This is a genomic window from Saccharopolyspora oryzae (genome assembly GCF_027853915.1).
GTDB classification, from domain to species: Bacteria; Actinomycetota; Actinomycetes; order Mycobacteriales; family Pseudonocardiaceae; genus Saccharopolyspora; species Saccharopolyspora oryzae.
This window is the reverse complement of the sequence record NZ_JAQGLA010000066.1, coordinates 1-44,945: the sequence shown is the minus strand read 5'-3', so window position 1 is coordinate 44,945 and position 44,945 is coordinate 1. Positions and strand designations below refer to the sequence as shown.

The 44,945-nt window shown below is 69.8% G+C and carries 38 protein-coding genes and 1 riboswitch; of the genes, 25 read left to right on the top strand and 13 right to left on the bottom strand.

The window, feature by feature from the left end:
• Positions 1–1,109 precede the first annotated feature (1,109 nt).
• The 6 genes from OU415_RS28535 (at position 1,110) to OU415_RS28510 (ending at position 6,703) form a co-directional block, all read left to right on the top strand.
• A complete protein-coding gene (locus OU415_RS28535) occupies positions 1,110–1,283 on the top strand; it encodes a DUF1737 domain-containing protein (protein ID WP_270952424.1) in 174 nt (57 codons plus the stop codon).
• Between the two features lie 208 nt (positions 1,284–1,491).
• Entirely contained in the window at positions 1,492–1,887 is a 396-nt protein-coding gene (gene rsfS, locus OU415_RS28530; protein WP_270952423.1) for a ribosome silencing factor, read from the top strand.
• Entirely contained in the window at positions 1,884–2,498 is a 615-nt protein-coding gene (locus OU415_RS28525; protein WP_270952422.1) for a histidine phosphatase family protein, read from the top strand. The genes rsfS and OU415_RS28525 overlap by 4 nt, the downstream gene beginning before the upstream one ends.
• A 100-nt stretch (positions 2,499–2,598) precedes the next feature.
• Entirely contained in the window at positions 2,599–3,459 is an 861-nt protein-coding gene (locus tag OU415_RS28520; protein ID WP_270952421.1) for a DegV family protein, read from the top strand.
• A 113-nt stretch (positions 3,460–3,572) separates the two neighbouring features.
• Positions 3,573–4,355, top strand: a complete 783-nt coding sequence (locus OU415_RS28515; protein ID WP_270952420.1) for a ComEA family DNA-binding protein — start codon at positions 3,573–3,575, stop codon at positions 4,353–4,355.
• Positions 4,352–6,703, top strand: coding sequence for a ComEC/Rec2 family competence protein (locus OU415_RS28510; RefSeq protein ID WP_270952419.1), 2,352 nt, complete (start codon positions 4,352–4,354; stop codon positions 6,701–6,703). Before OU415_RS28515 ends, OU415_RS28510 begins: the two co-directional genes overlap by 4 nt.
• A gap of 78 nt (positions 6,704–6,781) precedes the next feature.
• Here the strand turns inward: OU415_RS28510 and thrC are convergent, their stop codons facing one another.
• Positions 6,782–8,047: a threonine synthase gene (gene thrC, locus OU415_RS28505; RefSeq protein ID WP_270952418.1), complete on the bottom strand. Its 1,266-nt coding sequence runs from the start codon at positions 8,045–8,047 to the stop codon at positions 6,782–6,784.
• Between the two features lie 12 nt (positions 8,048–8,059).
• Positions 8,060–8,193: riboswitch (SAM riboswitch) on the bottom strand.
• A gap of 96 nt (positions 8,194–8,289) precedes the next feature.
• Between thrC and holA the strand changes: the two genes are divergently transcribed.
• Positions 8,290–9,276 (top strand): DNA polymerase III subunit delta, encoded by a 987-nt coding sequence (holA, locus tag OU415_RS28500; protein ID WP_270952417.1) that lies wholly within the window; start codon positions 8,290–8,292, stop codon positions 9,274–9,276.
• Positions 9,277–9,399: 123 nt separating this feature from the next.
• Here holA and rpsT read toward each other — a convergent pair whose 3' ends face one another.
• Positions 9,400–9,660 carry a 30S ribosomal protein S20 gene (rpsT, locus tag OU415_RS28495; RefSeq protein ID WP_270952416.1) on the bottom strand — a complete coding sequence of 87 codons (261 nt, stop codon included), beginning with the start codon at positions 9,658–9,660 and terminating at the stop codon, positions 9,400–9,402.
• A gap of 198 nt (positions 9,661–9,858) precedes the next feature.
• Between rpsT and OU415_RS28490 the strand changes: the two genes are divergently transcribed.
• From OU415_RS28490 to OU415_RS28480, 3 genes are all read left to right on the top strand, one after another.
• Complete coding sequence (locus OU415_RS28490) at positions 9,859–10,665, top strand: TSUP family transporter (RefSeq protein ID WP_270952415.1); 807 nt, start codon at positions 9,859–9,861, stop codon at positions 10,663–10,665.
• A gap of 270 nt (positions 10,666–10,935) precedes the next feature.
• On the top strand, positions 10,936–11,799 hold the full coding sequence (locus tag OU415_RS28485) for an EamA family transporter (protein WP_270952414.1): 864 nt from the start codon (positions 10,936–10,938) through the stop codon (positions 11,797–11,799).
• A gap of 203 nt (positions 11,800–12,002) precedes the next feature.
• Positions 12,003–12,383, top strand: a complete 381-nt coding sequence (locus OU415_RS28480; RefSeq protein WP_270952413.1) for a VOC family protein — start codon at positions 12,003–12,005, stop codon at positions 12,381–12,383.
• A 38-nt stretch (positions 12,384–12,421) separates the two neighbouring features.
• Here the strand turns inward: OU415_RS28480 and OU415_RS28475 are convergent, their stop codons facing one another.
• Positions 12,422–13,399, bottom strand: coding sequence for an adenosine deaminase (locus tag OU415_RS28475; RefSeq protein WP_270952412.1), 978 nt, complete (start codon positions 13,397–13,399; stop codon positions 12,422–12,424).
• 266 nt (positions 13,400–13,665) lie between these two features.
• On the opposite strand from OU415_RS28475, the gene lepA reads away from it, so the two are divergent.
• Positions 13,666–15,516: a translation elongation factor 4 gene (gene lepA / locus OU415_RS28470; protein WP_270952411.1), complete on the top strand. Its 1,851-nt coding sequence runs from the start codon at positions 13,666–13,668 to the stop codon at positions 15,514–15,516.
• Positions 15,517–15,595: 79 nt separating this feature from the next.
• On the opposite strand, the gene zapE is transcribed toward lepA, so the two are convergent.
• The gene (gene zapE / locus OU415_RS28465; protein ID WP_270952410.1) at positions 15,596–16,588 is read right to left on the bottom strand and encodes a cell division protein ZapE; all 993 of its coding nucleotides are present in this window, start codon (positions 16,586–16,588) and stop codon (positions 15,596–15,598) included.
• Positions 16,589–16,656: 68 nt separating this feature from the next.
• On the opposite strand from zapE, the gene OU415_RS28460 reads away from it, so the two are divergent.
• Entirely contained in the window at positions 16,657–17,262 is a 606-nt protein-coding gene (locus OU415_RS28460) for a TetR/AcrR family transcriptional regulator (RefSeq protein ID WP_270952409.1), read from the top strand.
• A gap of 24 nt (positions 17,263–17,286) precedes the next feature.
• On the opposite strand, the gene OU415_RS28455 is transcribed toward OU415_RS28460, so the two are convergent.
• Together OU415_RS28455 and OU415_RS28450 are read right to left on the bottom strand one after the other, a co-directional pair.
• Positions 17,287–18,435: a MalY/PatB family protein gene (locus OU415_RS28455; protein ID WP_270952407.1), complete on the bottom strand. Its 1,149-nt coding sequence runs from the start codon at positions 18,433–18,435 to the stop codon at positions 17,287–17,289.
• Positions 18,435–20,009 carry an APC family permease gene (locus OU415_RS28450; RefSeq protein WP_270952406.1) on the bottom strand — a complete coding sequence of 525 codons (1,575 nt, stop codon included), beginning with the start codon at positions 20,007–20,009 and terminating at the stop codon, positions 18,435–18,437. The genes OU415_RS28455 and OU415_RS28450 overlap by 1 nt, the downstream gene beginning before the upstream one ends.
• 135 nt (positions 20,010–20,144) lie before the next feature.
• On the opposite strand from OU415_RS28450, the gene OU415_RS28445 reads away from it, so the two are divergent.
• Together OU415_RS28445 and OU415_RS28440 are read left to right on the top strand one after the other, a co-directional pair.
• Positions 20,145–21,068, top strand: a complete 924-nt coding sequence (locus tag OU415_RS28445; protein WP_270952405.1) for a LysR family transcriptional regulator — start codon at positions 20,145–20,147, stop codon at positions 21,066–21,068.
• A gap of 79 nt (positions 21,069–21,147) precedes the next feature.
• A complete protein-coding gene (locus OU415_RS28440) occupies positions 21,148–21,786 on the top strand; it encodes a maleylpyruvate isomerase family mycothiol-dependent enzyme (protein ID WP_270952404.1) in 639 nt (212 codons plus the stop codon).
• Between the two features lie 41 nt (positions 21,787–21,827).
• Here the strand turns inward: OU415_RS28440 and OU415_RS28435 are convergent, their stop codons facing one another.
• Positions 21,828–23,294, bottom strand: coding sequence for a helix-turn-helix transcriptional regulator (locus OU415_RS28435; protein WP_270952403.1), 1,467 nt, complete (start codon positions 23,292–23,294; stop codon positions 21,828–21,830).
• A gap of 118 nt (positions 23,295–23,412) precedes the next feature.
• On the opposite strand from OU415_RS28435, the gene aceA reads away from it, so the two are divergent.
• Positions 23,413–24,726: an isocitrate lyase gene (gene aceA / locus OU415_RS28430; RefSeq protein ID WP_270952402.1), complete on the top strand. Its 1,314-nt coding sequence runs from the start codon at positions 23,413–23,415 to the stop codon at positions 24,724–24,726.
• A gap of 245 nt (positions 24,727–24,971) precedes the next feature.
• Positions 24,972–25,532, top strand: coding sequence for a Uma2 family endonuclease (locus OU415_RS28425; RefSeq protein WP_270952401.1), 561 nt, complete (start codon positions 24,972–24,974; stop codon positions 25,530–25,532).
• A 5-nt stretch (positions 25,533–25,537) separates the two neighbouring features.
• Here OU415_RS28425 and OU415_RS28420 read toward each other — a convergent pair whose 3' ends face one another.
• Positions 25,538–26,170, bottom strand: coding sequence for a GNAT family N-acetyltransferase (locus tag OU415_RS28420; RefSeq protein ID WP_270952400.1), 633 nt, complete (start codon positions 26,168–26,170; stop codon positions 25,538–25,540).
• 383 nt (positions 26,171–26,553) lie between these two features.
• Here OU415_RS28420 and OU415_RS28415 point away from each other — a divergent pair, with 383 nt between their 5' ends.
• Positions 26,554–27,207, top strand: a complete 654-nt coding sequence (locus OU415_RS28415) for an MOSC domain-containing protein (protein ID WP_270952399.1) — start codon at positions 26,554–26,556, stop codon at positions 27,205–27,207.
• On the opposite strand, the gene OU415_RS28410 is transcribed toward OU415_RS28415, so the two are convergent.
• Entirely contained in the window at positions 27,182–28,186 is a 1,005-nt protein-coding gene (locus OU415_RS28410) for a methyltransferase (protein ID WP_270952398.1), read from the bottom strand. The genes OU415_RS28415 and OU415_RS28410 overlap by 26 nt on opposite strands.
• A gap of 242 nt (positions 28,187–28,428) precedes the next feature.
• Here OU415_RS28410 and OU415_RS28405 point away from each other — a divergent pair, with 242 nt between their 5' ends.
• The 8 genes from OU415_RS28405 (at position 28,429) to OU415_RS28370 (ending at position 35,220) form a co-directional block, all read left to right on the top strand.
• Positions 28,429–28,866 carry an NUDIX hydrolase gene (locus tag OU415_RS28405; RefSeq protein WP_270952397.1) on the top strand — a complete coding sequence of 146 codons (438 nt, stop codon included), beginning with the start codon at positions 28,429–28,431 and terminating at the stop codon, positions 28,864–28,866.
• A gap of 209 nt (positions 28,867–29,075) precedes the next feature.
• Positions 29,076–30,575, top strand: coding sequence for a CoA-acylating methylmalonate-semialdehyde dehydrogenase (locus OU415_RS28400; RefSeq protein WP_270952396.1), 1,500 nt, complete (start codon positions 29,076–29,078; stop codon positions 30,573–30,575).
• Positions 30,576–30,666: 91 nt separating this feature from the next.
• A complete protein-coding gene (locus OU415_RS28395) occupies positions 30,667–31,836 on the top strand; it encodes an isobutyryl-CoA dehydrogenase (RefSeq protein ID WP_270952395.1) in 1,170 nt (389 codons plus the stop codon).
• Positions 31,837–31,937: 101 nt separating this feature from the next.
• Positions 31,938–32,972: an enoyl-CoA hydratase/isomerase family protein gene (locus OU415_RS28390; protein ID WP_270952394.1), complete on the top strand. Its 1,035-nt coding sequence runs from the start codon at positions 31,938–31,940 to the stop codon at positions 32,970–32,972.
• A gap of 49 nt (positions 32,973–33,021) precedes the next feature.
• The gene (mmsB, locus tag OU415_RS28385) at positions 33,022–33,906 is read left to right on the top strand and encodes a 3-hydroxyisobutyrate dehydrogenase (RefSeq protein WP_270952393.1); all 885 of its coding nucleotides are present in this window, start codon (positions 33,022–33,024) and stop codon (positions 33,904–33,906) included.
• 230 nt (positions 33,907–34,136) lie between these two features.
• Positions 34,137–34,376 (top strand): hypothetical protein, encoded by a 240-nt coding sequence (locus tag OU415_RS28380; protein ID WP_270952392.1) that lies wholly within the window; start codon positions 34,137–34,139, stop codon positions 34,374–34,376.
• A complete protein-coding gene (locus OU415_RS28375; protein WP_270952391.1) occupies positions 34,373–34,801 on the top strand; it encodes a ribonuclease domain-containing protein in 429 nt (142 codons plus the stop codon). The genes OU415_RS28380 and OU415_RS28375 overlap by 4 nt, the downstream gene beginning before the upstream one ends.
• A 50-nt stretch (positions 34,802–34,851) precedes the next feature.
• Positions 34,852–35,220, top strand: a complete 369-nt coding sequence (locus tag OU415_RS28370) for a barstar family protein (protein WP_270952390.1) — start codon at positions 34,852–34,854, stop codon at positions 35,218–35,220.
• Positions 35,221–35,269: 49 nt separating this feature from the next.
• Here the strand turns inward: OU415_RS28370 and OU415_RS28365 are convergent, their stop codons facing one another.
• From OU415_RS28365 to OU415_RS28350, 4 genes are all read right to left on the bottom strand, one after another.
• Entirely contained in the window at positions 35,270–36,046 is a 777-nt protein-coding gene (locus OU415_RS28365; protein WP_270952389.1) for an enoyl-CoA hydratase family protein, read from the bottom strand.
• 260 nt (positions 36,047–36,306) lie between these two features.
• Positions 36,307–38,670, bottom strand: coding sequence for an ADP-ribosylglycohydrolase family protein (locus tag OU415_RS28360; RefSeq protein ID WP_270952388.1), 2,364 nt, complete (start codon positions 38,668–38,670; stop codon positions 36,307–36,309).
• Between the two features lie 5 nt (positions 38,671–38,675).
• Entirely contained in the window at positions 38,676–43,598 is a 4,923-nt protein-coding gene (locus tag OU415_RS28355) for a type VII secretion system-associated protein (protein ID WP_270952387.1), read from the bottom strand.
• 230 nt (positions 43,599–43,828) lie between these two features.
• A complete protein-coding gene (locus OU415_RS28350; protein ID WP_270952386.1) occupies positions 43,829–44,053 on the bottom strand; it encodes a hypothetical protein in 225 nt (74 codons plus the stop codon).
• Positions 44,054–44,945: the final 892 nt, after the last annotated feature.

Below are 44,945 nucleotides of genomic sequence, written 5' to 3'. Positions count from 1 at the left end.
TGATCTGCCTGGCCCGACGACGCTGCGACGTCCTGTTCGCCATGCTCAAAAACAAGACCCACTACCAGCCAACCCGACCCACGGCGCCCCCAGCAGCCGCTTGACAAAACCATAGGAACACCCCCCCCGAGGAGTGCCCCTCTCGAAAGCCCGCGTGCGTTTCGCGCAATGCTCGGCAGGAATAAGAATAGGAGGAGTAGAGGGGGGATCACGAGCGGATTCGCGGCGAACCGTTTGATCGATTCCATGTCATTCCATGTGACAATTCCCCAGGGGGCGTTGTATAGGCAGAAGGTCGACGTCGCCAAAACCGCAACATGAAGTACATTTTTCCAGAATGTGCGGTAAATTGCTCCTCGGCAAGTGTCGATCAGGGGGCGTGGTTCTACGCCCGCGTCAGAAATTTCTTGAATCGCTGCGCTTTCTAGTGGAAAGGAAGAGCTGCGCCACTTCTTCCAGATTCGTCCTGCGATGCGACCCGCAGCACGTGTACCCTCTTTGATCGATACGAACACTTGTACCCCTTCGGCCTATGCCGCCCGCCGTGGACTTCCCGAAGCTATATTCGGTTTTTGACCAGGCAGAACTCTAATGCGTACGCCCTTGACTTCGAAGCAGTCGACGTGAGATTGCCATGTCAGGACCAGGACAGGCGGGCCAGCAGCCTAAGATGACGCGGCGCGATACTAGAAGCAGCCGGATTCGCGCGTAGCCGCTGTGTTCACGCCGAGAGGTTCTGCGGGCACTTGGGCTCGGTGACTAAGCTGATCGTGCCCCGCCTTTCGGCAGGCACCCTTGCGAGGACGTCGAGAGTGGCGAACAGCAATGTGTGGGGCACCCCTGCAGGTGAGGGAAGGGGCATGCCGGGTACAAATCCGGTACAAGGCGGTACGGCGACTGCCGGAAACTGACGACAAACGATCACTACTGTTATCCCTGCTCATAGTCGCTTTTCTTGGGGGGAGTTACTGCTGGTCGGGGAACCCCTTGGTGCAGTACATCTCGTAACGCGGCCTCTACTGCGGTTTCACCCCGGAGCGGGGTTCGTAGGTCGCGGTGGTGCGTACGACGCTGTCGGTTCGTCGGTGGGGCGCCGTACTGTCTTCGGTGTGGAAAAGCTGCGCTACCGCTTCATCACCGGTCCCGATGATGCCGAGTTCTGCCGTCGGATCAGCGGGTTGCTGGAGGAGGGCTACATCCTCCACGGCGGGCCGACGTTGACCTGCAAGGGCGACACCGTGATCGCCGGGCAGGCCGTGGTCCTGCCCTCCGATCAGGACTGATCCCGGTCCCGCTGCGGCGAACTTCCGTGGCGTTCGCCTCAGCGCATCGGCGCTGGTCCCGGTGCAGTTTGAAAACGATCGCGTTCTTCGGGCATAAAGGACGATGTGACCGGTGGTCGCGTGAGGTGGTCCGTCCTGGCGTGCCGCGGGCTGGCCTATCCTCTACCCCGGCGTGGGCGCACACCGGGCCCACCTCGAGAGGAGTGACGTGGCAGCCACTGAGAACGCCCGCCGACTGGCCCAGATCGCGGCGCAGGCCGCGGCGGACAAGAAGGCCACCGACGTGGTCCTGCTGGACGTTTCGGAGCAGCTGGTCATCACCGACTGCTTCCTGATCGCTTCGGCGTCCAACGAGCGGCAGGTCGTGGCGATCGTCGACGAGATCGAGGAGAAGGTCCGCGAAGCCGGCACCAAGCCGGTGCGCCGCGAGGGCGCGCGCGAGGGGCGTTGGGTCCTGCTGGACTTCGTCGACCTCGTGGTGCACGTCCAGCACGCCGAGGAGCGCTCCTTCTACCAGCTGGAGAAGCTGTGGAAGGACTGCCCGCGCATCGAGTTCGAGGACAAGGACGCGCCCGCGGCGGACTCGTCGGACGCCGAGGCGTGAGCCTCGACCGGCTGGTGCTCTGGCGGCACGGCGAGACCGACTACAACGCTGCCGGACGCCTCCAGGGACATCTGGACAGCTCGCTCACCGAGACCGGACGGCAGCAGGCCCGCCAGGCGGCGCCGGCGATCGCCCGGTTCTCCCCGGACATCGCGGTCAGCTCCGACCTGAACCGCGCGCGGACCACCGCTGAAGCGTTCACCGAGGTCAGCGGCACGTCGGTGCGGTTGGACAAACGGTTGCGCGAGACGCACCTGGGCGAGTGGCAGGGCCTCAGCGGAGCTGAGGTCGAGCACGGCTGGCCCGGTGCGCTGGACACCTGGCGATCGTCCCCGACGTGGGCGCCACCGGGCGGGGAGACCCGCATCGAGGTCGCCGAGCGCGCCGCGGAAGTGGTCGAGGAGCTCGACCACCAGCACCGGGGCACTGCGCTGCTGTGCGCGCACGGCGGGCTGATCACCGCGGTGACCGCGAAGCTGGTCGGGCTCCCGCTGGAGTTGTGGCCGGGACTGGGCGGCATCGGCAACTGCCACTGGGTGGTGCTCAAGCGGCGCAGCGAGACCCACTGGCGGCTGCTGGCCTACAACACCGGGATGCCCGCCGGGAACTGATCCGCTGCTCGTGCCGATCGGCACCGCGGGTCCATCGCCGTTGGGCGCACTGCGGGCGAGCACTGATCGGATTCGGCGTGCGACGTCGTAGGGTTGCGGTGTGCCCATTGCAGTCGTCACCGATTCGACGGCGTACTTGCCGGCCGGATACGCCGAGCAGTACGCGGTGCGGACCGTTCCCCTGCACGTCAGCGTGGACGGCGCGGTCGCGGTCGACGAGTCGGACTTCGGCCCGGACGATCTAGCGCGGGCCTTCGCGCGAAAGCACCGGGTGACCACTGCGGGCGCGACGCCGCAGGAGTTGGCGAGCACCTTCCGGGCAGCTCTCGACGAAGGCGCCGACGGTGTGGTGGCTATTCACCTGTCCCGGCAGCTTTCCGGCACCTGGGACGCGGCCCGGCTGGCCGCCCGCGAGGTCGATCCGGAACGGGTGCGGGTCGTCGACTCGCGTTCGGCCGCGATGGGGCTGGGGTTCTCGGTGCTGGCCGCCGCCGAGGTCGCGAAATCCGGCGCTGACCTGGATGAAGTGGTGCGCGCCGCGACCACGACGGCCGAGCGGACCACCACCTTGTTCTCCGTGCAGACGCTGGAGTACCTGCGCCGCGGCGGGCGGATCGGCACCGCTGCGGCGGTGCTGGGCACGGCGTTGGCGATCAAGCCGTTGCTGCACGTCCACGACGGGCGCATCGACGCGCTGGAGAAGGTCCGCACCACCACGCGAGCCATGTCCCGGTTGCTGGAGATCTCCTCGTCCGCAGCGGGTTCCGGCGCAGCGGCCATCGCGATCCACCACCTGGCCGCGCGGGAGCGCGCGGAGCAGCTCGCGGGCCGGATCCGGGCCGAACGCGGTGAGTCCGTGGACTGCGTGGTTTCGGAGGTGGGCGCGGTGATCGGGGCGCACATCGGGCCCGGTGCGGTGGGTGTCGTGGTTCTCCCGAACGGGTGGCGTTCGCTCGATTGAAAACCTTTCGGCGGGCGGATTCCACACCATCGGGCTGAATCCGCGTCCACTGTGGTCAAATCTGCGAAAAATAAAGCTGCACAAGGCTTTTCGATTGCTCTACCTTCGTCGTCATGTTCGACGTACAAGCATTCCGCGCTGCTGGTGAACCCGACGAAGAACTCGACCCGCGAAGCAGGCTGCAGTCCCTGGGGCGACATGCCGCCCGCGACGACGCAGCGGAGCGCGCCGGGCCAGGCTACTCGGTGTCGCCACCAGAACCGGCGCCGCGCACGCGCATGCGCAAGTTCGCCGAGAGGTGGCTGCCCGAATCCCTGCTGAGGTCCAGAGTGGACCCCGGACGGGCAGGGGTGCTCGCCCTCGCCCTGGTGGCTGCTGTGCTGCTGGTCGGGGTAATCGCCTTGACGTGGACGTCGCGGTCTGTCGCCGATCCGGCGCCACCGCCGGTCCTGCCGCCCCCGCTGCCGGCGACCAGCGCAGCCGATCAAGAACTGGTCGTCAGCGTCGTCGGCAAGGTCAGCAGGCCAGGTCTGGTCACGGTCGAGCCCGGCAGCCGGGTCGCCGATGCGGTCGAGGCCGCCGGCGGCGCGCTGCCGGACACCGACCTGACCGGGCTCAACCTCGCCCGCCGCCTGACCGACGGGGAACAGCTCTACGTCGCGGTGCCGGTTCCGGCGCAGGCCCAGCCGGGGAAGGGCGGCGACGGCAAGGTCGATCTGAACACCGCGACGGAGGAGCAACTCGATGAACTACCAGGCGTCGGCGAGGTCACCGCCAAGCGGATCGTGCAGTGGCGAACCGAGCACGGTGGCTTCGACTCGGTGGACCAGCTGCGGGAGGTCGACGGGATCGGGGGTTCGCGCTTCACCCGGCTGCGGGAGCTGGTGCGGGTATGAGCACCGGATTGGACCTCCGGCTGGCGCCGACCGCAGCCGCGGTCTGGACGGTGACGTTGCTTGGCCTGCTGGTCGGGTGGGGCACGGCAGCGGCGACGGCGGTGTTCGCATTGCTGGCGGTTCCGCTGGTGTGGCCGGTCTCCAGGGATCGGGCTTGGGCCAGGGGAGTGCTGGTGGTCCTGCTGCTGGCCGGTGTTGCCGCGGCCGGAATGGCGGTCCGGAGCTATCGAGCCGAGCACCACCCGGTGCGCCAGGCGGCTCAGCACGGCGAGCGGCTGACAGCGCGGGTGACCTTGACCAGCGCGCCGATCCCCTTGCGGGGACCGGCTTTCGGGACGCAGCGAGCGCAGGACCGAGCCCTGGTTCGTGCCGCGCTGGAGACCGCTGACGTCGTCGGCCAGCGCGTGCGGGCCGGTGGATCAGTGGTGCTGCTGGTGCCGACTGAGCAGTGGCGAGAGCTCATCGCCGGGCAGCAGGTGACGGTCCGGGGCAAGGCTGCGCCACCGCGCTCAGGGGAGCTCACCGTTGCGGCGATGCAGGTGTTCGGAGCGCCGACCGAGGTCAGTTCGCCACCGGGTTGGCAGCGCGTGGCGGCGGACCTGCGGGACGGGCTGCGCCGCACGGCTTCGGCAGAGCTGAGCCCGGCTGCGGCCGGACTGCTGTCAGGCCTGGTCGTGGGCGACACCCACGCTCTGCCGCCGGAGGTGGAGCAGGACTTCGAAACCGCAGGTCTCACGCACCTCCTGGCGGTGTCTGGTGCCAACCTGGCGATCGTGTGCGGCGCGGTGCTCGTGGTCCTGCACCTGATCGGCGCGGGACCGGTGCTGTCGGCAGCGGGGGCGGGTGCGGCTCTCGTCGGGTTCGTCGTGCTGGCAGGTCCGGAACCGAGCGTGCTGCGAGCGGCGGCGATGGGAGCGATCACCCTGCTGGCGCTGGTCCTGGGCAGACGGCGTTCGGCGCTGCCGGTGCTGTCGGCGAGCGTGATCGGCTTGCTGCTGCTGTTGCCGGAACTGGCCACGAGCCCGGGGTTCGCCCTGTCGGTCGCGGCCACGGCCGGGCTGGTCCTGCTGGCGCCGAGGTGGGCCGCGGCTCTGCGGGACCGTGGTGTTCCGATCGGCGTTGCGGAGGCGATCGCGGTCCCGCTGGCGGCGCACGTCGTCACGGCTCCGCTGATCGCGGCGCTGTCCGGGACCGTCAGCCTGGTCGCGGTGCCGGCGAACCTGCTGGCAGGTCCGGTCGTCGCGCCGGCGACCGTGTTCGGGGTGCTGGCAACTGTGGTCGCGCCGTTCTCCGGATGGCTGGCGGGCCTGTTCTGCTGGTTGGCCGCGCCGGAGCTGGAATGGCTGGTGCTGGTCGCGGACCGCGCGGCAGCGGTGCCCGGCGGATCATTCGACTGGTTGCCCGGCACCGCCGGTGGTCTGCTGCTGGCGGGGCTGGTCGTCGTCGGCTTGATCTTGTTGCGCGGCAAGCGGTTCCGCGTCCTGGCATCGGTGGCGCTGCTGCTCGTGGTGCTCGTGCTGGTGCCGGTGCGCAGCGTTGTGTCCGGCTGGCCGGTTCCGGGCTGGAGCATGGTGGCTTGCGACGTCGGGCAGGGCGATGGGCTGGTGCTCGCCACCGGGCGGCCGGAGGAGGCGGTGGTGGTCGACACCGGCCCCGACCTCGAGCGGTCGGCGGCGTGCCTGGACCGGCTGGGGGTGCGTCGGATCGCGCTGGCCGTGCTGACGCACCTGCACGCCGATCACATCAGCGGACTCACCGGTCTGCTGGGCAAGTTCTCGGTCGGCGCGGTGGCGGTGGGGCCGCTGCGGGAACCGGCGTGGGCGATGAAGGAGGTGGTGCGGGATACCCGTGCACATCGGGTTCCCGTCGTGCAGATGCAGTCCGGGCAGCGGACGAGCTGGCCTGGTCTCGTGCTCGACGTGCTGGCCCCGGACCCGGCGCTGGCCCGGACGCAAACAGCGGAGGACGCCAACGACTCCTCGATCGTGCTGCGGGCCACCACACCGGCCGGAAGGCTGCTGCTCACCGGCGACGTCGAGCTCCCGTCCCAGGGGAGACTGCTCGCCTCCGGGCTGGACCTGCGGGCCGACGTGCTCAAGGTGCCGCACCACGGATCCCGTTACACCACACCGGGTTTCCTGCACGCGGTACGACCGGGGACCGCGCTGATCAGCGTCGGCGACGGCAACAGCTACGGGCACCCGAGCCCGTTCGTGGTGGACACGCTCACCCGCGCAGGCACGAGAGTTCTGCGCACCGACCAGGAAGGAGACATCGCGATCCTGCCGGGCCCACGAGGTCCACGACACGTGTCACGAGGAGATCCGCTGCGCGCGGTCGACCGCTGAACTCCAGTCCGCTGTGGACGGACGAGAACGCGGTGCCGCCGGAATCCCAGCGGCACCGCGCACTTTCCGGGACGAGGGTTAGAGCCCCAGAGCCTGGTTGACGGCCTCGGTGGTCGGCGCGACGGTGGCCTTCGGGCCGATCTCGTCCTGGACCGCGTCCAGGGTCTTCAGGCCGTCACCCGTGATCAGCAGGACCGTCTCGGCGTCCGGGTCGATCTTGCCGTTCTCGATCAGCTTCTTCGCGGTGGCCACGGTGACCCCACCGGCGGTCTCGGCGAAGATGCCCTCGGTACGGGCCAGCAGGCGGATGCCCGCGCGCACCTCGTCGTCGGTGACGTCCTCGATGGCGCCGTTGGTCTTGCGGACGATGTCCAGCACGTACGGGCCGTCGGCGGGCGCGCCGATGGCCAGCGAGCGGGCGATGGTGTCCGGGCGCACCGGCTGCACCACGTCCAGCCCGTTCTTGTACGCGGAGGACACCGGGGAGCAGCCGGAGGCCTGCGCGCCGAAGATCCGCACCGGGCTCGGCTCCACCAGGCCGGTCTCGCCGAGCTCGTTGAAGCCCTTGTAGACCTTGGTCAGCTGCGAGCCGGAGGCGATCGGCACCACGATCTGCTCGGGGATGCGCCAACCGAGCTGCTCGGCGACCTCGAAGGCCAGCGTCTTGGAGCCCTCCGAGTAGTAGGGCCGGACGTTGACGTTGACGAACGCCCAGTCCTCGTGCTCACCGGCCAGCTCGGTGGCCAGGCGGTTGACGTCGTCGTAGTTGCCGTCGACGGCGAGCAGCGAGCCGTCGTAGACCGCGCTCATCAGGATCTTGGCGCGCTCGAGGGTCTTGGGCACCAGCACGACCGAGTCCCAGCCGGCGCGGGCGGCTGCTGCGGCCACCGCGTTGGCCAGGTTGCCGGTCGACGGGCAGGCCAGCACCTTGAAGCCGAACTCGCGGGCGGCGGCCAGCGCGACCGCGACCACGCGGTCCTTGAACGAGTGGGTGGGGTTGCCGGTGTCGTCCTTGATCCAGATCCGCTTGACGCCCAACGCCTTCGCGAGGTTGTCGGCCCGGATCAGGCGGGTACAGCCGGGGTCGGTGTTCGGGTGCTCCTCGACGTTGGAGGGCACCGGCAGCAGCTGCTTGTACCGCCAGATCGACCGGGGGCCGGCTTCGATGTCCTCGCGGCGCAGTCGCGGGAAGTCGTAGGCGACTTCCAGGGGGGAGAAATCTTCGAGCGAAACGAACTCGGGGGCCAGCGGCTGCCGATGTCCTTCTTCCTTGGACACCAGTTCGACGGCGTTGCCCAGGTCGAAGTTCTTGGTCCCGTTCTGGGCGCGGACGGCAGCAGTCATCGCGAGGTCCTCTCCTCATCTATCCCGCGGACGGGTCGGAATTGGCACCGCTTTCGCCGGTGACCTCGCGGAAGAAGACACGATTCGCCGGACGAACGGTTGCCGGGGCTTCACAGGGCCGTTCCCTCTGCCCCTCTGGATGAGCTATTCGGTTGTGGCGGCCACGCTAATGGATCCCACGCGGATCTGGCCAGGCCGATCCAGATGGCGGGATCGTCGCGGGTGCGTGGGACGATGCGGGCATGAGCTCACCGGCCGTGGTCAACGATCCGCTGCACCTGATTCTCGGCGACGAAGAACTGCTGGTGGAACGCGCACTGTGGGCCGCGGTCGGGGCGGCTCGAGCGGCGGATCCGGAGGCCGAGCTACGCCGGGTGAAGGTGAGCGAGCTCACCGTCCCGGAGCTGGCCGAAATGCTCAGCCCGTCGCTGTTCGCGGAGGGACGGGTGCTGGCGGTGGAGTCCGCGCAGGACGCGGGCAAGGAGATCGCCGAAGCCCTGCTCGCCCACGCCAAACAGCCCGTAGACGGTGTGACGATGGTGATCGTGCACACCGGTGGTGGGCGGTCCAAGTACGCCAAGGAACTGCCCAACGCACTGAAGAAGCTGGGTGCGCGCGTCACCGAGTGCAACAAGATCACCAAGCCGGCGGAGCGGGAGGCGTTCGTCCGCGACGAGATCCGCCGCGCTGGTGGAAAGGCCGATGCGGCCGCTGTGTCGGCGCTGATCGAAACCGTGGGCTCGGACCTGCGAGAGCTCTCCGCGGCGGCGACCCAGCTGGTCGCCGACACCGGCGGGAAGGTCGACGAAACCGCGGTGCGCCGCTACCACCGGGGCCGTGCCGAGGTCACCGGCTTCGCGGTCGCGGAGAAGGCCGTGACGGGGGACCGGGCAGCTGCGCTGGAGGCCCTGCGCTGGGCGGTGCAGCTCGGTGTTCCGCACGTGCTGATCGCCGACGCGCTGGCGGATTCGGTCCGCACCATCGGCCGCGTCGCCGCAGCCGGCGGCCGGAACGACCCGTTCCGCCTGGCCGGCGAACTCGGCATGCCCGCCTGGAAGGTCAAGAAGGCGCAGGCCCAGTCCAGGGGCTGGAACCCCAAGAGCCTCGCCGCCGCTCTCCAAGCGGTCGCCGAGGTCAACGCCGGGGTCAAGGGCATGGCCGCAGACCCCACCTACGCCCTGGAACGGACAGTCCTGCGCCTCGTCGAACTCCGAAACCAGCGCGCGTGAGCTGACGCAGGAGTACCTGCGGTCCGACCGGGCGCTGAAGCTACCCGAACCGTGGTGAAAACCGGCTGCAGGAAAGCAAAAGGCCCCTTCCCGCGTGGAAAGGGGCCTCAGCCGAACCGAAGGTCAGAGCTCGTTGACGCGCTTCGCCAGGGCGGACTTCTTGTTCGCAGCCTGGTTGCGGTGCAGGACGCCCTTGCTGGTGGCCTTGTCCAGCTCGCGGCTGGCGGCACGCTGCAGCTCGATGGCCTTGTCCTTGTCGCCGGCGGCAGCGGCCTCGCGGAACTTGCGGATCGCGGTCTTCAGCGAGGACTTCACGGCCTTGTTGCGCTGCCGGTTCTTCTCGTTGGTCTTGATCCGCTTCATCTGGGACTTGATGTTGGCCACTGTTCGCCTCTTTCTCGTCTGTCGAATCGATCGTGCCGCGCTTCATCGGCCCTGCCCGGGGGCAGGTTTCCTCCACGGCGGAACGCCGCACGGCACGGTCGACCATGTTAACAGCCACGACCTGGGCAGATGTCGGCCGGGGCGAGAGCGATCACATAGCCTCGGAACTCGCCCCACCAGACCATAAGGTCGATCCTCGTGCTGGATGCCCTGAACTGGCCTGGTTTCGCCGATCTCTCGCTCGCCGGTCTGCTCTTCCTCTGCGCAGCCGCGTTCCTCGCCGGAGCGGTCGACGCGATCGTCGGCGGTGGCGGCCTGATCCAGCTGCCCGCGATGCTGCTGCTCATGCCCGGTGGCGAGGTGATCTACTCGCTGGCCACCAACAAGGTCGCGGCGATCGCCGGCACCACCGCGGCTGCCCGCACCTACGCCAAGCGCACCCCGATCGACTGGCGCGCCGCGCTGTCAATGGCGCTGGTGGCACTGCTGGGTTCGCTGGGCGGCGCGATGCTGGCCAACGCGCTGCCCTCGCACGTCCTCAACATCATCGTGCTCGCCGCCCTGGTCGCGGTGGGCCTCTACACCTGGCGCAAGCCCGATCTCGGTTCGGTGGACGCGCCGCGCTTCGAGCGCCGCGTGCAGCTGCTGGTGATGCTCGCGGGCGGCGCGGTGATCGGTTTCTGGGACGGCATCGCCGGTCCGGGCACCGGATCGTTCCTGGTGTTCCTGCTGGTCGGACTGGTCGGTTTCGCGTTCCTCACGGCTTCGGCCACCGCGAAGGTCGTCAACGTCGCGACCAACGTCGGCGCCCTGATCTTCTTCATCCCCGCGGGCAAGGTGCTGTGGGGGCTGGGAATCCTGATGGCGCTGAGCAACGTCGCGGGCAGCGTCCTCGGCGCGGTGCTGGCCGCCCGGCGCGGATCCGGTTTCGTGCGCCGGGTCTTCCTCACGGTGGTCGTCGGCCTGGTGATCAGCCTCGGCTGGAAGCTCGCCGCCGGGGTCTGAGACCTGCGGGTGTTCGCAAAGAACCACTCGCGCGAACAGGCGTGCCGCACGCCACAACATCGTTCAACCCCAGCTCCTGAGCGGCGTAGCATGACCGCTGGTTGTGCCTAGGGTTCCGCTCCCGCTCCGCCGCGACACCACAACCAGGGGCGTGGAGGTCAGGTCCGAGCGGCACCGACGATCGCGGAACGGGAGCGATCGCACATCTGACGGGACAAAAGCCTGGAGGAACCCGGATGCTGCGCGCCCGCGCGGCACCGAGAGGGTTCCGTGGGTCTGTTCGCCGTCCTGCTCGTCGTCGCCGCTGCGTTCGCGCACGCGGGCTGGAACTTCTTCGCCAAGCGCGCGGGATCGGCAGGCGCCGGGTTCGTGTGGCTGACCGCGGCCTGCTCGACCGTCCTGTACTTGCCGGTCGCCGCCGGTGTGCTGATCTGGAGCGGCGCGCCGCCGTGGGGCAACTTGGTGCTGGGCGTGCTGGTCAGCGCCGTGGTGCACCTGGCCTACTTCCTGCTGCTGCAGCGCGGTTACGCGGTCGGTGACATGTCGGTGGTGTACCCCCTGGCCAGGGGGACCGGACCGATGCTGGCGATGGTGATCGCGATCCTGGTGCTGGGTGAACGCCCCGGCTGGCTCGGCGCGGCTGGTGGGTTGCTGGTCATCGCCGGGGTGGTCGTGATCGGTCTGTCCGACGGCTTGCCGCGCTCCGGCGCGAGCCTGGCCGGGGTCGGATTCGGCGTCCTGACCGGTTCGCTGATCGCGGTCTACACGGTGTGGGACGCCTACGCGGTGACGGGCCTGGCGCTGTCCCCGCTGCTGTACGACTGGGCGAACAATTTCGCCCGCTCGATCCTGCTCTCCCCGTACGCCGCCCGCCGCCGCACCCAGGTCGCCGAGATCTGGCGCGAGCACCGGGCCTCGGTGCTCGCGGTGGCACTGCTCTCGCCGCTGGCCTACGTCCTGGTCCTGTTCGCGATGCAGCTCGCCCCGGTCAGCCTGGTCGCCCCCGCCAGGGAGCTGAGCATCGTCATCGCAGGCCTGCTGGCCTGGCGCCTCCTGGGCGAAGCCCAACCCGGCCGCCGCATGGCAGGCGCCGTCGTAGTCCTCACCGGGGTAGTCCTCCTCGGCATCGCCTAACCGCCCAGCCCAGCAGCACCCCCCGCGCACACCGGATCCGCACAGCCGGCGGTCCCTGGCGGTCACACCCGCGCGGAACACCGCGTTGCGGGCGGCTCTGGAGTGCAGATCCTCCAGTAGCGCGAAGACATCAGATCCGGCGCTTCGCGATCGTCGGGCGAGCTGAATCGGCAGGGCTTCGTCCCGGCCGGTAGAAACGGGGCATGGATGTCTTGGCCAGCCGGTTGATCCTCCGGCCTCGGGACTGGGATCGGGCCGTGCGGTTCTACCGGGACGTGCTCGGGTTGGCGATCGCTCGGGAGTTCCCCGGTGGCACGGTGTTCTTCCTCGGCCAGGGGCTGCTGGAGGTGTCCGGCAGCGGTGGGCCGGGACCGAGCCCGGACCAGGTGCTCTGGATCCAGGTGCGCGATGTCCGCGCCGAGTTCGAGCAGCTGCGCGAGCACGGCGTCACCGTGCTGGCCGAGCCCGCGCGGCAGCCCTGGGGCTTGGACGAGGCGTGGATCGCCGACCCGGACGGCATGCGGATCGTGCTGGTGGAAATCCCGTCGGACCACCCGCTGCGCGTGGACGTCCGCAACCTCTGAAGGCGCCCGCCTCCGGGAGCCGGAGACGGGCGCGTTCCTCACTTGATCTCGGCGATCAGCGCGGCGCGCTCCTCCTCGGGGAGGAAGGACGCGCGGAACGAGTCGGCGGCGAACTGGCGCAGCACCGAGTCGTCGAGGGCTTCCTGCAGCGCGACGAAGTTCTCGCCGACGTAGCCGCCGAAGTAGGACGGGTCGTCGGAGTTGATCGTCACCAGCACCCCGGCGTCGAGCAGTCGCGGCAGCGGGTGCTGGGACAGCTCCGGCACGCAGCGCAGGCGGACGTTCGACAGCGGGCACACCGTCAGCGGCGTGCGGTCATCGGCCAGGCGCTTGAGCAGCGCGCCGTCCTCCACCGACCGGATGCCGTGGTCCACGCGCTCCACGCCGAGCACGTCGATGGCCTGCCAGACGTAGTCCGCCGGCCCTTCCTCGCCGGCGTGGGCGACCACGTGCAGGCCGGCGTCGCGGGCGCGGGTGAACACCGGCTTGAACAGCTGCGGCGGGTGGCCGACCTCGGCGGAGTCCAGGCCGATGCCGTCGATCTGCTCGAGGTGCGGCTGCAGCGTCTCCCAGGTCTCCAGCGCTTCCTGTGGTCCTTTGTCGCGCAGGAAGCACGCGATGAGCCGGGTGGAGATGCCGAAGCGCTCCTTGCTGTTGCGCAGCGACTCGGTCAGCCCGGACACCACCTCCGACAGCGGCACGCCGCGCGAGACGTGGGCCTGCGGGTCGAAGAAGATCTCCGCGTGGCGCACGCCCTGCTCGCGGGCCTTCGCCAGGTAGGCGTCGGTGAGGTCGGTGAAGTCCTGCGCCGTGCGCAGCACCGCCATCGCCAAGTAGTAGAGGTCGAGGAAGGACTGCAGGTCGTCGAAGACGTACCGGCGGCGCAGGTCGTCCACGGTCTCGAAGGGCAGCGCCACGCCGTTGCGCCGGGCCAGGCTGAACACCAGCTCCGGCTCCATGGTGCCCTCGATGTGCAGGTGCAGCTCGGCCTTGGGCAGGGTCAAGCCCAACGACATCTGACGGTCCTCCAAAGTTGATGTCCGGCGGTGTTGCCGGGCGTCAACGGTAGCCATCGGGCGGCGCGGGCCCGGCACCGGCGAAGCAGCCGGTGACCGAAAGCACGATCTGGGGCGAACCGGGCGAAACCGCGCATCCGGGCAGCTCAACGCCGTGCCGGCGGTGGTCGTGCCGGGGATGACCCGGAGTTGGGCATCGAGCACTTGGCGTGTCATGGGACGATGGGGTGAATCCCGCACCAGTCGACATCCGCGAGGAACACTGAGTGAGCAGTTACGCCGACACCACGTTCACGCCCCCGGAGCGGATCCGGAACTTCTGCATCATCGCGCACATCGACCACGGCAAGTCGACGCTGGCCGACCGCATGCTGCAGCTGACCGGCGTGCTGGGAGAACGCGCGTACCGGGCCCAGTACCTCGACCGGATGGACATCGAGCGGGAGCGCGGCATCACGATCAAGGCGCAGAACGTGCGCCTGCCGTGGAACACCGACGGCGTCGACCACGTGCTGCACATGATCGACACCCCCGGTCACGTCGACTTCACGTACGAGGTCAGCCGGTCGCTGGCCGCGTGCGAAGGCGCGATCCTGCTGGTCGACGCCGCGCAGGGCATCGAGGCGCAGACTCTCGCCAACCTGTACCTGGCGATGGAGCACGAGCTGCAGATCATCCCGGTGCTCAACAAGATCGACCTGCCGGCCGCTGAGCCTGACAAGTACGCCGCGGAGCTGGCGCACATCATCGGCTGCGAGCCGGAGGACGTGCTGCGCGTGTCGGCCAAGACCGGCGAGGGCGTCGAGGCGGTGCTGGACGCGGTCGTGCAGCAGATCCCGCAGCCGCAGGGCGATGCCGACGCCCCGCCGCGCGCGATGATCTTCGACTCGGTCTACGACACCTACCGCGGCGTGGTCACCTACATCCGGGTGGTGGACGGCAAGATCACCCCGCGGCAGCGGATCCGGATGATGTCCACCGGCGCCACCCACGAGCTGCTGGAAGTCGGCATCATCTCGCCGGAGCCCAAGCCCTCCGCGGGCCTCGGCGTCGGTGAGGTCGGCTACCTGATCACCGGTGTGAAGGACGTCCGGCAGTCCAAGGTCGGTGACACGATCACCGCCGAGCGCAAGGGCGCCGAAAAGCCGCTGAGCGGCTACCGCGAGCCCAAGCCGATGGTGTACTCCGGTCTCTACCCGATGGACGGCACCGACTACCCGCTGCTGCGCGAGGCGCTGGACAAGCTGCAGCTCAACGACGCCGCGCTGACCTACGAGCCGGAGACCTCCGGCGCGCTGGGCTTCGGCTTCCGCTGCGGGTTCCTGGGGCTGCTGCACCTGGAGATCACCCGCGACCGGCTGGAGCGCGAGTTCAACCTGAGCCTGATCTCCACCGCGCCGAACGTCGTCTACGAGGTGGAGATGGAGGACGGCACCGAGCTGACCGTCACCAACCCCTCCGACTGGCCGGAGGGCAAGATCAAGGACGTCTTCGAGCCGGTCGCGAAGTGCACCATCATCGCCCCGTCGGAGTTCGTGGGCACGATCATGGAGCTGTGCCAGAGCCGCCGCGGTGCGCTGTCCGGCATGGACTACCTGTCGGAGACCCGCGTCGAGCTGCGCTACACGCTGCCGCTGGCGGAGATCGTGTTCGACTTCTTCGACCAGCTCAAGTCCCGCACCCGCGGCTACGCCTCGATGGACTACGAGGAATCGGGCATGCAGTCGTCGAACCTGGTCAAGGTCGACATCCTGCTGCAGGGCGAGCCGGTGGACGCCTTCAGCGCGATCGTGCACCGCGACGGCGCCTACGGCTACGGCACGAAGATGGCCACGAAGCTGCGCGAGCTGATCCCGCGCCAGCAGTTCGAGGTGCCGATCCAGGCGGCGATCGGCTCGCGGATCATCGCCCGCGAAACGATCCGCGCGATCCGCAAGGACGTCCTCGCCAAGTGCTACGGCGGTGACATCAGCCGGAAGCGCAAGCTGCTGGAGAAGCAGAAGGAGGGCAAGAAGCGGATGAAGACCATCGGTCGCGTCGAGGTCCCGCAGGAAGCCTTCGTCGCAGCGCTGTCCACCGACGAGTCCAAGGACGACAAGGCCAAGGGCAAGAAGTAAGACTCCTTCCGGTGCCCTCCTCCCCACCGACGGGGGAGGAGGGCACTTCCGGTTTTCGGAGTCACCCCGCCGAGTCGGCTTAGTCTGGTGGGATCGGTCGGATTAGGGCCAGTCTGCTCGCGGTGCGTTCGGAATCCCTGCCGTTCCACAGGGTTTCGGCGATGCTGTGGTCGGCTGCCACCTGCAAGGTGATGTCCTGGTCGCACAGGACGTCCACGACGTTGGCGAAGCGTTGCCGGGTTTCTGCGCCGCATTCGGCGAGCTTCGGGACACCGGTGATGCACCAGGTGTCGTACTGCGCGGCGATCGCGAGGTAGTCGCGGGTCGAAGTCGCGGCGTCGCAGAGATCGCGAAAGTCGAAGCACACCAACCGATCCCGTGCTTTCAGGGCACGAATGCTCCGTCCGTTGATGTCCAACGTGGTCTGTTCTGACGGGGCCTGCTGCTGGAAAGTCGTCATCGGCCATTGCCAGGTTCCCTCGGCGAAACGCCCTGACCGGTGGGCCGTCCGGTAGTCGGTAGGGCCGCTGAGCGCGACGACTTCCTGGTGCTTCTCGACGAGTTCGATGGCGGGCAGGAAGAGGTGGTGGTGCAGCGGGTTGGGCAGCAGGTCTTCCGGGTGGTAGTTCGACGTGGTCACGAGGGTGATGCGACGGGCGTGCACGGCGTGCAGCAGCTTGGTGAGCAGGGCGGCATCGCCGGGGTCGTGCACGTGGAACTCGTCGAAGTGCAGCAGCTGCCGGCCGTCGAGCAGTTCGGCCAGCGCCGTGCTCCGCTGCCGGGCGATGGCTCGGTGCAGCTGGTCGAAGAAGTCGTGGAAGTGCACGCGCAGCTTGCCCGGGACCGGCGCTTCGGCGAAGAACGTGTCCACCAGGAAGCTCTTGCCCCGCCCCACCGGTCCGTGCAGGTACAGGCCGCGCGGTCGGCGGAAGCGCTTGCCCAGCGCTACACCCAGCTCGGCCAGCTTGTCGGCCACCGCGCGCTGCGCATCGTCGAGTTCGAAGCCTCGCCGGGCGGCTGCCGCGTCGAAGCGTTCGCGCAGGTCGGCGGGGGAGTGGGATCGGCCGGACATCGCATCTCCTCTACGCTCATAGAGCCTCTGCGGATGTAGAGTATCGGCGATGCAGGGGAGGTCGAGGCATGTGTGAGCAGGACCGCCGGACGCGCATCGCCGATGCTGCGATCGAGCTCGTCGCCGAGCAGGGCGTTCGGGCGCTGACGCACTTGGCCGTCGATGCGCGGTTGGAGCTGCCGCGCGGCTCGACGTCGTACTACATGCGCACCAGGCGAGCGCTCTTGGAAGCGGCGGTGACGCGGCTGTCGGTGCGGGCGCGGGCCGACTTCGACGCGTTCGCGGGTTCCGCCCCGCCACCGGATGTCCGCGCCGCCGCTGACCGGATCGCGGTGCACCTGGATCGCATGCTGGGAGCGCGGCGCGCCGACACGATCGCGAGGTACGCGCTCGTCGCCGAGGTGGCCGCGAGTACCGACCTGCACGAGCCGCTGGCCCGTGCTGCGTTCTCGCGCCAGCTGGCCGTCGGTCTGATGACGGCATTGGAAGCGCCCGACCCGGACACCGCCGGCGCCGACCTGGTCAGCCTGTGCGAGGGGCTGGTGTTCGACCGCGTCATCGGCGGTCGATCGCTGGACGCGCCCGAGCCGGGAAGTCCCGCCAGCATCGACCAGCTGTCGTGCGCGGTGGAGACGTTCCTGCGCGGTGCGCTGCTTTCGAACTCACCGCGGTGAGCTGCGAAAGCAGCGCGCCACCCGCTATCCGAGACCGCTGGTGGTCAGAGTGTGGACGATCCGGTCGAGGGCTTCCGCGAGTACGTCCGGCGTCGTAGCGAAGTTCAACCGTGCGAAGCCGGTTCCGGCCGCGCCGTACAGCGCGCCCTCACCCAGTGCGACGCCCGCCGTCTTGCGCAGGCGCTCCGCTGGTGCGTTCTCGTCCCAGGCGCGGAGGTCCAGCCAGGCGAGGTAGGTCGCGTCGGGAAGGTGCGCGATCTCGCCGAGTCCGGCGTCGGCCAGGGTGCCGACCACCTGGTTCCGGCGGGCGTCCAGGTCGGCGAGCACCGCTTCCAGCCACGGTTGCCCGTGCTCGAAGGCCGCGACGGTCGCGACCATCCCCAGCGGCGCCACCCCGCTGGTTTCCAAGTGCCGCAGCCCGTTCCACACCTCGACGTCCTCGGGATTGGTCAGCGCCACCATCGCGGTGCGCAGCCCCGGGAAGTTCCACGCCTTGGTAGCACTCGTCACGGTCACCGCGTGAGCGCGGGCCGCGTCGTTCAACGACGCGTAGGGCGTGAACGGGACGCCGTAGCGGATCGGGGCGTGCACCTCGTCGCTGATCACACGACCGCCCCACCGCTGCACCAGTTCCGCCAGGTCCGCCAGCTGGTCCGCGCCGAACACGGCGCCGGTCGGGTTGACCGGGTGGCACAGCAGCACGCTGCCCGCACCGGCGGCCAACGCGCGCTCGATGGCCTCGAGGTCCAGCTCCCGGCCACCGATCAGCGGGATCTCGATGGTTTCGCGCCCAGTCAGCGGAACCACTTCGATGAACCGCTGGTACGTCGGGGTCGGCACGATCACCGCCGAGCCCGGCCTGGTCAGGTTCCGGATCGCCACCGCGATGCCGCGCAGCACGTCGGCCACGAGCCGCACCGCACCGGCCGGGACGGCGAGCCCGAAACCGGACAGCCAGCGGGAGGTCGCTTCGGGCACCCCGCTGCGCGCATCCGGTGCCGGATACCCGAACGCCTCCGCTGACACCGCTTTCCGGACCGCGTCGAACACCGGTGGGCAGGCCGAGAGGTCCATCTCGGCGACGCCGAGGTCCAGCACACCCGGTCCGTGCGTGGACCACCGCTTGCCCGTGCCGCTCACCCGCCACACCGGCTGCGAGTCCAGCGAGGTCATCAAACCTCCTCGTGTTGTTGGTTCTTCCGCCAAGCGAGTCCGGATCTCCGGCCGAACCAGACCCCGATACCGCAGAGGACCGCGACGAGCGCGCTGTCCAGCGGGGCGATCAGCGCGCCGGTGCCGCCGAAGCTGCCCACGGCGGAGATGCCGGTCAAGGCGAGCAGCAGGACCACCAGCCACACGCCGTTGAACCCGGACTCCCCTCCGCGCCGCACGCGCCACAGGTGGATGAGGAATCCGAGCAGCAGCAACGGCATCGCCACCCGGACCTTCTCCCACCCGGACCAGTAGAGGATCAGACCGGAGAGGACGAACGACGTCGCGCCCACCGCCGAGCTCCACCGGCCCAGCCAGCCGGAGGACGGTTCGGCCGCGTGCCACACGCACACGGCGATCGACACCGCGGCGTAGCTCAGGCCGTAGTAGAAGCTCAGCGAGCTGGCGATGGACTTCCAGTCGCCGAACAGCAGGATGATCAGCGCGCCGAGGCTCAGGTTGAGCAGCAGCGCCCGCCGGGGGATGCCGCTGCGCTCGTGCACACCGGCGAAGAACCGCGGCAGGATCCCGTTCTGCGCTGCGCCGTAGGTGTAGCGGCCCTTGACGCCCGCCGAGACCAGCATCGAACCGGCGGGGGAGAACACCGCATCGGCGAGCAGCAGCCAGGACAGCCAGACCAGGCCGATCAGGCTCGCCAGCTCGGCCAGCGGCGACTTGAGGTTGATCCCGTGCCAGCCGCCGATCAGCTGACCGGTCGGCAGGCTGAACAGCATGACGAGCTGGAGCCCGACGTAGATGGCGAAGGCCACTCCCAGGGCGATGAACGTCGCCCTGGGCACGGTCTTCCGGGCGTTGGCGGCCTCGCCGGACAGCACCGCGGCCGCGTTGATCCCGGTGAACGAGTAGACCAGGCCGCTGCCGACGACGGCGGTCAGCGCCGCGGAGATGCCGTAGGGCGCGAACCCGCCGCCCACCTCGTAGTTCGTCGTGTCGAACCCGCTGGCCAGCATGAGGCCCACGGTCAGCAGCGGTACCGCCACCTTGACCGCGGTCACCACGTTGTTGACCCGCGCGATGAACCGGACGCCGAACATGTTGACGTAGAAGAACAAACCGAGCACGGCGACCGCGAACAGCCGCCCGGTGCAGGTCAGCGCGTCGTCCTCGATCAGGCCGGGGATCCACTTCCCGGCGTACTGGGTCAGCGCGGTCGATTCGCTCGGCCCGGCGTAGACCGCTTGCAGGAAGACCGCCCAGCCGATGATCGCGCCGACCAGCGGTCCTGATGCGAGCTGCGGCCAGCGCACGTTGCCGCCGGACAGCGGTTTCCGGAAGGCCAGGTCGATGAACACCAACGAGACCAGCAGCGTGGCGACGCCGGTGATCAGCCAAGACAGCAGTGCGGCCGGTCCGGCCACCTTCGCGGCGTTGTACGCCGCGAACAGCCATCCGGATCCGATCACGCTGGACAACGTGATCGCGGACAGCGATGCCGTGCCCAGACTCCGGTGCAAGCGGTTGTCGTCGTCCGGCGATACGCCGGCCCGGTCCGCGTGCGGAAGCGTTCCAGTCACGGTGCCCCTCCTCCCCGTCCGTCCGCCGCGGTCACCTCGTTGTGATCGGGCGGTTCGAACATGAGAGCAACACTGGCTCTTGCAAACTATTCGCAGTAGTAGGTGTTTGCCTGGGGCAGGGCATAGCGTGCAGCTATGTCCGGAGGAACCAGCATCGACGTCCTGGACCTCAAGGTCTTCCTCGAGGTCGTCAGATCGGGCAGCTTCGGCCGGGCGGCCGTGGAGATGCAGCTCGCGCAGCCGTCGGTGAGCACGCGGATGGCGGCGCTGGAACGCAAGCTCGGCACCCGGCTGTTCGACCGGGGCCCGCGCGGCACCGTGCCCACCCGGGCTGGTGAGCGGCTGGGTGACTACGCGCGTCGTTGCCTGGCGCTGCTGGCCGAGGCCGAGGCCGCAGTGCGCGCGGAGGGCGTGGAACGACTGGTCGTGGCCGCCCCGGCGAGCATCGGCACTGCGGTGTTTCCCTCGGTGCTGGCTGCGGTTCCGGGCCGCGCTGTGGACGTGGTTTGCCGCATCGCACACAGCGACGAAGCCGTGGCCGCGCTGCTGGATGGCAGTGCGCACGCGGCATACGTGCTGCGGCGGGTCCTGCCGGCGGGGCTCGATTCGGTCGCGGTGGCCGACTCACCGCTGATCGCCGTGGCCGCGCCGGACAACCCCGTCGTCGAACTCGTCGCGCCGCAACCGGACGATTTCGCGAGCACGCCGGTGATCGTGCACAACTGGAGCGAGCAAGCCGAGGAGATCGTCGCGATGTTCGCCTGCCCGCAGCGCGGGCCGGACCACCCGATCCGCTTGGTCGGCACCCCGGACATCGCCGTCGAGCTGGCCGCGAACGCCGGGTACGTGGCGGTGGTTCCGCGGTACGCAGCTGCCCGGGCCTTGGCGGACGGTCGGGTGCACCGGCTTCCGCTGCCGGATCTCGGCGTGGTGATGCCGATCCGGCTGGTCTACCGCGCGGAAATGGCGCAACGCCGGGCGGTCCAACTCCTGCTGGACGTCAACGCCGAGCTGCACGACCAGCTGGCACCGGCCGGCGAGCCGCCGGACCCCCGCTGACGCTCCGCCCGCTTCGGTGTTGTGTCGGGCTGTTGTGGCAGCGTGCTCAGGGCATGCCGGGCTAGGGCTTGGGGCCGAGATGGACGTGAAGCAGTTCGCGGGGCAGGAACGCTTGGAGTTCGCGGAATTCCTGGCGACGTTGTCCGAGCAGGAGTGGTGCGCTCCGACGTTGTGCAGCGGGTGGTCCGTGCACGACGTGGTGGCTCATGCGCTCAGCTACGAGGAACTGGACGGTCGAGCTGCAGCGCGTCGGGTCGCCAAGGGTCTTCTGCTGCCGTCACGGATCAACGAGCTCGGGGTCGTCGAGTACCGGAAGCGCAGTCCGGAGGAACTCGTGGCGCTGATGCGGGCGAGCCGGCAGCCTCGTGGTCTGACCGCGCGGTTCGGCGGCAGGATCGCGCTGGTGGACGGGATGATCCACCAGCAGGACATCCGGCGCCCGCTGGGGAAGCCGCGCGAGATCCCGCCGGACCGGCTGGTGGCTGCACTGCGGTTCGCGCTGGTCGCGCCGCCGATCAGGGCGTTCTGGCGGGTTCGGGGGCTGCGCTTGGTCGCCACCGATTTCGACTGGGTCTCGGGGCGAGGTCTGGAAGTTCGCGGCCGAGGAGAAGCGCTGTTGATGGCCGCCGCCGGTCGGTCCGGTGTGGTGGGGGAGTTGTCCGGACCTGGTCAGCGCAAGCTCGCCGAACGCGTCGAAGGCCGCGGAACGGCGAGGTAGTTCCGCGGCCTTCGCGCGAGCTGTCCACATCGGACGACTGATCAACCCTGGTGCGCCTCAACGAATGCGTAGACGTCGGCTTCGTCGACGCCGGGGAAGGTGTCCGAGGGCAGCGCGGCGAGCACGTGCGAGTGCGCCCGCGCCGATGGCCACACCATGCCTTCCCAGCGGTTGGCGAGATCCGCCGGCGGGCGCTGGCAGCACTCGCCGTTCGGGCACTTCGACTTGGAGTGGTTGTTGGTGTCGCGCCCGCGGAACCAGCGCGACTCGTTGTAGGGCACCCCGAGGGTGATCGCGAAGTCCCGGCCGCGGCTGGGGTCGACGTGCGCGACGCACCAGTGGGTCGCGCCCGGCTTGTCGGTGTACTGGTAGTAGGTCGAGTAGCGGTCCGGCGAGGCGAACACCTGGCGCCCGGACCAGTACCGGCACATCCGCTGCCCCTCGATCGCGCCGGTCGGGTCGGTGGGGAAGACCAGCCCGTCGTTCTCGTAGGCCTTGTAGATGATGCCGGTCTCGTCGTTGCGCACGAAGTGGCAGACCAGGTCCAGGTACTGGGTGGCCAGGTTGGTGAAGCGGTGCGCGGCCATCTCGTAGGACACCGAGAAGACGTCCCGCAGGTCCTCCACCGCCAGGTCGCGCTCGGCCTTGGCCTCCTGGAGGAACGGGACCGCGGTCTGCTCGGGCACCAGGACCGCGGCGGCGAAGTAGTTCGCCTCGACGCGCTGGCGCAGGAAGTCGGCGAAGTCGCGGGGCTGGCGGTGGCCGAGGCTGAGGTGGCCGAGGGTCTGCAGCAGGATGGTGCGCGGGCTGTGCATGCCCAGCGATTCGCGCCGCAGGAAGATCCGGTGGTTCTTCAGGTCCGTGACGGAGCGGACCGAGCGGGGCAGGTCGGTGACGAACCGCAGGCCGTAGCCGAGGTGGGTGGCGATCGACTGGATCACGCCCTCGGACAGCGGGCCGCCGTGGTAGCCGACCTTGTCCAGGATGTCCGCGGCGGTCTTCTCGATCTCCGGGAAGTAGTTGCCGTTCTCGCGCATCTTCTGGCGCAGCTCGGCGTTGGCCTTGCGGGCCTCCTCCGGGGTGGCGACCTGCTTGGTCTCCCGGCGCTTGAGCTCCTCGTAGAGGGCGAGCACGTGTTCCAGCGCCTCGGTCGGCACGCGCTTGCCGACCTTCAGCGACGGCACGCCCAGCCGCTGGTACACCGGGTCGAGCTGCGCCTTCTCCACCGCGATCTCCAGCTCGGCGCGCCGGTTCGGCGGCTTCTTGGACAGCAGTTCGTCGACGGAGGTGCCCAGCGCGTCGGCCAGCGCGCGCAGCAACGACAGCTTCGGCTCGCGGTGGCCGTTCTCCAGCAGCGACAGCTGCGACGGGGCGCGACCGACCCGTTCGCCCAGCTCCACGAGGGTGAGCCCGGCGGCTCGGCGCAAGTGCCGCAGGCGCTGACCGAAGACCAGAAGGTCGTGTTCCGTTGAAAAATTGCGGTCTTCTTCGGTGGCGAACTCCGTCATGGCGTTGATGCTAGCAGAAAAACGCCGAAAATTACCGTGGAAATCTGGTCGTGTTTCGCTTGATCCCGGGCAAAACTAGTTCCCAACAGGCCGCAGGAGAGCCCGGAAGGGGAACAAGATGAGCATCCGCGAGCAGGCGAAGCAGGCCGCTGAGGAGCTGCAGCGCGACTGGGACACCAACCCGCGGTGGAAGGGCATCGAGCGCACCCACTCCGCCGAGACCGTCATCCGCCTCCGCGGTTCGGTGCGCGAGGAGCACACCCTCGCCCGCCAGGGTTCGGAGCGGTTGTGGAAGCTGCTGAACGAGACCGACTACGTCAACTCGCTCGGCGCCCTGACCGGCAACCAGGCGGTCCAGCAGGTCCGGGCCGGTCTGCAGGCCATCTACCTGTCCGGCTGGCAGGTCGCCGCGGACGCCAACCTGGCCGGCGAGACCTACCCCGACCAGAGCCTCTACCCGGCCAACTCGGTCCCGTCGGTCGTGCGGCGGATCAACAACGCCCTCAAGCGCGCCGACCAGATCAACTGGTCCGAGGCGCTCGACCCGGAGACGCCGGGCGGCGAGAGCGAGGACATCCACTGGCTGGCGCCGATCGTCGCCGACGCCGAGGCCGGCTTCGGCGGTGTCCTCAACGCCTACGAGCTGATGAAGGGCATGATCACCGCTGGTGCGGCGGGCGTGCACTGGGAGGACCAGCTGGCCTCCGAGAAGAAGTGCGGCCACCTGGGCGGCAAGGTGCTCATCCCCACCAGCCAGCACGTCAAGACGCTCAACGCCGCGCGGCTGGCCGCGGACGTCGCCGGGGTGCCCAGCCTCGTCATCGCCCGCACCGACGCGCAGGCCGCGACCCTGCTGACCAGCGACGTCGACGAGCGCGACCAGCAGTACACCACCGGTGAGCGCACCCCGGAGGGCTTCTACAAGGTCCGCAACGGCATCGAGCCGTGCATCACCCGCGCGCTGGCCTACGCGCCGCACGCCGACCTGATCTGGATGGAGACCTCCACCCCGGACCTGGAGATGGCGCGCAAGTTCGCCGAGGCGGTCAAGTCCAAGTACCCGGACCAGATGCTGGCCTACAACTGCTCGCCGTCGTTCAACTGGAAGAAGAACCTGGACGACGCGACCATCGCCAAGTTCCAGCGGGAGCTGGGCCACATGGGCTACAAGTTCCAGTTCATCACGCTGGCCGGCTTCCACGCGCTGAACTACGGCATGTTCGACCTGGCCAAGGGCTACGCGGCGGACGGCATGACCTCCTACGTGGACCTGCAGGAGCGCGAGTTCGCCGCCGAGGCCGACGGCTACACCGCGACCCGCCACCAGCGCGAGGCGGGCACCGGCTACTTCGACCTGATCAGCACCGCGGTGAGCCCGGACTCGTCGACCACCGCGCTGTCCGGTTCGACGGAGGCCGCGCAGTTCCACTGACCGGTTGAGACCGTGGTCGGCCGCGCGCCGACCACCCGAGACGCACCAGCGGCCCTGTGGCGGGGTGTCGGAAATATCGCGATGGTGCGAGTGGGCGGGAACCCAGGCGTCGGGTTCCCGCCCACTTCTCGTTTTCCCGGCCCGTTCGGGTGATCATCGGCGCCGACTGTATCTGTGCGGCACCTTCGCTCCTCTTTATTACGGGGCCGGAAAACCGACCGGCCGCGAACCGGAGGAGCCGAACCATGTCGATCAACCTGGAGAACCGCCGCTTCACCGTCCGGGACCTGGAATCGGTGCCCGACGACGGGCGCCGCTACGAACTCGTCGACGGCGAGCTGGTGATCAGCCCCGCGCCGGGCTGGCCGCACCAGGAAGCGCTGGGTGCGCTGCACGTCGCCCTGCGGCGAGCCAGTCCGCCCGATCTGCGGGTGCTGCCCGGGCCGTTCGCGGTCCGCCCGGACGTCTTCACCGAGCTGCTGCCGGACCTGGTGGTCGCCCGCTACACCGATCTGACGTTGAAGAACCTGCCGACTGCTCCGGTGCTGGCGGTCGAGGTGTCCTCGCCGAGCAGCCGGCTCAACGACGCGACCCTGCGCAAGGCGGTGCACGCCAGGCTGGGCACCCAGCACTTCTGGCTGGTGGACCCGGATCTGGAGGTGCCGTCGGTGACCGCGTGGGAGCTGGTCGGCGGTAGCGAGTACCAGCGGGTGGCGCACGTGGTGGGGGAGGAGGTGTTCCGGACCCCGAGACCGTTCCCGGTCGAGTTCGCGCCCGCCGACCTGGTGGCCGGGCTGCGGCCCTGAGCCGATCAGGACCGGGTCGGTCGCCACATCCCGTAGGCGGTCAGGTCGCCGGCGGTCGGGAACTCGTGGATCACCCGGAAGCCGAGCCGCTCGAAGTGCGCGACCCCGGCGTTCGCGGTGGTTTCCAGGTACACCGGCGTGCGCTGGGCGTCGGCTCGGGCGAGTCCGGATTCCAGCAGCGCGAGGCCGAGTCCGCCGCCGCGCGCCTGCGGGGCGGTCGCGAGGGCGAACAGGTGCCAGTGCGGTTCGTCCGGGCGGTGGCTGTCGGTGTCGGTGAACACCTGGATCGCCCGCGTGGCGTCGCGGAGGTGCCACCGGAACACCGAGAACAGCGCGGGCAGGTACGCGAGGCGCCGGCCGAGCGCGGGCTCCTGGCGGTCACCTGGCCGGTCCCACACCGCTGCGGCCCGCGGCTTGCCGTCCAGCATCGCGATCTCGGTGTGGTGGTTGAGGTGCTCGTGGTCGAGCAGGAGGGAGAAGAGGCTGCGCAGCCGGGATTCCCGGCGCGCCTGATCGGGGAACAGCGCGGCCATGCGCGGGTCGTCGCAGTAGGCGGTGCCGAGCAGTTCGGCGAGGGCGGTGGCGTCTTCGCCGCTGGCGGTGCGGAGCGCGAGGCTACCGCGCTTGGTGGTCTTCATGGGTCGTTGCCTTTCCGATCAGCGCCTCAATTCCGTTATGCCGAAAGGGGAGGAGGAATGCCGTTGAAAGAGTGCCGGATCACCTGATGGGAGCGGGTTTCGGGAGCTGTGGTGCGCGCGGTGCTGAGCTGCGCGTTCCGCGGGCGCGGGCACCGCGTCGGAAGATGATCTCAGAGCGGGGGTTCCGCCGATCGCATCTCCGGTGGCCGGGCGTGTTCCAGTCGGTCCATTGTGGATTGACTGCGAACGGTTCGAGCGGGACTGCGTCCGAACGCGGCCGCTGTTCGCGACGCGCTGCGACGGGCCGGCACCGCACCGTGAGCCGAGGCCCAGCACGTGAAATCGGATGGTGCCGCGGGTTGGGCGCCGCGTAGGTTCTGGGCATGGGGATCGTGGAGTCGGTGAACGTCGCGGTGGTTCGGAGCGGGGAGTGGACCGGGCGGCTCGGTCGCAGCGGTATCGACAAGCAGCCGACGTCGGGCCCGGTGCTGTTCGAGCCGTCCGGGGTGCGCGGGGACACGGTGTGCGACCGCAAGCACCACGGGAGTTGGCACCAGGCGGCTTACGCCTTCGACCGGGAAGAGCTCGAGCACTGGTCGGAGGTGCTGGGACGTGGGCTGGTGCCGGGCAACGCCGGGGAGAACCTGACGCTGGTCGACGTCGACAGCAGCTCGGCGGTGATCGGTGAGCGCTGGCGGATCGGCGGCGCGGTGCTCCGGGTGACCGGTCCGCGCACCCCGTGCCGGGTCTTCGCCGGGTTCTGGGACGTCCCGTCGCTGGTCAAGCAGTTCACCGAGCACGGCAGGACCGGGGCCTACCTCGCGGTGGAGGAGCCGGGCGAGATCGCGGCCGGTGACAACGTCGAGGTGCTCTCCCGACCGGACCACGGCGTGCAGGTCGCCGAGGTGTTCGCGCTGTCGATGAACAGGGCCCCGGAGTTGGCCGACCACGTGGAACGCGGTCTGGTGGACCTGCCGGAGAAGTGGCGCGAGTCGTTGGCCGCCAAGGTGGCTAGCGCTCGCAGCGGCATTCGATGATGGCGTAGCCGTTGTCCAGCATGGTGAAGTCCTCGACGGACAACCCGGCCGCGGCCGCGACCTGCTGGGTGCGGTCGAGGTCGCGCATCCGGCCGCCGACGTAGACCATCATCCGCAGGTCCATCTCGGTGAACGTCGGCATCCGGTCGTCGTCCGGCAGCAGCTCGACGATCAGCACGCGGCCGCCGGGCTCCAACGCCTGGCCGCAGTGGCGCAGGATCTGGGCGGCGTCCTCGTCGTCCCAGTCGCCGAGCACGTCGCAGATGATCATCGCGTCGGCGCGAACCGGCAGCGGCTCGAAGAAGCTCGCCGCGACCACCTCGGCGCGGTCCGAGACCTCGCGTTCCTGCAGGTAGGCGATGGCGTTGCGGGTCGGTCCGATCAGGTCGACCAGGACGCCGCGCAGCTCTGGACCGCTGCGCAGGATCTCGGCGAGCAGGACGCCCTTCCCGCCGCCGATGTCGGCGATCCGGCGGTAGCGGGACCAGTCGTGCGCGGCTGCGACCAGCGGGGCGATCCCGTGCGTCTTGGTCTCCATCAACGTGTCGAAGGAGTCCGACAGCTGCGGGTTGTGCGCCAGGTCCTCCCAGAAGGACCGGCCGAAAGCCGCCGGGTACGCGGGGTGGTGCCCGCGCACCTGCTCGATGAGCTCGACGAACGCGAGGTCGGCGCGACCGACCGCGCCGTCGAGGTCCAGCCAGGGGCGCGGCCCGTCGAGCACGTCGCTGAGCAGCGCGTTGGAGGCGTCGTTGGGGCCGAAGACGTCGGGTTCGGGCTCGGTGAACATGCCGCGGTGCACCAGGAATCGCAGCACCCGGCCCAGCGGGTCGGCCACGGCCTTGCAGCGCTTCGCGATCTCGGCGAGCGGCAGCGGCCCGTCCTTGACCACATCGGGCACTCGCAGGGTGGCCGCGGTCCGAACCGCGAACGGCGTGGCCAGGTCGGCCATCGCCCAGATGTCCGGTGATTCGGAGGACATGCGTTGCAGCCTAAGCCCACAACCGCTGCTCAGCGCGCTGCGCGCGGTTGTGCTTTGTGGACTCCCGGCCCGCCACCGGCTCGGAGTGGAACCAGCAGGTCTGCGCGCGGAACCAGCGTCCGTGACGTCTGCACCGATCGCGGCGGCGAGGAGGCTCTGCCGATCGGGGGAGGCGAGCACTTGGGGCGGGAAGGCGCGGATCTGCCTGCGGTACCGTGACGAAAAGCCCCGGAGGACACCGCATGCACCCCGCCGAAGTCGCCGACTTGGCCCGCCAGGACGCCGCGGATGGTGTCGAGCAGCAGATCGTCGCCGGTGTCGTCGACGTCGACGGGCGAGTTCTGCTGGTCCGCCGGTGCGCTACGGATTCCCGGGGCGGGGAGTGGGAGTTCCCCGGCGGCAAGGTCGACCCCGGTGAGGACCTGAGCACCGCGCTGCACCGCGAGGTGATCGAGGAAACCGGCCTGCGCATCGCCGAGGTCACCGGATACCTCGGCGCGTTCGACTACACCAGCGCCAGCGGCCGCCACAACCGCCAGCACACCTGGTCGGTGACCGTCGAACCGGCCGACGGCGTGCGCCTGACCGAACACGACGCCTACGCCTGGGTCACGACCTCCGACGACCGCCCCCTCAGCCCCGAACTCGCGAAGATCCTCAACGACTACCTCGAGTCGTGACGTCAGCCGGGGTGCGCCAAGGCTCGTGAGCACTTTGGGGCGCTATGACACCGCAAAACACTCACGAGGTCTGAGCTGCGGATGAAAACTCGCTGAACTGTGATGGGCGACACCCTGTTGCGGGAGACGTGTTTCTGGGAATGATTGGGGTACCAAAGGTTTGACTTCCGAGTAATTACCGGCCGGTACGGCGGAAGGTGCGTTGCGAGATGACCAACGAGCTGGAGCACTTCATCGGTGGCAAGCGCGTTGCGGGGACCTCGGGTTCCTTCGGCGACGTGTTCGACCCCAACACCGGGCAGGTGCAGGCCCGGGTTCCGCTGGCGTCCGCGGAGGAGGTCGTGGCGGCTGTCGACAACGCCGCCGAGGCGCAGCCTGCCTGGGCCGCGCTGAACCCGCAGAAGCGGGCACGGGTGCTGATGCGCTTCCTGCAGCTGGTCAACGAGGAGATGGACTCGCTGGCGCGGCTGCTGGCCTCCGAGCACGGCAAGACCGTCGCCGACGCCAAGGGCGACATCCAGCGCGGTCTGGAGGTCGTCGAGTTCGCCGTCGGCATCCCGCACCTGCTCAAGGGCGAGTACAGCGAGAGCGCCGGTACCGGCATCGACGTCTACTCGATGCGGCAGCCGCTGGGCGTGGTCGCCGGCATCACGCCGTTCAACTTCCCGGCGATGATCCCGCTGTGGAAGGCCGCACCGGCCATCGCCTGCGGCAACGCCTTCATCCTCAAGCCGTCCGAGCGGGACCCCTCGGTGCCGCTGCGGCTGGCCGAGCTGTTCATCGAGGCCGGGCTGCCGCCGGGGATCTTCAACGTCGTCAACGGTGACAAGACCGCGGTGGACGCGATCCTCACCGAGCCGCGCGTCGAGGCCGTCGGGTTCGTCGGCTCCTCGGACATCGCCGAGTACATCTACACGACCGCCGCGGCCCACGGGAAGCGCGCGCAGTGCTTCGGCGGTGCCAAGAATCACCTGATCGTGATGCCCGACGCGGACCTCGACCAGGCCGTCGACGCGCTGATCGGCGCCGGCTACGGCTCGGCGGGCGAGCGCTGCATGGCCATCTCGGTGGCCGTGCCGGTCGGCGAGGCCACCGCGAACGCGCTGGTGGAGAAGCTGGTCGAGCGGGTGGGGCAGCTCAAGATCGGCACCAGCTTCGACGAGAGCGCCGACTTCGGGCCGCTGGTCACCGGCCAGGCCCGGCAGCGGGTCCTGGACCTGATCGGCGTGGGCGTCGACGAAGGCGCGCAGCTGGTGGTGGACGGTCGGGACTTCACGCTGGCCGGCAACGAGGACGGGTTCTTCCTCGGCGCCTCGCTGTTCGACCACGTCACCCCGGACATGCGGATCTACCGGGAGGAGATCTTCGGTCCGGTGCTCTCGATCGTGCGCGCCGCCGACTACGACGAGGCGCTGCGGCTGCCCAGCGAGCACGAGTACGGCAACGGCGTCGCGATCTTCACCCGTGACGGTGACGCGGCCCGCGAGTTCGTCTCCCGCGTCAACACCGGCATGGTCGGGGTGAACGTTCCGATCCCGGTGCCGATCGCCTACCACACCTTCGGCGGCTGGAAGCGCTCCGGATTCGGCGACCTCAACCAGCACGGCCCGGACGCGATCCGCTTCTACACCAAGACCAAGACGGTCACCTCGCGCTGGCCTTCCGGCTTGAAGGAAGGCGCCAGCTTCACCATCCCGACCATGCACTGAACCCGGGCGAGCGGCGGCCCCGCGGGAGGGGCCGCTGCCTGCGCAGGAGGTGGCGGTTTCGCGCGAGACCGCCGAAGGCGAAGGAGTGGACGTGTCCGTTGCAGCCGTAGCCGGTCCGGTGTCGCCGTTCGGGCTCACCGACGACCAGCGCGCCATCCGGGAGGCCGCGCGGGAGTTCGCCGCCGAGCAGCTCGCCCCGCACGCCGTCGACTGGGACCAGGCCAAGCACTTCCCGGTCGAGACGCTGCGGCTGGCCGGGGAGCTCGGGATGGGCGGGGTCTACGTCGACGAATCCGTCGGCGGCAGCGGCCTGAGCCGGTTCGACTCGGCGCTGATCTTCGAGGCGCTGGCCAGCGGCGACCCGTCGATCGCCGCCTACATCTCCATCCACAACATGTGCGCGGGCATGATCGACCGCTTCGGCACCGACGAGCAGCGCAACCGCTGGCTGCCGCAGCTGTGCTCGATGCAGCGCCTGGCCAGCTACTGCCTCACCGAGCCCGGGGCTGGTTCGGACGCCGCCGCGCTGCAGACCCGCGCGGTCCGGGACGGCGACGACTACGTGCTGACCGGCGTCAAGCAGTTCATCTCGGGTGGTGGCAGCTCGGACGTCTACGTGGTGATGGCCCGCACCGGTGAGCAGGGCGCGAAGGGCATCTCCACCTTCGTCGTCGAGGCAGACGCGCCGGGCCTGTCGTTCGGGGCGAACGAGAAGAAGATGGGCTGGAACGCCCAACCCACCAGGCAGGTGATCTTCGACGGCGTCCGGGTGCCCGCCGACCAGCGGCTCGGCGAGGAGGGCATCGGCTTCCGGATCGCGATGACCGGGCTGGACGGCGGCCGGCTCAGCATCGGCGCGTGCTCGCTGGGCGGCGCGCAGGCGGCGCTCGACAAGAGCCTCGGTTACGTGCGGGAACGCACCGCGTTCGGGGTCAAGCTCAGCGAGTTCGAGGCGCTGCAGTTCAAGCTCGCCGACATGGCCACCGAGCTGGAAGCCGCCCGGCTGCTGCTGTGGCGGGCGGCGGTGGCGCTGGACGCCAAGGATTCGTCGGCGACCCGGTTGTGCGCGATGGCCAAGCGACTCGCCACCGATACGGGGTTCGCGGTGGCCAACGAAGCCCTTCAGATCCACGGTGGATACGGCTACCTTGCCGAGTACGGCTTGGAGAAGATCGTCCGCGACCTGCGGGTGCATCAGATCCTGGAAGGCACCAACGAAATCATGCGCCTGATCGTCTCCCGCAGCCTCCTGTCCGGGTGAGGTGGTCCGCGAATTCCATTGAAATCGAACGTCCGATTTCAATGGAATTTGCGGTGGGAGGCGGCAGGTGGTGCGCATGACGAGATACGGGGAGTGGCTGTATGACGGAGCCCGAGGTCCTGGTTCGCGAGCAGGGCTCGCTCGGACGGATCACGCTCAACCGCCCCAAGGCGCTCAACTCGCTGACGCTGGGCATGGTGCGGGAGATGGCGAAGGCCATCGAGCAGTGGCGCACCGCCGAGCACATCGAGGCAGTCCTGATCGACGGAGCGGGCGAGCGCGGGCTGTGCGCGGGCGGGGACGTCCGGGCGTTGCACGACGCGGTCAAGGCCGGTGACGAGTCGCTGCCCATCGCTTTCTGGACCGAGGAGTACCAGCTCAACTCGGCGCTGGCGGGGTATCCGAAGCCGGTCGTGGGGATCATGGACGGCATCACCATGGGCGGCGGCGTCGGCATCTCCGCGCACGGCTCGCACCGGGTGGTCACCGAGCGCTCCAAGGTCGGCATGCCGGAGGTCGGCATCGGCTTCATCCCGGACGTCGGCGGCACCTACCTGCTGTCCCGCGCACCCGGTGAGCTCGGCACCCACCTGGCGCTGACCGGCAGCCCGGTCGGCGGAGCGGACGCGGTGCACTGCGGCGTGGCCGACTACTTCGTCGACAGCGCCAACCTGCCCGAGCTCATCAACGCGTTGTCCGGCGGCTCGGTCGACGAGGTGCTGCGCAAGTTCGCCGAACCCACTCCGGACGCGCCGCTGGCCGAGCACCGGGAGTGGATCGACGCGGCCTACTCGGCGGACAGCGTCGAGGAGGTCCTGCGCCGGCTGCGGGAGCGTCCGGAAGCCGCGGCCCGCGAAGCCGCCGAGGCGATCGAGCAGAAGTCGCCGACCTCGCTGAAGGTCACGCTCAAGGCCCTGCGCAGCGATTACGCCTCGCTGGAGGAGGCGCTGGTGCAGGAGTACCGGCTGGCCATGGCCTGCGTGCGCATCGGTGACTTCGTCGAGGGGGTGCGGGCGACCCTGGTCGACAAGGACCGCAACCCGAAGTGGTCGCCGCCGCAGCTGTCCGAAGTGGACGACGCGCGGGTGGCCGAGTTCTTCGCCCCGGTCGCGGGCGAGCCGAAGCTGTTCGGCTGACCTCGCGTCGGCCCCGACTCCGAAGTTCCAGCGCAGAAAGGTTGTGACAATGGCTGTCATCGGTTTCATCGGGCTGGGCCACATGGGCGGTCCGATGTCGGCGAACCTGGTCAAGGCCGGGCACACCGTGCAGGGCTTCGACCTGATCCCGGCTGCGCTGGAGGTCGCCGCACAGCACGGCGTGACCACCGTGGCGTCGGTGGCCGACGCGGTCGCCGGTGCCGATGCGGTGATCACCATGCTGCCCAGCGGCAAGCACGTGCTCGAGTGCTACGACGAGGTGCTGGCCGCGGCCAAGCCCGGCGCGCTGCTGGTCGACTCGTCCACTGTGGATGTGGCGGACGCCAGGGCGGCGCACGAGCGGGCCGAGAAGGCCGGGTTCGACTCCGTCGACGCGCCGGTGTCCGGCGGCACGGCCGGGGCGGAAGCGGGCACGCTGACGTTCATGGTCGGCGGCTCGGAGGACGCCTTCCGCCGCGCCGAACCACTGCTGGAGCCGATGGCCCGCAAGGTGATCCACTGCGGCGGGCCGGGCAACGGCCAGGTCACCAAGATGTGCAACAACCTCATCCTCGGGGCATCGATGGTCGCGGTCAGCGAGGCGTTCGTGCTCGGCGAGCGGCTCGGGCTGTCGCACGAGGCGCTCTACGACGTGGCGTCGGTCTCCACCGGGCAGTGCTGGGCGCTGACCACGAACTGCCCGGTACCGGACCTGGTGGAGACCAGCCGCGCCAACCACGACTACGAGCCCGGCTTCGCCGCCGCGCTGATGCTCAAGGACCTCCGGTTGGCCACCTCGGCGGCCGAGCAGAGCGGCACCGACATCGCGATCGGCCGCCTGGCCACCGAGCTCTACCGCCGCTTCAACGAGGAGGGCGGCGGCGACCTGGACTTCGGCGCGATCATCAAGTCCGTCCGGGAGCACTCGTCCTGAGCTGAGCGCCCATCAGCGGCCCGGGCCCCAGCGGCCTGGGCCGCTGTCGTTCCGGGGCTCTGACCAGGTGCGATGCGGCTTCCGCGCGGGCCGGAGCCGGGTGTCGATTTCGCCGGGAACCGTCCCGGGCCGGGGCGGACGGCGATTTTTCGCGAAATCGACACATCGCCCACGCCCGGAGGGGCGGGGTGGCGCACGGCGGCGCGGAGCCGCGCGTACCCTGGCGCTCTGTGTTTGAGTGGCTTGTCGAGTGGTACGACGGCGTCGAGCTCTGGCTCGTGCAGTTGCCGTACCCGCTGCAGGTAGTGCTGGTGTTCGCCGTGCTGCTGCCGCTGTGCTGGGGCCTGGCGCGCGTGATCGATCGCGGCATCGACGGGCTCGGCGCGAAGCTCACCCGCGTGCGCGATGCCGAGCCCCCGGTCGGCCGCCGCGACGGCGCGTCCTCCCGGGGTCGGAAGGAGACGGCGTGACCTCGCGGAAGCGCATTACGTCGGCGTTGATCGGGCTCATCGTCCTGGTGGTCGGCGGCTGGTTCGCCCGCGACGTCGTCGTCGACGACAAGGCGCCGGCCAGCCAGCAGGTCCAGGAGGTGCCCGGTGCCGACTCCGGTCTGCCGGTCAAGGAGCTGTCGACGCTCCCGCCGGAGGCCGGCAAGACCTGGAAGCTGATCCAGAGCAACGGACCGTTCCCGTACCCGCAGAAGGACGGCACGGTCTTCGGCAACCGGGAAGGCGTCCTGCCCAAGGAGAAGTCGGGCTACTACCACGAGTACACGGTGCCGACGCCGGGATCTCGCGACCGGGGTGCCCGACGACTGGTCACCGGTGACCACTCTGAGCTTTACTACACAGGCGATCACTACGAGTCCTTCGTGGTTGTCGACACCACGGGTTGAGTGCGATGTTTGCGACTAAATGGGCCATCAGGGTGCGGAAGGAGCAGCCGGTGAGCGAGGTGGAGCACCCATCCGCCGACGTCTCGGCGCGCGAGGCCGTGCAGGAAGCAGAGGAGCGCGGGGCGACCGCGCACCTGCTCGACGGTTCTGACCTGATCAGCAAGCGGACGACGCTCGATGGCATCGCCGCTGTGCTGAACTTCCCGGAGTGGGCGGGCCGGAACCTGGACGCCCTCTACGACTGCCTGACCGACCTGTCCTGGCTGTCCGAGGGCGAGCACGTGCTGGTCTGGTCCGGCTTCCAGGCCCTGGCCGAGCACGACCCGAAGGCCTTCGGCCGGATCAACGCGGTCCTGCGCGACGCGGCGGAACACCCGATCTGCGGCCGCACCTTCACCTCGGTCCTGACCAAGGAGTGATCGCTCGACCGGAAAGTCCCGCCCCGCGGCGGGCGGGACTTTCGCCAGGTCACTTGAGGGCGTCGGGGACCCAGGAGGGCTTCCGCTTCTCGGCGAAGGCCTTCATGCCTTCCTGGCCCTCCTCGCCTGCGAAGTGCTCGGCCGAGAGCTCGAGCATCTGCTCGAAGGCTTCGCTCATCGCCGGCGGGCGCTGGGCGGTCAGCATCTCCTTGGTCGCCGCCAGGGCGTTCGGGGCGCCGAGGGCGAGCATGTCCGCGTAGCGCTTGACCTCCGCGTCCAGGTCGTCGGCGGGCACCGCGGAGTTGATCAGGCCGATCTCGGCCGCGCGGCGGGCGTCGAAGGTCTCGCCGGTGAGGAACAGCTCGTGCGCCTGGCGGGTGGTCAGGCGGGGCAGCACGGTCACCGAGATCACCGCGGGCACCACGCCGATGCGGACTTCGGAGAAGGCGAAGGTGGCGGTGTCCACCGCGACCGCGATGTCGCAGGCCGCGATGATGCCGACCCCGCCGGCGCGGGCCGGGCCGGCCAGCTTGGCCACGACCGGCTTCGGGCAGGTCCAGATCTGCTCCAGGATCGCCGGGAACTCCTGCACGCCCTGGTTCTCGGCGTCGGCCGAGCGCGATTCCTTGAGGTCCATCCCCGCGCAGAACACCGTGCCGGTGTGGTCCAGGACGATCACGCGCACCGCGTCGTCGGCGATCGCGGACGTCAGGTGCTGCCGCAGCTCCTTGCGCAGCTGGGCGGACAGGGCGTTGCGGTTGCGCGGCGAATCCAGGGTGATCGTGGCGACGCCGTCGGCCACGACCAGGTGCACGAGTTCATCCATGACAGGCACGTTAACCGCGCTAACCACAGACCGACCAGTGATCCACGTCGCACCGTTGCCCTACTCGCCCAGCGTGGCGATGCGGTCACCGGCGGGGATTGAAATTCAATGGAATTTCGAGGTCTGATTTCCATTGAAGTTGCGGAAGTTCTCCACGGGCCGGACGACTTGTCCGCGAGTGTCGGCGTGTCGGGGCACGACACACCGGGGTCCGACACGCAGGGAGGGCGCAGTTTCAATTGAAACTGCGGTCCACCGGGTCAGGTGGGTGGGTAGCGGTCGGACCAGTCGGGTGGGCGGGGGCCGAACTCGAGGACCGCGTCGTGGGCGAGGCGTTCGATCACCTCGTGCAGTTCCAGCTCGGACGTCCAGCGCTCCGGGATGCGGCGTGCTCCGGCCACCGCACCCACCAGGCAGCCGCAGACCGCTCCGGTCGTCGCGCTGTTGCCGGAGTGGTTGACCGCCACCGGGAGCGCGGCGTCGAAGTCGCCTTCGCCGACGAGCGCCGCGTAGAGGCCGATGGACAGGGCTTCCGCCGCCGTCGAGCCGGTGCCGAGGGTGCGCTCCACCTCGCCCGGTGGTACCCGGCCGTCGCGGGCCAGCTCGGTCGCTGCGCCGATCCGGCGGGTGACCTCCTCGTGCCCGGAGTGCGCCGCGAGCTGCCCGAACACGTCGTCCACGGCGGCGCTCAGCGGTTCGCCGGCGAGCAGTCGGGACGTGAGGAAGGCCAGTGCGCCTGCGCTCAGGCGGGCCGTCGGGTGGCCGTGGGTCAGGGCTGCGGTGGTCGTGCCGACCTCGAAGACCTCGGCCGGGTCGCTGCTCCACAGCGCCGCGGGCACCGCTCGCATGATCGCGCTGCTGCCCGACGAGTCGCTGACCGGCTGCTCCGGGGTCCCCATCTGCTGCTGGCCCTTGGCGAAGGCGATCAGCGTGCGCATCATCGTCCGGCCCGGGTTGCGGGTCTGGAACAGCGCCCGCTGCTGGACCAGCCAGCCGTCCGGTTCCGGTGTGGTGCGCAGGAACTCGCCCGCCGCGCGCGGCCAGCTCAGGTGCTGGGTGTGCAGCCAGCGCTGGTAGGCGTGCTGGATGTGCCGGGTCGGGTCGTCGGTTCCGCGGGTGCGGCGGCTGACGTTGGCGCGGATCGTGCCTTCCAGCGAGAACAGCAGCAGCTGGGTGTCGCTGCCGAGGCGACCCGAGGGGTGCCCGGCGGGGACGTAACCGGTCAGCCCGTCGGCGCCGTGCCGGGAGCGGATCTCCTCCCAGCTGTCCGCGGCCACCGGGATGCCGAGGGCTTCGCCGACCGCGCAGCCCAGCACCGCGCCCACGAACCGGTCGCGGGATGCGGCCAGCCGGGGGACCGCGGTCAGCCCGGTGCGGTAGTCCGCTGTGGACGGTGCCGGTTCGGCCGCGTCGGTGGTCGGGTAGCGGCGCTCCCAGGTCTCGGATTCGTCCGGGTACGGCCCGAACTCCGCTGCCGCGTCGACGGCGATCCGCTCGACCAGGGACGTGATCGGCAGTGCGTCGAGCAGCTCGGCGGGGATCGCCGTCGGACCGCGCAGCGCGCCGAGCAGCTGCCCGCACAGCATCGCTGAGCTGGCGGTATCGCCGTCGTGGTCGCTCGCCGCGCGGATCGCCGCAGCGAAGTCGTCCTCGCACGCCACCGCCACTCGCATCGCTATCGCCAGGGCGTCCAGGCCGCTGCGACCGGACTGCATGGCGTTGAGGTTCTGCGGTCCGGGGTGGAACCCGGCCGGGCTGACGTGGCCCAGCCGCAGCGCGTGCGCGAAGGTGCTGCGGGCCGGTTGCCAACCGGAAATGCCTTGCTGCAGCGAGGTTTCCAGCGGGTTCCCGCGCAGCAGCCACAGCATCGACACGCCGAGGACGCTGGCCGGGCTGTGCCCGTTGACGTGTCCGTGGGTGAGCGCGGCGAGGTCACCGCCCAGCGCGAACACGGTGCCGGGATCACCCGACCACAGCGCCGCGAGCGCGCCCAGCGGTACCGCGGTGGCCGAGGCGGAGCTGTTGATCGGCTTCTTGCGGGTCCCGGCTGCGTGCCCGGCGGCGACGCGCGTCAGTGCGGTGAGCATCGTCGGTTCGTCGGTTCGCGGCGAGTGCAGGAGCCGTTCCCGCACCAGCCAGCCGTTCGGCTGCGCGGTGTCGGTTCCGCAGTCCCGCCACGGAACGCCGCGGGTATGCAGCCAGCGCCGCAAGCCGTTGAGCGCGAAGCCGAGCGGATCGCCTTCGCCGGACGCGCGCGCCTGCGTGTGCGCCCGGATCATGCCTTCCAGGGCGAAGAGCAGCGCGCTGGTGCGCTGCCCGACCTCGCCGAGGGCGACGAACTCGCCCACCGCGCCGCCCAGCAGCATGCCGAGCAGCCGGCTGGGGGCTTCCGGGAGCGGGCCGTCGCGGTCGGCCAATCCCGTGTCGGGCACCGGTGGGGACTCGTCGCCGAACCGGTGCTGCAGGGCCGCCGCCCACAGCGGTGCGGTGGCGGGCCGTTCCCGCCACCGCCGCCAGGTCTCCAGCAGCTGCTGCTCCACCGGGTCGCGCTCGCCAGCGGCTCGCGCCTTGCGCCAAGCCGCGAGCAGCGCTCGCTCCGAGTCGTCCAGCCGGGATTCGTCCACGCGGTCTATCCGAGGTAGCGCTGCGCCCAGTCGGGCACTTGCTGGTCGGAGGTGATCTCGGCGCGAGCCCGCTGCTCGTCGGCGACCAGCTCGGTGAGGACTTCCCGCAGCTCCAGCTCTTCCAGCCACTCGGCCGGGATCTGCTCGGTGCCGCGCGCCGCCCCGAGCAGGCTGCCGCAGATCGCCGCGGTGGTCGCGGTGTTGCCGGAGTGGGTGGCCGCCAGCGAGACCGCGTCGGCGAAGGAGTTCGGGTGCGCCAGCGCCGCGGCGACGGCGATCGCCAGCGCTTCCGGCGCCTGCCAGCCCAGCCCCAGCTCCTCGAAGCGGGTGGGCGAGACCTGCCCGCTGCCGACGATCTCGAGGGCCGAGCGCAGCCCCTGGGTGATGCCCTCCGCGACCTCCATCTGGTCCAGCTCGGCGAGCACCGAGTGCACGGCGTCGACCAGGGTCTGCCCGTTGTTGAGCGAGCACACCAGCCCGGCCAGCGCACCAGCGGTGAGGTAGCCGTCCGGGTGCCCGTGGGTGACCGCGGCGATCTCCGCGCCGTGGACGATCGCGTCCTGCGGCGAGGTGAACTCGAAGCCGATCGCCGCACCGCGCACGGCCGCTGCTGCGGTGCGAGCCGAGTTCGGCGGGTTGCTCGGCGTCGGGACCTCGCGGCGGTCCGAGAAGCGGGCCAGCGCGGTCAGCGTCGCCTCGTCCGGGAACCGCTGCGCCTGCAGGGCCTCGGTCTCGGCGAGCGCACCGAGCTGGAAGACGCCGCTGCGCAGCTTCACGCCCTGCGTGTGCATCCAGTGCAGCAGGGTTCCGCGCACCACCGACGGCCAGTGCTCGCTGATGCCGCGCTGCACCGAGCGGACGCGGGTGCGGATCAGGGCGTCCAGGACGAACGCGGTCTGCTGCCCGTGCGCGGTGGCCGCGGCCCGCTTGCCGAAGGCTTCGGCCATCTCCCGGACGCCTTCCGGGTTCTCGCGCAGGATCGTGCTCAGGTCGGAGAACATCCACGGCGCGCCGAGCGCGTCGCCGACGGCGGTGCCCAGCACGCAGCCCGCCACCCGCTCGTCGCGGCTGAGCTGGACCTGGGTCTCGGCGACCAGTTCGCCCTCGTCCTCGGTCTCGGCGGCCTCGCCGATCAGCTGCGCCGCGCGCTCCGCGCCGAAGGCCTCGACGAGCAGCTTGTGCAGGTCCTGCGTGAGGTCCGCGGAGTTGCCGTCCTCGTTGTCGCGGAACTTCCGCCAGGCGGCGAGCAGCTGCAGCTCCTCGTTGGAGAGCCCGTCGTCCGCGTCGTCGTCGGCCGGTTCGGCCACCGGCTCCTCGGCGACCGGTTCGACCTGCACTTCGGTGGCCTCGGCTTCCTCAGCGGCGGGTTCCTCGGTGGACTCCGCCTCCTCGGCGGGCTGCTCTTCGACGGCGGAATCCTCTTCCTCGGCGGGCTCGTCGGTCACCGCGACGGCGGCCGCTCCGGCGGCGGCAACGGCAGTGGCAGCCACCCCGGCCGCGACTGCGGTGGACTGCTCCGCGTCCTCCGCGACCGGTTCGGACTCGGGCTGCTCATCGGTCTCCGCAACGGCTTCAGCCTGCTCCTCGACCGGTTCCTCGATCGCGGCGGCCGACTCCTCGGCCGGTTCCGGCTGCTCGTCGGGGGTGTCCTGCTCGGCGGGCTCGTCCGCGCCGATGGGGTAGCGGTCCAGCCAGTCGGCGTCGCGCGGCGGGTTCGGGCCGAACTCGCGGATCGCGTCGGCGGCCAGCTGCTCGATGACCTCGCGCAGCTCCAGCTTGTCGCGCCAGGTCTGCGGGATGGCCTCCGAGGTCAGCGCCGCACCCATGATGTTGCCGCAGATCGCCGCGGTGGAGTCGCTGTCGCCGGAGTGGTTCGCGGCCAGCACCACCGCGTCGGCGAACGACTTCGGGTGGGTCAGCGACGCGCACACCGCGATCGCCAGCGCCTGCTCGCCGAACCAGCCCTCGCCGAGGGAGTCCTGGATCTGCTCCGGCGTCGGCTCGCCGCCGGCGGCGAGCTCGATGGCCGCGCGCAGCGCCGCCGAGGTCTCCTCGTGACCGTCCCACTTGGACAGTTCGGTGAGCGCGCCGTCCACCGCTTCCGGCAGCGACCGGCCGTCCAGCAGCTGCTGGACGATCACGGCCAGCGCACCGGCGGGCAGGAAGCCGCTCGGGTTGCCGTGCGTGAGCAGCGCGGTCATCGCGCCGACCTGGAACACCTCGGCGGAATCGGTCGACCACAGCGCGGCCGGGGCCGCCCGCATCACGCCGCCGCAGCCCTTGGAGTCGTTGAGCCGGTTGGTGAACGAGCCCTGCGGCTTGCCGTTGGCGTAGCCGTGCAGCGCCTGGATGCACGTCGTGCCGGGCGCGCGGCGGACGAACAGGCCCTTCTGCCGGATCAGCCAGCCGTCCGGCGGGGTCGCCGCCAGCGGTCCGCCGGCTTCCCGCCAGTCGAAGCCCTGGGTGTGCAGCCAGCGCTGGTAGGCGTGCTGGACCTGGGTGGCCGGTTCGTTCTCGCCGAACAGCCGCCGCCGGACGCTCGCCCGGATCAGGCCTTCCAGCGTGAACATCGTCATCTGGGTCTCGTCGCTGACCGAGCCGCCGGGTCGGTGCGCGTCGACGAAGTCGGTGAGCCCGGCCGAGCCGTACTTGCGGCGGATGTCCTGCAGCGAGTCGTCCTCGATCGGGTAGCCGAGGGCGTCACCGGCGGCCCCGCCGAGCAGGAAGCCGAGGATCCGCTGCGCGCGCAGGTCCTCCGGATCGGCGGGCTCGTCGGTCTCGGGTTTGTCAGCTGCCGCTTCCGCGACGACCGGTGCCGCCGGGGGCTCGGCTTCCTCCACTGCGGTGTCGTCGTCGGACGTCGCTTCGGATTCGTCCGAGTCCTCGTCGGCAGCGGCTTCTTCGTCGGCGGCTGCGGGCTCGTCGGAATCCTGGGCCTCTTCGGCCGGAGCTTCGGCTTCTTCGTCGGCCGGGGTCTCGTCGGAGTCCTGGTCGACCGCGGCTTCTTCGACGTCCGCGGCGGCGCTCTCCGCTTCGACGGCTTCCTCCGCCGGCGCGGCTTCCGCGGCGGGCTTGTCCGAGACGAGCGGCAGGGTGGAGGTGAAGTCCAGGTCGGAGACGTCCTTGGCAGCCGGGTAGCGCGCCTCCCAGGCGTCACCGCCCGGCGGCGTCGGGCTGAACTCCAGCAACGCGTCCTTGGCGAGGGATTCGACGACTTCCCGCTGCTTGAGGTCGCGCAGCCAGACGCCCGGCAGCGCGGGCGCGCCGTAGCGGGCACCGACGATGTTGCCGCAGATCGCCGCGGTGGAGTCGCTGTCGCCGGAGTGGTTGACCGCCACCATCAGCGCGGCGGCGATGCTGTCGGTGCTGAGCGCCGCGCACACCGCGATGGCCAGGGCCTCGTGCCCGGCCCAGCCGCCGCCCAGCGAGTCCTTGAGCTGCTCCGGGGTCGGTTTCCCCTGCGCGGCGAGGTCCTCGGCGGCCTGCAGTGCGCGCTCGGTGTCCTCGTGGTCCGCGTACTGCACCAGCAGCTCGCGGGCTTGGCGCACCGCTTCCTCCAGCGTCGCCTCGCGCAGCAACCGGTGGACGATCACCGCGAACACGCCGGCGGGCAGGTAGCCGTTGGGCTGCGAGTAGGTCAGCGCCGCGGTCGCGGCGGCCAGCTCGAAGACCTGCTTCGGGTCGTCGGACCACAGCGCGACCGGGGCGGCGCGCACCACGCCACCGCAGTCGGGCGAGTCGTTGATGGGGCGCGAGAAGGTGCCGGGAGCGCCGACCGAGGCGAACTCGCGGAGCGCGGTGATGCAGCTGCTGTTCGGCGAGCGCACGGCGAACAGGTCGTGCTGCTCGATCAGCCAGCCGTTGGCCTTGGGGTGGCTGATCGCGTACGGCCCGGCGGCCCGCATCCACGCGTAGCCCTGGGTGTGCAGCCAGCGCTGGTAGGCCAGCTGGATCGCCGACAGCGGGTTGTCCGCCCCGGCCCGGACCGCGATGTGACCGCGGATCAGGCCCTCCAGGGTGAACAGGGTCATCTGGGTGTCGTCGGTGAACTCGCCGGGCTGGTCGCCGGTGCGGTCGTACTCGGTGACGCCCATCGCGCCGAAGCGGCTGCGGATCTGGTCGACCGGGTAGAACTCGACCGGCGCGCCCAGCGCGTCACCGATCGCACCGGCCAGCATCGAACCCAGGAAGCGGCGGCCGAACTCCGTCTCGACCGGGTCGATCGGCGCCGGGGGCTGCGGCGCGGGCGCGGCGCCGTTCGGCACCGGCGTGCCGTTGGGCGGGGACGGCGGAGCGACCGCGGGCATGCCGGTGGCGGGGGAGTTCACCGGGCCGCCGGGGGCCTTCGGCGGCACCGAGGCGGCGGCCTTGACCAGGTCCTCGGCGGGCACCCGGGCCTTGACCGGGCTGGTCGGGTTCACCTGGACGTCGATGCCGGCCGGGTTGTGCGCGGCCAGCTGGCGACCGGTCATCCGCTGCCAGGTCGTCCAGTTCGGCGGCAGGAAGCCCTCGGAGGTGAACACCTGGAGCTGCCGGCGCCCCGACTCGTGCTCCATCGTGAACAGGCCGGTGCCCTGCGGCTGCGCGAACAGGATCAGCTCGGCGTCCAGCATCGCGGTCAGCAGCGCGTGCCCCTGCGCGTAGCCGGTGGTGGTCAGCTGGAGGGCGCGCTCGACGTCGTTGGTCGGCGCGGGCAGCCGCAGCGCGACCGGTGACGGCCGGTAGTTCGGGTTGGGGGAGAAGTCGTCGGTGATCTCGCCCTTCTCATCGACCCGGTAGCCGCCGATGAAGCCCCACGGCGGGACCTCGGCGCTCGGATCGGTGAAGATCGGATCGACCACGTACAGCCAGGTGTTGGGCTGCTTCGTGGCCTGTTCCCGCATGGCGGGTGTGATGACCGGTCGATTCGGCTGCTGCGTCGTGTTCATCTCGCGCTGTTGTCCCCGACTCCTCATCCAGCCCTGCATTGATCGCCCCCACACCCCGGCGGTCACTCGATAGCGCGGGTCTGGCGGATCCGACGAACACAGGGAGCGGCCGGTTCCCCGCCCCGACGCTGATATCAAACTCTCTCATGACCACATGGGGTGAAGCTTGGGGTTCGGCAGAACAACTCACAGTTAATGGGTGATCAGCCGTTTCGGTCCGGATCACCGGCTCAGGACGAGAGCGCGGCGGCCATCAAGCAGCTCGTGCACGGCATGCCGACCGGAGCGTCCAGCGGCTCGGCCTCACCAGGGCGGATGGCGAACCCGCAGTAGGCGTGCAGCACGGAGGGCATGCTGCCCTCGGCAGGCAGCGGGAAGAAGTGGCAGGACCGGTCCCGCTCGCCGCGGGCGAGCTCGGCGCGCACCCGAGCGATCAGGTGGGGCTGCGAGATCATGCGGCGCTCGCGAGGATCGGCGAAGACGGGTCCGGCAGCGACCTGGGATGTCGGGGTGTTCCGGGTCGCTGCCGGTCATCGTGTACCCAGCTGGACACGTGCGCCATCATGCCCGGAAGGTTGCCCACCTCACCCGAGTTGTCGACTTTTGCTCAGACCAGGGTCTCGTCCCTGGTGGATGTAGGAGCGACCATCGCCTCGCGCGGGGGTGGTTGTGTCGGGTTCCGGCGGGGTCTTCACCTTGCGCCTGGGGGTGACGGTCGCAATTTCGATTGAAATTGGCTGCGTGCCCAACCGCAGGGATGGTCGAAACGGTGCCAATTTCGATTGAAATTGCGTTACACGAGGTGACCACCTGCCGCTTTGAACTCAACGTGACCCCGTGCGCGACGGGCGTCGCTGCTCGCTAAGTCCGCTGGGTATCGCCTCCGGTCGATCGGTGGTGATACCCGCTGTGACCAGCGAGGGGAGGTGGCGTTGGGGACGGGGTGATTTTGGGTTCAAAGCGGTAGGTGGTTGATTTTTGTGTGTAGCAATTTCAATCGAAATTGGCGTCGTTCTCGACGTGAGGTGCGGGGGCGATGTTTGCCAATTTCAATCGAAATTGCAGAGGTTCACCACTGGTCGAACGGTCGTGATACTCGTTCACCACTGGTCGAACGGTCGTGATACTCGTTCGCCGCTGGTCGAACGGTCGTGATACTCGTTCGCCGCTGGTCGAACGGTCGTGATACTCGTTCGCCGCTGGTCGAATGGTCGTGGTGTTCGTTCGCCGCTGGTCGAATGGTCGTGGTGTTCGTTCGCCGCTGGTCGAATGGTCGTGGTGTTCGTTCGCCGCTGGTCGAATGGTCGTGGTGTTCGTTCGCCGCTGGTCGAATGGTCGTGGTGTTCG

Coding starts and splice junctions, on each gene's coding strand:
- OU415_RS28515 (WP_270952420.1), top strand. CDS start 3,573: ATGTTCGACGTACAAGCATTCCGCGCTGCTGGTGAACCCGACGAAGAA.
- OU415_RS28510 (WP_270952419.1), top strand. CDS start 4,352: ATGAGCACCGGATTGGACCTCCGGCTGGCGCCGACCGCAGCCGCGGTC.
- thrC (WP_270952418.1), bottom strand. CDS start 8,047: ATGACTGCTGCCGTCCGCGCCCAGAACGGGACCAAGAACTTCGACCTG.
- holA (WP_270952417.1), top strand. CDS start 8,290: ATGAGCTCACCGGCCGTGGTCAACGATCCGCTGCACCTGATTCTCGGC.
- OU415_RS28480 (WP_270952413.1), top strand. CDS start 12,003: ATGGATGTCTTGGCCAGCCGGTTGATCCTCCGGCCTCGGGACTGGGAT.
- OU415_RS28475 (WP_270952412.1), bottom strand. CDS start 13,399: ATGTCGTTGGGCTTGACCCTGCCCAAGGCCGAGCTGCACCTGCACATC.
- zapE (WP_270952410.1), bottom strand. CDS start 16,588: ATGTCCGGCCGATCCCACTCCCCCGCCGACCTGCGCGAACGCTTCGAC.
- OU415_RS28460 (WP_270952409.1), top strand. CDS start 16,657: ATGTGTGAGCAGGACCGCCGGACGCGCATCGCCGATGCTGCGATCGAG.
- OU415_RS28455 (WP_270952407.1), bottom strand. CDS start 18,435: ATGACCTCGCTGGACTCGCAGCCGGTGTGGCGGGTGAGCGGCACGGGC.
- OU415_RS28445 (WP_270952405.1), top strand. CDS start 20,145: ATGTCCGGAGGAACCAGCATCGACGTCCTGGACCTCAAGGTCTTCCTC.
- OU415_RS28440 (WP_270952404.1), top strand. CDS start 21,148: ATGGACGTGAAGCAGTTCGCGGGGCAGGAACGCTTGGAGTTCGCGGAA.
- OU415_RS28435 (WP_270952403.1), bottom strand. CDS start 23,294: ATGACGGAGTTCGCCACCGAAGAAGACCGCAATTTTTCAACGGAACAC.
- aceA (WP_270952402.1), top strand. CDS start 23,413: ATGAGCATCCGCGAGCAGGCGAAGCAGGCCGCTGAGGAGCTGCAGCGC.
- OU415_RS28425 (WP_270952401.1), top strand. CDS start 24,972: ATGTCGATCAACCTGGAGAACCGCCGCTTCACCGTCCGGGACCTGGAA.
- OU415_RS28420 (WP_270952400.1), bottom strand. CDS start 26,170: ATGAAGACCACCAAGCGCGGTAGCCTCGCGCTCCGCACCGCCAGCGGC.
- OU415_RS28415 (WP_270952399.1), top strand. CDS start 26,554: ATGGGGATCGTGGAGTCGGTGAACGTCGCGGTGGTTCGGAGCGGGGAG.
- OU415_RS28410 (WP_270952398.1), bottom strand. CDS start 28,186: ATGTCCTCCGAATCACCGGACATCTGGGCGATGGCCGACCTGGCCACG.
- OU415_RS28405 (WP_270952397.1), top strand. CDS start 28,429: ATGCACCCCGCCGAAGTCGCCGACTTGGCCCGCCAGGACGCCGCGGAT.
- OU415_RS28400 (WP_270952396.1), top strand. CDS start 29,076: ATGACCAACGAGCTGGAGCACTTCATCGGTGGCAAGCGCGTTGCGGGG.
- OU415_RS28390 (WP_270952394.1), top strand. CDS start 31,938: ATGACGGAGCCCGAGGTCCTGGTTCGCGAGCAGGGCTCGCTCGGACGG.
- mmsB (WP_270952393.1), top strand. CDS start 33,022: ATGGCTGTCATCGGTTTCATCGGGCTGGGCCACATGGGCGGTCCGATG.
- OU415_RS28365 (WP_270952389.1), bottom strand. CDS start 36,046: ATGGATGAACTCGTGCACCTGGTCGTGGCCGACGGCGTCGCCACGATC.
- OU415_RS28355 (WP_270952387.1), bottom strand. CDS start 43,598: ATGAACACGACGCAGCAGCCGAATCGACCGGTCATCACACCCGCCATG.
- OU415_RS28350 (WP_270952386.1), bottom strand. CDS start 44,053: ATGATCTCGCAGCCCCACCTGATCGCTCGGGTGCGCGCCGAGCTCGCC.